Here is a 57,671-nt window from a genome sequence, read left to right as displayed (position 1 = left end):
TCAGGCAAGTTCCGGAGCAACACTTTTGGTGGGAAGACAAGATGGTAATCCGAGCATAAAAGCAAGTTCTCAAGGTACCGGCCACCTGATTCTTGATTCAAATTTTGGACAATATGTAAGTCTTAATCATTACAACTCAGACAATATAGTTTTAGCCCTTGGAGGTGGAAAAACTGGTGTGGGAATAAATCAACCTAAAAGCAGACTCCATGTATACAACGGCGCTTCTGGCCGTGTTCCACATGGCATAGCTGATTTAGCTGTTGAAGATGATGAAAATGTTATGCTATCACTTATGACCTATAATACACGCACAGCCTACTACGGATTTGCTGATTCCGATGATGATTTTGTAGGAGGCATACAATACTCACACCCAAGCGATGCAATGTATTTTAGAGTTAACAATCATTCTTCAGACATGATTATCAACAAGCACGGTAATGTGGGAATTGGAACTACAAACCCCGGAGGATACAGATTAGCTGTAAATGGAAACATCCATACTAAGGAAGTTAAGGTGGATCTAACAGGTTGGTCAGACTTTGTTTTCAACCAAGATTATTTATTGCCGACGTTAACTGAGGTAGAAAAACATATTAAAGAAAAAGGACATTTAAAGGATATTCCTAGCGCTAAGGAAGTGCTGAAGAATGGAGTTCTTCTTGGTGAAATGGATGCCAAATTACTTCAAAAAATAGAAGAGTTAACCCTTTATACAATCCAGCAAGAGAAAAAACTTGATATGCAATCCCAGGAAATTGAAAAGTTAAAATCCTTAGTTACAAATTTATTGGAATCCACAAATTAGTAGCTAAAATTATCCAAGACCAACATCCAACATCATCATGATAATGAATCCTCCGATAAAGCCCATTGTCGCAATGTCAGTGTATTTATCACGTTGCGTCTCAGGAATTACTTCCTCAATAACAACAAAAATCATTGCACCTGCGGCAAAAGATAGGGCATAAGGAAGAATAGGTTCAAAAGTAAGTACGGCCCATGCACCCAGGACGGCAGCAATAGGTTCAACAATTGCGGATGCTTGTCCATACACCCAGCTTTTCCAACGACTAAGACCTTGTCGGCGTAACGGCATGGCCACGGCAAAGCCCTCGGGAAAGTTTTGAAGACCAATTCCTAATGCCAAAGCAACGGCACCTCCGATGGTTGCTCCATCAAACCCTGCAGCCACTCCTCCAAAAAGAACGCCCACGGCCAACCCTTCAGGAATGTTATGCAATGTGATGGCAAGGGTCAATAGTGTGGTTCTATGCCAAGGTGTTTTTACTCCTTCAGCCTCACTTTCCTTAAAATTTATATGCAGGTGGGGAAGCACTTTGTCCAATCCAAAAATAAATGCAGCGCCCAATAAAAAGCCAACCGCGGCTGGAATCACTTTCACAAAACCTTCCCCTTCACTCATTTCGATTCCGGGAGCCAACAAACTCCAAAAACTTGCAGCAACCATTACTCCACCCGTAAAACCCAACATCCCATCAAGAACTGCACGGTTCATCCCTTTGAATAAAAAGACCAAGGCAGCACCGGCAGCCGTCAATCCCCAGGTAAACAATGTGGCATAAAAAGCTGCCAAAATGGGATTTATACTTTCAAAATATTCAATTACCTGTTCCATTAATCATTCAATTTTACGTAAAGATTAGATGCTATTTGATGTGAAATATGAAGTTGTTTTCCGTCCATTTGAATATGAAGCGACTGATCAAACTCTTCCTTTTCAAGAATTTCGATGGTCTTCCCTAACGCAATACCATTTTTATCCAAAAATTTCAAAAAGGTTGATGAGGTATCCTTTACTCCAACACAAACCCCTTTGGCATGTATTGCAACATCGCTCAACAATTGCTTGTCGCGCTCCATAAACTTTCCATCCTTGCTGGGAATTGGGTCTCCGTGCGGATCGTATTTGGGAAAGTCCAAAAGTTCATCAATTTTATCGATGAGCTTTTCGCTTTTAATATGTTCCAATTGTTCCGCAACCTCATGGACCTCATCCCATGAAAAATCCAATTTCTTGACCAAAAACACCTCCCAAAGACGATGTTTTCTAATAATGGAAAGTGCAGTTTTAACTCCAAAATCCGTCAAGGAAACCCCTTGGTACTTTTTGTAATTGACCAATCCTTTTTCAGCCAATTTTTTGGCCATATCCGTGACCGAAGATGGTTTGGTTTCCATCTGTTCGGCGATGGCATTTGTGGCAATGGGAACGGAATCGCTTCCTCCTAAATGGAAGATGGTTTTAAGATAATTTTCTTCCGAACGGGTCATCAAAAAATAATTTTTTCAAAAATACATTTTTATTTGTAAAAACAAATTTTTAGTTTTGTCTAAATTTAATTTTAACCTAGTTGAAAAATAGAATTAACTTCCTAGTCTTCTTGCTTATAGGAGTCTTAAGCTTTGCTTCCGTAATGGCCCAAGGCACCATAAAAGGTATCTTGACGGAAAATGGACAGCCCATTGCATATGCAAACGTGCTTTTAAAGGGCACCCAAATTGGAACGGCATCGACCGCTAACGGATACTATGAGCTTACCAATATTGAACCTGGGGAATACACGCTCATAGCGTCTTCCATAGGTTATATTCCATTCAGAACCTCTGTTTTGACAGGAAAAGATGAGCTAAAAACTATAGATATTGAACTAGAAGCTTCGGCTGAAAGGTTGGAGGAAACGGTTGTTACTGGGACCTTAAAACCAGTAAGTAGACTGGAAAGCGCAGTACCTGTTGAAGTATACACCCCCGCCTTTCTAAAAAAGAATCCAACCCCGAATATTTTTGAGGCACTCCAGAACGTCAACGGGGTACGTCCGCAAATCAACTGTAATGTTTGCAATACAGGTGATATTCATATAAATGGATTGGAAGGGCCATATACTTTGGTGTTAATTGATGGAATGCCCATTGTCAGTGGTCTTGGGACAGTGTATGGATTATCCGGGATACCAAATTCGCTTATTGAGCAAATTGAAATCGTAAAAGGTCCTGCCTCCACATTATATGGAAGTGAAGCAGTAGGAGGTTTGATCAATATCATTACCAAACATGCGCCCAATGCCCCTGAGTTTTTTGCCGATGCCTATGTAACCGGTTGGGGTGAGTACAATCTGGATGTAGGTTCTAAAATCGAGGTTAGCAAGAACACTGACCTGCTCCTTGGCGTTAATTATTTCAATTACGACCAGATCATTGACAATAACGGGGACAATTTTACAGATCTTACCCTTCAAGATCGAATCTCCGTGTTCCAAAAATGGAACTTTAAACGAAAGGATTCTAAATTGTTCTCTGTTGCAGGACGGTTCTTTTATGAAGACCGATGGGGTGGCGAACTGCAATGGACTCCAGAATTTAGGGGTGGAGATGAAATCTATGGAGAAAGTATCTACACCCGGCGATGGGAAGTTTTGGGCAAATATGAATTACCTATTGATGAAAAGGTACTATTATCTTTGTCTTATAATGACCATGATCAAAACTCCGTATATGGTGACATCAGCTATTTAGCTGATCAGCGTATTGGTTTTGCACAGATGACTTGGGATAAATCCGCTGGAAACCACGATTTGTTATTTGGAAGTGCTCTTCGTTACAATTATTACGATGACAATACCCCAGCAACGGTTAATACTGATGAAGTTTGGATTCCCAGTGTATTTGTTCAGGATGAGGTTAAACTTGCAAAAAAACATTCCATTTTAGGAGGGCTACGGTACGACTATGATAAACGACATGGCAATATATTCACTCCCAGAGCAGCTTATAAATGGAAAATCTCGGATAATGACATTTTCAGGATCAATGCCGGAACAGGGTTTCGGGTGGTGAACCTTTTTACCGAAGACCACGCAGCTCTAACCGGTTCGCGTGATGTAGTCATTGCAGAGGAGCTGAAACCCGAACGTTCCATAAATGTCAATCTTAATTATTTAAAAAAGATATACGGGGATAATGGCACCTTTGTAGGCGTTGATGCCTCAGCTTTTTACACCCATTTTTCCAATATTATTTTGCCAGACTATGATACCAATCCTAACCAAATTATCTATGATAACTTGGACGGAAAATCGGTTTCCAAAGGCTTGAGCGCCAATGTTGATTTGGTATTACCGAATGGACTTAAATTTTTGGTGGGAGCCACTTGGCAGGACGTCAGCAATACCGAAAATGGAGTGACCCAACGTCAAATTTTGACCGAAAGCTTTACCGGAACTTGGAACGTCTCCTACACCTTCCGCAATTTGGATTTGACCGTTGATTATACCGGAAATCTATATGGTCCTATGCGATTGCCATTGTTGGGCGATTTGGACCCAAGGTCACCCGAATCTCCTACTTGGAGCATTCAAAACATTCAATTTACCTATAAAGGGTTAGATAAATTTGAGTTTTATGGGGGTATCAAAAACCTTTTGGACTGGACGCCAAACCGGGGTAATCCATTTATCATTGCCAGATCGCATGATCCTTTTGATAGAGATGTACAATTTGACCCTCAAGGAAATGTGGTGCCCACAGCTGACAATCCCTATGCACTGACCTTTGACCCTAGCTACGTATATGGCCCCAACCAGGGTATTCGTGGCTTCTTTGGATTACGATATACGGTTTTTTAGACTTTCTGCTTTTGTTATCTTAGTTCTATTACTAAATTACTATCAACAACCGTTAGGTAATATAAGCATGAACATCTTCAAACGACATACAAAAGTTAAACACATAAAAAAGTTTGAAAACAATGTTGTTCAAATCCTTAAAAAGGATTTCCCAAACATTTATGAAGCGTCAAAACTTATTGAGTTGAATACCATCTCCATGCATTATAGCAATGGGTTTCCATCAGGAATAACTTTACTTCATCGTTATGTTAGCAATGAGGCTTATGAAACTGCTATGAGAAATCATCGTTCTCATTTTTATATTAAAGGCATCGCTGTTTGGAATAGGAAAAACAATGATTTTAAACAAATACGCTTACACTTTTCAAATAACAGTATTCAAGGAATCGATGTTGAAAATCCAACGAAATTTCATAGAAATTTTGACTTAAATAAAATAAGAAAAGAATTTATAGAAATTGAAAACCTTCCGATTGGGGAGAACCCAGATAAGAAAATAGCAGAAAAAATACTGAAATCCTTAACCAAGGAACAAATTGAGCTTTTGGAATTGGAATACACTTTCGAAATTGAATTTGAAGAAAAACTCTTCTACACTATTTTAGATATGGAAGATGGAAATTATATTGCAACGGATAAAAAAGGAAAAATATATCGATTGAATCACGACCACGAAGAAAGGGCTAGATTAATTGCAAATAGCCCGACTGACTTTTTTAAAATATACGATGGACAAAAAAGTGAATTAGAAGATATAGTGTATGAATAAAAGGCACTATCTCAACTCATAATCATCATTCACTAAAACCCAAAAAGCTCCGAAAGGCTCGACCCCAACCCATCAAAGTTCTGCTTCCACTCGAATTTTCTTATAATTCTTTAGCTAAAAGCCCAACTTTAACATAATTCGCTTTCGGATGTTCACTATACCGAACAAGTGCTAAACACTTCCACCCTATATTCGTTTCAACAAATATTTGTCATTGAAAAAACCCCGAAAACTTAAGATCCATTGTAAATTCCGTCGCCGTGCTTGGGACCATACCACTGTACCAGAAATACGGTTGGAGGGACGCTGGTTGCAAGAACTCGGATTTGAGCAAGGCAAGACAGTCAAGGTCATCCAAGAAAATAAGGTTTTGGTGTTGATTGCCGAGGAATAAATTTCAAACCTTACTCTTCAGGTTCTGAATGCAACAGCTCCAATCCTGTTGACGAACGGGGCACAAACCCAGGCCAAGTTTCCTTATTGGAGTCTTCATTGACTTCCAAGAATTTTGCATACGGTTTTTCCTTTAAGTGGATGCCCAAAAATGCCGTTACAAAATGTTGGTTAATGTTGTTGATTCGTCTTTGATCCCAAGAAGGTTCGGCATAGCGGTAATACTCATCAAAATGCAAGCCCGGTTGAAGAGATTCCGGTGGCGGTGGATTGGGTGCCACATTATGACGTGCATTAACATAGGTCAACAGGTAACGGTCCGCATTTACCGCACCTTCATAAATGGCCTTTATACCTTTTTCATACCCCGACACATCATCTTGGCTCCCCGCCACAAAGAGGGTGGGCACTTTTAACCCTTTCAATGTTTCGGCATCCCAAACCCCGCGTTCCATCCCCCACGGAGCAAAAGCGACCACAGCCTTTATTCTTGGATCCATGGAATTTTGGTACTCCTCGCTTGCACTGCCACGGACGGCCAAAGCGTCGCTACCACCCGTCATACCTTTAAAGAAATTAATGGCGAATTCACTATAGGCTGCTCCGGCCACATTGAGTACTCCGTATCCTCCCATGGAAAATCCAACAACCGCAGTATGTTCTGCATCCAGAACTGGCGATAAAAAGTGTTTGCTTTCTGCCATTTCATTCACCACAAACAGGATGTCCTTTGACCGGTTCAACAAAGTGCTTTGAAAGGGAGCTGCATCTTTAAAAGTAGATTCGGTATGATCAATAGCAACAACAATATATCCTTTGGAGGCCAAGTTTTCAGTGAGGTAGGTCATAATATATCGGGATCCCACATAACCATGGGAAACCACAACCAAAGGAAATGAACCCTCTTCGGTAACTGGCGCAGCATCTCTTTTCGCCCTTCCGTGAAATGTAAAAGGAATCACAGGTCTATTAGGGTCCCCGAAGGTTCCCATGACCTCATCGTACGAAGTCAGCTTTTCATTCTTCTCTTTAGTTGGATACCACACCTCAACGGTCAGGGGTCGATCGTAATAGGCTTCCTTACCTTCTTTGTGGTTAAGAATATCGACCTGCCCTTTGTTCACAAATTGGAGGGTACGCACTCCGACCATGTAGTCTCCTTTAGCGGATAATTCCGGGGCATCAGGTAAGGCATCACCATAGACAAAGGTGTTTTTTGGGCTTTGGGCATTTAATGTTTTAGGTGCGGTCAAGGTCAGCAATAGCAAACCAACCGTTGCAAAGAAGGCAAATTGAGTTTTCATGACATTTGTTTGAGATTGATCATTCCCTACAAGATACTTTTTTTAAACTATAGTTTTTCAAACCCATCCAACAACAAACTATTTGCATTCCTTATTTTTGGTTTCTGTTCAAAACCATCCATTCAACCTAAAAAAATTTGAATCAAAAATGCCTACAAAAAGTGAGCTAAAGGAAATTGCAAAATTGTTCTTCAAACTGGGAAGCATTGCCTTTGGTGGTCCTGCTGCCCATATTGCAATGATGGAAGATGAAGTAGTCAAAAAAAGAAAGTGGATGACCCAAGAACACTTTCTAGATCTTATAGGGGCCACCAACCTGATTCCTGGACCCAACTCCACCGAAATGACCATGCATTGTGGACATGAGCGGGCTGGTTGGAAAGGTCTTTTTGTTGCAGGCATCTGTTTTATTTTCCCCGCTGTGGTCATTACGGCCGTATTTGCATGGCTTTATGCCCAATATGGACAACTTCCCAAGGTAGAACCCTTTATTTATGGCATTAAGCCAGCTGTTATCGCCATAATTCTAATGGCTGCTTTTCGACTTGGAAAAAAGGCAATCAAAAACACCGGGATTGCTATTTTGGGAATCATGGCATTGGGTGCATGCTTATTTGGAATCAACGAAATTGCTGTTCTTTTTGGGACAGGTTTGTTAGGTTTGGCGCTCTATTTTGCTAAAAAAAGTACCCAAAATGTAAAGAGTTTTGTTCCTTTTTTGCTTTTCCCAATAAATGGAATTGCAAAGTTAGGGGCGCTTAAAATCTTCCTTACCTTTTTAAAAGTAGGAGCTATTTTATACGGTAGCGGATATGTATTGTTTGCCTTTCTGGATGCGGAGTTGGTGGCTAACGGATGGTTAACTCGACAAGCGTTGATAGATGCCGTAGCCGTTGGACAGATAACTCCTGGCCCTGTATTGTCCACAGCAACCTTTATAGGTTGGCAAATGAATGGTGTTTCTGGTGCACTTATGGCCACTGCCGGAATTTTTCTCCCCTCCTTTCTCTTTGTGTTGCTATTGAATCCTTTGATTCCAAAAATGCGAAAATCAAAAATCATCAGAAATATTCTGGATGCAGTAAATGTAGCCGCGGTGGCCTTAATAGTGGCGGTTTGCATTGAAATGGGAAAAGACACATTGACCGATTGGAGAACCATTGTAATAGCTGTTGTAAGTTTGATTGTCGTTTTTGTCTTTAAAAAGCTAAATAGTGCGTTTATTGTTTTGGGTGGTGCCTTGTTAGGATATTTATTGACCTTCATTTAACTTAATTTTCAATACAGTCGCACAATATTTTCCTTTGCGTATTTTTGATTTATGTCGAACTTCGATTATATCATTATTGGGGCTGGTGCGGCAGGTTTGTTGCTGGTCGATGCACTAACCCAGGATGATTTCTTTTCATCCCGTTCCATATTGATCATTGATCGGGTCGACAAGACCTCGAATGATCGTACTTGGTGTTTTTGGGAAAAAGACAAAGGAAAGTTTGATCAATTATTGCATAAAAGTTGGCCAAATATCCATTTTGCCGGTATGGGATTTGAGCGCTCCACCTCGATCGCTCCATATCAGTACAAAATGTTGAAGGGAATTGATTTTTATAATCACTACCTAAATAAAATTAAAAAGCATCCGAACGTTACATGGGTGAAAGACCGTGTAACCCTAATTGAAGAAACCGGGGATAAAGTTCTGGTAACATCACAAAATGGTTTTTATACCGCCCCGAAGGTTTTTAATAGTTGGTTGAATAATCAAAATGTAAGGATTCAAAAAAAGTATCCTGTGCTTCAACAGCACTTTGTAGGTTGGTTTGTTAAAACAGAAAAACCAATCTTCAATTCCGAGGAAGCCACTTTTATGGATTTTTCCATTCCGCAAAAAGGTAATACCCGGTTTATGTATGTGCTCCCATTTTCAGAAACCGAAGCGCTTTTGGAATACACCCTTTTTTCAGAAAATATCTTGGAAAAATCGGAATATGAGGAGGGTATTCAGGATTACGTAAAGCAGAAGCTTGAAAACACCGCTTTTGAGATCACCGATGTGGAGCAGGGCAGTATTCCAATGACCTGTTATGGATTTCATGAACATAATTCTGACCGTATCCTAAATATTGGAATTGCCGGGGGATGGGCGAAACCTAGTACCGGCTTTACTTTTTACAATACCGGTAAAAAAGTCATGGCTTTGGTAGATCATCTAAAAGATGATAAAGCCCTGTCCAACTTTTACAGAAGGGACAAATTTTGGTATTACGACCTTTTGCTATTGGATATTCTACACCGTGACAACCATTTGGGAAGTTCAATATTTGAATCCATGTTCAAAAAAAGAAAGCCCCAATTGATTTTGAAATTTCTGGACGAGGGGACATCTTTTTGGGAAGATCTTAAAATAATAAGTGCCTGTCCAAAGCTGCCCTTTTTAAAAGCCCTTTGGCGGCGCTTTTTCTAAACCGTCCGTTTCATTAAGTTCAGTCCAAACGCCTTTAACACCGCTTTTTTCGGTTCAGGCAAATTAATTCGGATCAAAGAATCGAAGGCTTTTTCCGTATATGCGTTTATTTCGGCCTTAGCGGCTTCCACTGCCCCACTTTTCAAAAAAATCGATTTTACGGTTGCAATTTTGGTTTCGGAATCTTCCGGTTTTATGGAAAATAAATGTAGAAGGTTTTTCTTTTGAGGTTGCTCCGCAAATTCTAAAGATTTTAGATACAAAAAAGTCTTCTTGTTTTCAATAATATCACCTCCCACTTGTTTTCCAAAGGTCTCTGGGTCCCCAAAGGCATCCAAATAATCATCCTGTAACTGAAATGCAATACCAAGGTTTTTTCCAAATGCATAGATGGCCTCGGTATCTTTTTCAGAAGCTTCGGCAATAATGGCTCCCATTTTCATTGCGGTGGCTACCAAGGCAGCAGTCTTGTATTCAATCATTTTTAAATACTCTGGGATGGTAACATCGTCCCTCGATTCAAAATCCACATCGTACTGTTGTCCCTCGCAGACCTCAATAGCAGTTTTACTAAAAAGTAAGGTCAGCTTTTTAAAAACTTCCGGGGTATAGCTTTCCAAAAACTGATAGGAGTTTATCAACATGGCATCCCCTGACAGAATGCCGGTGTTTACATCCCATTTTTCATGGACCGTTGTTTTTCCCCTGCGCAAAGGCGCATCGTCCATTATGTCATCATGAACCAGCGAAAAATTATGGAACATTTCAATGGCCAGCGCTGCATCCAATGCTTTCGAAACATCTCCCCCGAACAAATCAGTGGTCATCAACGTAAGTACAGGTCGTAAGCGTTTGCCTCCCAAGCCCAAAATGTAACTAATTGGCACGTATAGATTCTTGGGTTCCTTCGCGGCCGTCTTTGTTTCCAAATGGGAAACAAAGGCAGTTCGATATTGCGCTATGGCATCTGAATTGGTCATACGCCAAAAATAAGCTCAATAAATGAAATTAGCGCACCAACTTTCCCTAGAGTTTAATACGGTGATTATTTGGGTTTTGAACATACATTGAGCAAGATTCGAAAAAAAAATGTTCAAAAAACGCAATAGATTTGAAAACGTTCGTCTTTATTATTGAAGACGGCAAATAGTCTTTTTTGAACGGTGACCAACAAAGAAAATTATAAAAACCTTTCGGCTTTTTTCAATGACGAGTATCATTCGCTTAAGGCGTATGTGCAGTCGAAAGTCGATGATACCACGGAACGTGATGCTGAGGACATTGTCCAAGATGTAGCGTTGCGGATATTCTCCAGGTCTGATGATTTGTCGCCCATTACAAATATTGCCGGTTTTGTCTATAACTCGGTTAAGAACAAAATCATTGATGTGATGCGGACCAAAAAAGAAACCGTTCATGAAGGTGAGGACATTGACACAAAATGGGCCGATTTTGCCGAACTGTTCTATGGCAGTGCTGACAATTCATATCCAGAGGATTTGATGAATGCTTTAAAAAAAGCAATTCAAATGTTGAAACCCTCCTATCAGGATATTATAATCGCCATCGATTTTGAGGGCTATTCATATAGGGAAATTGCTGAACAGACAGGAATCTCCCAAGGAACATTAATGTCAAGAAGACATCGAGCACTTTCGCTCCTATCAAAACATTTAGAAACAGAAAAAAACAAGAATGATAAAAAATAAGAGATATGGAACCAAGAGATATTTATTATGAAAAGAAGGTAGAAAAGTATGTGACCAAGGGTTTTAAGATATTCTTCATGGTCGTCTTTTTTATCGGATTAGTATTCCTGGCCGGATACGTGCTAATGCATCTATGGAACTGGTTAATGCCCGACCTTTTCGGCCTTACGACCATCGGATACTGGCAAGCACTGGGATTAATGCTATTGGCCAAGATTATTTTTGGGTTTGGTAACCACTCCTCAAAACACGGAGGTCACAAAAAACACAAAAAACATAAAAAATGGGATCGCTTTTGTGACCCCAAAAATGGAGATTCAGATTGGCGCTACTACGACCAATATTGGAAAGAAGAAGGAAAGGCGTCCTTTAACGCTTATGTAGAACGCGTCAGAAATGAAAGAAACAATGGCTCCACGGAAGAAAAATAACGTCTTACAAAGAATTGAAAACTACGGTCGCAGGGCATTTTTCTGGAATTCAAGACCAAAAACAACAATTCAGTCCAATTCTAATTCCAATGTTCGTCAATATAGTATTGATTAGCAGATGAAAACCAGAATTTAATCTCTCGTTAAAAAAATGTAAAACTTTGGAAACTTTTTTGGTTTTTAAAGTTTCCAAGGGTATTTTTGCTGCCCGTTATGAGAGAAAAGATATTACATAAGGCGACAGAGATGTTCTTGAATCTTGGATTTAAGAGTGTGACGATGGACGATTTGGCCAATGAAATGGGAATTTCGAAGAAAACGATCTATTCCCATTTTGAGAATAAGACCATGTTGGTTGAGGAAAGCACCATGGCACTGTTCTGGTTCATTTCAAATGGTATAGACGAAATTGTCGCCTTACAAAAGAATCCGATCGAGGAGCTCTACGAGATCAAGAAATTCGTTATGCTGCATTTGAAGAATGAGAAATCCTCGCCACAATATCAATTACAGAAATATTATCCTAAAGTACATGACTCCCTAAAAAAGAAACAATTTGAAGTAATGCAAGACTGCATTATCGAGAATGTAAGACGAGGCATGGAATTGGCAATTTACAGGGACAACTTAAATGTAGATTTCGTATCAAGAATCTATTTTTCTGGAGTGACCAGCATCAAGGACAATAATCTTTTCCCCATGCAGATTTTCTCCATGCCCCAATTAATGGATTATTATTTGGAATATCATCTCAGGGGAATCGTAACCCCAAAGGGAAGAAAAATATTAAACTCAATCATCAATTCAAACCAAGAATAAATGCGAACAACTTTAATCAGTTTATTTGTGCTATTATCATGGTTCTCACATGCCCAAGACAGCAATAATTATAGTCTTGATGAGGCCATCGCATATGCACTGGAACATAATTACAGTGCTGTAAATGCCAATAGGGATATTGTGGATGCCCAAAAACAGAAATGGGAGACCATTGCTACCGGACTTCCGCAAATTTCGGGAGCTATCAATTATCAAAATCAATTAAAGCAGCCGGTTACGCAGATTCCAGCCGAGTTTTTCGGTGGTGAGCCAGGTACTTTTCAAGAAGTCGTCTTTGGGCAAGCGCAATCCGCTACGGCAACGGCTACATTGGAGCAGCAAATTTTTGACGGCTCTTATATTGTGGGTGTACAGGCTACCAAAGCATTTTTAAGCTATAGCCAGAACAACATGGAAAAGACCGAGCTCGATGTTAGAAAATCTGTGGTTGAAGCCTATGGAAATGTGTTACTGGCGCAAGAGAGTGTTTTGATTGCTGAAAACAACAAAGCCACACTAGAAAAGAATCTCTATGAGACCAAACGTATTTATGAAAATGGTCTTGGAGATGAAGAGAGCGTCGATCAATTGCAAATTACACTATCCTCAATAGAAAATCAGTTGAAAAATGCCAAGCGCTTAGAAAAAATCACACTCCAGATGCTGAATTTGACCATGGGACTCCCGATTGGGTCACCAACGGTATTGACCGAAAACTTGGATGATCTTACCCAAAAGCAAATTGATCTAGGCCTGTTGGACTCAGAATTCAAAATGGAGAATAATGTAGACTACAAATTGGCGCTTAATCTCAACGAGCAACGTTATTTTGAACATAAACTTGCCAAAAGTAGGGCTCTACCCACTTTGAATGCTTTTGTTAATTATGGAGGAAATTCATTTAGCGACAGTTTCAACTTTTTAAGCAGCGGACAAGAGTGGTTCGGGTCTTCGGTTTTAGGTTTCAACCTTAACATTCCAATTTTTAGCTCATTGGGAAGAAGCGCAAGCACGCAACGCGCTAAAATTGCGCTTGAAAAAGCAAAAACCCAGTTAACCGAAGCTGAGGAACAAATACGTCTTCAGTTGGAAAGTGCTAAAAGTGACTATATCCTTTCCATAGAAGAATATGGCACCTCCAAAGACAACCTAAGATTGGCCGAGCGTATCGAAAACAAGAATCAAATTAAATATTCGGAAGGATTGGCAACCAGTTTCGAGCTTAGGCAAGCTCAGACACAATTGTATTCAAGTCAACAAGAATACTTGCAGTCGATGGTCGATGTAATCAACCGAAAAACAGCATTGGAAATCATTTTAAATCAATAATCAAAAAAAGAAAAAACCATATCATCATGAAAAACATAACATATATAGTGCTCGCTGCCATGGTTCTCTCCTCTTGTGGAGGTGGTGATAAAAACACCGTGGAAAGCGCAATTGCCAGTAACGATCTTGCTGTTATTCGAGCAAAACAAGCTGAGATTTCAGCACAGCAAAAAGCACTGGAAAAAGACCTTCATATGTTGGATTCGGTAATTACCTCATTGGATGACAATGCAAAATTACCTTTGGTTACCACTATTGAAGCCAAAGCCCAAAAGTTTAATCACTATTTGGAACTTCAAGGAGATGTGATGACAAAACAAAATGTGCTGGTTTACCCAGAAATGGGAGGTACCCTTTACCGTGTTTACGTCAAAGAAGGTCAAAAAGTTTCTAAGGGACAAGTATTGGCTTCCATTGATGATGGTGGGTTGTCCAGTCAATTGGCCCAACTGAAAACACAATCGGAATTGGCAAAGACCACTTTTGAACGTCAAAAAAGACTTTGGGAACAAAATATTGGTTCTGAAATTCAATACTTACAGGCCAAAACAACATACGAAGCTCAAGAAAGTGCTGTAAAGCAAATGCAAAGTCAAGTGGCCAAATCTACTATAAGAGCTCCTTTTTCGGGAATAATCGATGATGTGATCAAAGATCAGGGAACAGTAGTTAGCCCAGGTCCGGGCGCTGAAGTTTTCAGAATAGTAAACCTTTCCAATATGTACATTGAGGTTGAAGTTCCTGAAAGCCATTTGCCCAACGTAACCCCTGGCAAAAATGTGCATGTTTACTTCCCTGTTCTTGGAGATAGCGTGACCACCAAGGTAAGACAAACTGGTAATTTCATTAACCCAAGCAATCGATCATTTACAGCTGAGATTCCTGTCCCTAGTGAAGGTGGAAAAGTAAAGCCTAACCTTACCGCCAAGGTTATGATCAATGATTACACCAATGAAAGCGCTATTCTTATTCCTCAAAGTATTGTTTCGGAAAATGCAGAGGGAGAGCAATATGTGTATTTAGTGGATGCTGATTCTACCTCTTCCAACGCAATCGCGAAAAAGGTGATTATTCAAACCGGAAAAACACAGGGTGATTATGTTGAAGTTTTATCTGGAATAAACAATGGTGATGGTATAATTGACGAAGGCGCACGTAGCGTCAAGGAAGGACAGAAAGTAAGAGTTAAGAACGGAGAATAGACCAAAGACTTAAATAATTATGAGTAAGCAAAAGAAGAAAGTCGATAAAGAATTCAGGCTGTCCTCATGGGCTATTGACAACAAAACAACCATGTATGTTTTGATTGCCGTGATACTTTTTCTTGGGGCATCAGCATACTTTAGTATGCCCAGGGAAAACTTCCCTGAAATCAAGGAAACAAAAATCTATATCAGTTCACTTTATCCCGGAAACACCGCCGAGGATATTGAAAAGTTGATCACCGACCCTCTTGAAGATGAATTGAAAACGGTAAGTAATGTGGTGGAGATAACCTCCACTTCTCAAGAAGATTATTCCATGATCATTGTGGAATTTGATGAGAATATCTCGGTGGAAGCTGCCAAACAAAAAGTAAAGGATGAAGTTGACTCCCAGACTGCCGGAGAGGACTGGCCCACGTTTAACAATGCAAAGGTGGAGCCCAATGTTTTTGACCTTAGTATGTCTGAAGAAATTCCTATTCTAAATATTAATATCTCTGGGGATTATCCTGTGGATAAACTTAAAGAATATGGTGAATATTTAGAGGATGAAATAGAAAGCTTGCAAGAAATAAAGCAGGTAGACATTCGTGGAGCTCAGGAGAAAGAGGTTGAGGTTGCCGTTGATATTTACAAAATGATGGCGGCCCAGGTTAGCTTCAATGATGTAATCACCGCTATTGGTAACGAGAATATGACCACTTCCGCTGGTAATTTGATTACCAGTGGACAGCGAAGAACCATTCGAATTGTTGGGGAAATTGATAAACCCGAAGATCTTGACAACTTTGTGGTCAAATCAGAAAATGACGATCCTGTATATCTAAAAGACATTGCGGAGGTTTCCTTTAAGGAAGAGGATAAGACCACCTATGCACGCGAATTTGGGCATCCTGTGGTGATGTTGGATGTTAAAAAACGTGCCGGTAAAAACATGGTGGCGGCCGCAGAGCAGATTCAGGTCATCGTGAAAAATGCAGAAGAAAATGTATTTCCCCAAGACCTTACGGTGACGATTGCCAATGATCAGTCTTCCAAGACCATTGGTCAAGTGGATGATTTGGTAAACAATATCATCTTCGGAATTATCTTGGTGGTTACCGTTTTGATGTTCTTCCTTGGGTTTAAAAATGCCCTTTTCGTCGGATTTGCAATCCCTATGTCCATGTTTATGTCGCTCATGATATTAGATTGGTGGGGCTTTACAATGAATACTATGATCCTATTTGGATTAATCATGGGATTGGGGATGCTGGTGGATAATGGTATCGTATTAGTAGAAAACGCCTATAGACTTATGGATAAAGAAGGAATATCTCGTAAGGAAGCGGCAAAAAAGGGAATTGGTGAAATTGCATTCCCAATCATCATTTCGACCTTGACCACAGTTGCGGCCTTTGTTCCACTAGGTCTATGGCCTGGGGTCATGGGACAGTTTATGATTTACTTTCCTAAAACGCTGGGAGTTGTTCTAGGATCTTCATTATTTGTGGCCATCTTCTTTAATTCCGTTTTGGTCTCAAGATATATGACCACAGAAGACAAGGATATGCCTTTAAAACAAATAATTCGTATAACCTCCATCGTTGCAGGTATTGGGTTGTTGATTATGATTTTCGGTGGCAGCTACCGCGCCTTAGGGACTTTAATGGTCGTTACTGCCATCTTACTTTGGGGATATCGACTATTCCTTAGGGGCTGGGCCAATGGTTTTCAAAATAGAATCCTTCCAAAATGGGAAAAATTTTATGAAAGAACATTGCGTAGAGCTTTATCTGGCAAAAAACCCATCTATATTGCTATTGGTACTTTTGTATTGTTGTTCATTGCTTTTATGGGATTTGGATTTTCGGTCGGAAGCCAACGCACAGAGGTATGGTTCTTCCCAGATAATACCCCTAACCAGATTATAGTTTATATCGAGTATCCTGAAGGGACAGATATCAAAAAGACCAATGAGATTACCAAAGACATCGAAGAACGGGTTTACGATATCATCAATGAAAATGTATACATGCATGGGGATTATAACTTTTTGACCGAAAGTGCCGTATCGCAAGTGGGTGAAGGAGCAGGTAATCCACAAACCGATGGTGGTTCCACCGCCGAAATGCCCCACCGCGGAAAGATTACAGCCACCATGCGTGAGTATAAGTTTAGAGAAGGTACGGACAGTAAAGAGTTGTTGAAAAAGGTTCAGGAAGCATTAAAGGACATTTATCCCGGTGTTGCTATTTCTGTTGAAAAAGATGCCGTTGGTCCACCAGCGGGATATCCAATTAATATTGAGCTGGAAGGAAATGACTATTCCGAATTGATTGTGACCGCAGAAAAAATGCGCAATTACATCAATTCAAAAAATATTCCAGGAATCGATGAACTTAAAATAGATGTCAATAAATCCAAGCCCTCCATGCTCGTTGAGGTGGACCGAAAAAAGGCTGGTGAGTTAGGAGTTTCCACGGGGCAAGTGGGGCAGCAACTTCGAAATTCCATTTTCGGGGCAAAAGCGGGAATTTATAAAGAGGATGGTGAAGACTATGATATCTATGTTCGATTCAATGAGGAGAATAGATACAACACCAGTGCAATCTTTAATCAAAAGATCACTTTTAAAGATCAAAATTCTGGTCAGACAAAAGAGGTTCCTATTTCCGCAGTGGCCAACCAAGTGAACACCTCTGGTTTTAGTGCTATCAAGCATAAAGAAACTCAAAGGGTAGTTACGGTTTATTCGGCTTTGGCTCCCGGCTTTACCGATGCTGGCGCCATAGTCAGTAAGGTTCAAGATGAAATGGAAAGTTTCACTGATCTTCCGGCTGATATCAAAATTGATTATACTGGTCAAATTGAAGAGCAAAACAAGCAGATGGCCTTCTTGATGGGTGCCTTCTTCACAGGTCTTGGTTTGATTTTCTTCATCTTGATTTTCCAATTTAACTCAGTATCAAAACCGGGTATTATCATGTTGGCCATTTTCTTGAGCTTGATTGGGGTATTTGGTGGAATTGTGGCCACAGGAAGCGCTTTTGTTATTATGATGACCATGATGGGAATTATCTCCTTGGCCGGTATTGTGGTAAACAATGGAGTTGTGTTGTTGGACTACACGCAATTATTGATCGATAGAAAGAAAGTGGAATTGGAGTTGGAAGAGGATGAGCTTTTGGAGTCCAAAGACTTCTTGGAAGCTGTTGTAAAAGGCGGTAAAGCAAGGTTGCGTCCCGTATTATTGACGGCGATTACCACAATTCTTGGTCTAATTCCATTGGCTACTGGATTCAACATTAACTTCTTTACCCTATTTAGTGAATTCAATCCAAATATCTACTTTGGTGGAGATAACGTAATTTTCTGGGGGCCTTTGGCCTGGACAGTGATTTATGGATTGTTTGTTGCTACTTTTTTGACTTTGATCGTAGTACCAATTCTATTTAGTCTTGTCTATAGAATCAAAGTTCGGATAAGAAGGAATAGGAGAAAAAAGGAAGAAGAGAAAAAAGACGTTCTTGATATGGCAGCTTAGTTGTAATTAGTTGCTAAGAGTAAATAAAAAAGCCCCGACCAAAGGTCGGGGCTTTTTTATGAAACTTTTTCTACGTTATCGATTAGTCGAAGCAATTTCAGATTGGCTCCATTGCTTCACGTTAACAATACGATTGTCAGCATAATCAACTTCCTTCAACTGCTCACCTTCCCAAAAAAACCATTTGCCTGACTTAACGCCATTGACGTATTTTCCAGAGGCTATTTTTCTCCCTTCTTGATTATACATGAACCATTGCCCATGTAACTTTCCTTCTAAATAATGTCCCGTTTGGGCTATTTCACCATTTTCATGAAAATATGTGGCTTTTACCATCTCACCTACTTTTTCCAAAGTTGGCTCTGCTTTTTGTGCGTACATACAAACCGAAAATAGCGCTGTCACTAAAAATATTACTTGCTTCATATGCTATGGGTTTTAAACTGTGGAATAATCTTAACGTTCTAAAGTTAAAAATTATTTTACGTTAAAAAAACATTTGCATAACATTAAATTTACATTAAAAGCTTAAATCTCTATGATTCAACATGTTACCCAATGTTAAGTTTTTAATCTTGGGCTTTTTATCGGAAAAAACCCGCCAAAAAACTCCTAGATGCAATAATTGACTCATTAATTCTGAGTCTTGGTCCATTAGCAGAAAACAATGCGTGGAGACCTTATCGACCAACAGAAAATCGATATATCTAGCAATAAATATTAACATTCCTCTTAAATTTGCCCCTTCAGAGTTAATATCATGTATAGAAGCAATACTTGTGGTGCATTACGGGCATCGGACACCAATTCAAATGTTACTCTAAGTGGTTGGGTTCACAAGGTCAGGGATAAAGGTTTTGTGGCATGGGTAGATCTTAGAGATCGCTATGGCATAACCCAATTGGTTTTTGATCAAGATCGTACTTCTACGGAATTGTTGGACAAAGCAAAAGAGCTTGGCAGGGAAACTGTTATTCAGGTAAAAGGTGAGGTTATTGAGCGAGCATCCAAAAACCCCAACATGCCCACCGGTGATATAGAGGTACTGGTCACCGAGCTTCAAGTTTTGAACACATCCAAACTTCCTCCCTTCACTATCGAAGATGAGACTGATGGTGGTGAGGACATCAGAATGAAATACCGTTATCTGGATATCCGCAGAAATCCGGTCAAGGAAAATCTCATTTTCAGGCATCAGGTGACCATGGAGGTGCGAAAATACCTTTCTAACGAGGGTTTTATCGAAGTGGAAACGCCATACCTAATTAAATCGACCCCGGAAGGTGCCAGGGATTTTCTGGTTCCAAGTCGAATGAACGAAGGACAGTTCTATGCACTACCCCAATCACCACAAACCTTTAAGCAGTTGCTTATGGTAGGTGGATTGGATAAGTATTTTCAGATTGTAAAGTGTTTTAGGGATGAAGATCTTCGTGCAGATAGGCAACCTGAGTTCACCCAGATTGACTGTGAAATGGCTTTTGTGGAGCAGGAGGATATTCTGAATGCCTTTGAAGGTTTGACAAAACACCTTTTGAAAGAGATCAAAGGGATAGAAACTGCAGATTTTCCCCGAATCACCTATGACGAGGCTATGAGGCGCTTCGGTAATGATAAACCCGATATTCGTTTTGGAATGGAATTCGGAGCATTGAATGCCGTTGCACAACACAAGGATTTCAATGTATTCAATTCGGCCGAACTCGTTGTGGGTATAGCCGTTCCAGGTGGAGCTGCTTATACCCGGAAAGAGATCGACAAACTTATCGATTGGGTTAGACGTCCTCAGGTAGGGGCAAAAGGGATGGTCTATGTCAAATGCAATGAGGATGGCACCTATAAATCTTCGGTTGATAAATTTTACGACCAAGAAGATTTGGCCAAATGGGCCGAAGTGACCCAAGCCAAAGCTGGGGATTTAATTTGTGTACTCTCAGGAAACATTAATGAGACCCGAGCTCAATTGAGTGCACTGCGAATGGAATTGGCAGAACGATTAGGGCTTAGAAAGCCAAATGAGTTTGCCCCGCTTTGGGTAATCGATTTTCCTTTGCTCGAATTGGATGAGGAAACAGGCATCTACCATGCTATGCACCATCCGTTCACCTCTCCGAAACCTGGTCAATTGGAATTGTTGGACTCCAATCCAGGGGATGTAAAAGCCAATGCCTATGATTTGGTATTGAATGGAAATGAAATTGGAGGAGGCTCTATCCGTATTCACGATAAAGAGATACAGGCCACGATGTTCAAGCATTTAGGGTTTACCCCCGAAGAAGCCAAAGAACAATTCGGCTTTTTGATGGACGCCTTCCAATATGGCGCGCCTCCCCATGGCGGTATTGCCTTTGGATTGGATAGACTTGTCGCGATTTTGGGAGGACAGGAAACCATTCGCGATTTTATAGCTTTCCCAAAAAATAACAGTGGAAGGGACGTGATGATTGATGCCCCCGCCCATATCGATGATGAGCAATTAAAAGAATTGCACTTAAGATTAGATCTTTAAGTCTTATCAAACGTTTATCTAAGAGACAATACCCTACTGTCAAACTGAGCCTGTCGAAGTTTAAGGCTTTTCCATTTATCAAGCTGTCTTCGACAAGCTCAGACTGACAATTTTTATTTTTAAGGGTTTTAGAAGGAAGCTTTTACTACTTTTAAGTGAATCATTGACTCCATGCCCAATAAAAAGAAAAACTGGCTCACCCGTTTCATAAAATGGCGATATAAAAATATCTCCAACAGAACGTTTGTCCACATTATGAGCATAGTGGTGGGTTTTTTGGCTGGATTGGTCTCTGTAACTTTAAAAAACGTCACCTATTTTATCCAATCCTCCCTGGAGAGCGGAATTGTTATTTCACAAAACCAATTGTACTTTGTTTTACCCATAGTCGGCCTGACCTTGGTCTATCTCTATGTAAAATATGTACACAAAAAGCCGATCCAACATGCGGTTTCCTCCATCATTTTTGCCTTGTCCAAAAAAGGAGGAATTCTTAAGGTCAAGAACATTTATACTCCCTTGATCGCTGCCCCTTTGACCGTAGGTTTTGGGGGTTCCGTTGGACTATTGGGTCCCGCTGTCAAATCAGGTTCCGCATTGAGTTCCAATTTGAGCAGACTGTTTCATATTGATGCAAAAACAAGATCCCTATTGGTGGCTTGCGCTTCGGCCGGAGCGATTTCCTCCATTTTTCAATCTCCGATTGCAGCCATAATCTTTGCAGTTGAGGTCTTCACCTTGGATCTTACCATGTTATCCATGCTGCCATTATTGTTGGCATCAATTTCCGGAGTACTTACCTCCTATTTCTTTTTGGGAAATGAAGTGCTATTTAGTTTTTCCCTATCTGAAGGATTTCAACTTAAAGACACCCTCTTTTATGTGCTCCTGGGCGTGGGTACCGCTTTCGCTTCCATTTATTTTACCAAGATGTATTTCGGAATCCTGAATTTCTTCAAACGATTTAAAAGTCCCAAATACAAGCTTTTGGTAGGCGGTATCGCTATTGGGATCATGTTATATGCAATTCCTCCCTTATATGGGGAAGGCTTTGGTTTTATCAATAACCTGCTCGATGGAGATCATTTTAAAGCTTTGGGGAAAACTCCCTTTGATGCTTACATTGGAAACATTTGGGTGGTCATAGCGCTTCTGTTCGGCATCACCATTTTTAAGGCCATTGCAATGACCGCCACTTTTGCCGCTGGAGGAGCGGGTGGAATCTTTATCCCCACCATGGTAATGGGGAGTGCCTTGGGCAACGTAGTGGCAAAGGTCATCAATAATATAGGCTTGGGATTTTCTGTGTCCGAAAGTAATTTTACCCTTATCGGGATGGCCGGATTGATCGCAGGGGTAATCCATGCTCCCCTCACAGCCATCTTCCTTATTGCTGAGATAACGGGAGGCTATCAACTTTTTGTGCCATTGATGATAACCGCATCCATTTCGTTTCTTATCACCAAAAACGCCTTGGATTATACCATTTACACCAAGGAACTCGCTAAAATTGGGGCATTGCTTACCCATAACAAGGATCAAATGGTTTTGGGTCTCATGGAATTGGATGATGTCATTGAAAAAAACTTTAAACCCGTACATCCCGACATGTCCTTGGGGGAAATGTTGCATGAATCCGTCTCCAAGTCCAAACGAAATATCTTTCCGGTGCTCAATGAGGAAGAAAAATTGATGGGCATTATTGTATTGGACGACATTCGTGAATTTATGTTCGACAGGACACTTTATAAATCCACCCATGTAAAGAACTTGATGCATGCACCACCGGAACATATTTTCTATAATTCGGACAACATGAAGGTAGTGATGCAAAAATTTCAGGATAGCGGAGCTTGGAACCTTCCGGTTATCAAAGATGGAAAGTATGTCGGTTTTATATCAAAATCAAAACTCCTGACCGCTTACCGCAGAAAACTTATAAATTATACCCGATGAAGTTCAAGCTTAAATATGTTATTGTTCTAGCACTTTTGCTTTCAATCGGTCTAATCCTTTATGGTTTCAGCATAAAAGAAGAGCAAACTGCTAGGGCCAACAAGTTTATTGGAGCTGGTACGGCTGGACTTTTTCTTGTGGTTATGCCCCTGTTTTTGTTTAAAGAAAGTAAGGGGAAAAACATGAAGGACTATATGTTGACCAAGGAAAACATAGAAAAAATGCAGGCTAAGGACAGAAAAAATTCTGATAATCAATAATTTTTCAAAGATTTCACCGTCATTTTACCTTTAGCTATGTTAAAAATCCTACTTTCGTATTTTAACAATTATATTTTTTAATGACTGGAACAGTAAAATTTTTTAATGAATCTAAAGGTTATGGATTCATTACCAACGACGACACCGGAAAAGATATCTTTGTTCATGTTACCGCATTGAACGGAGTATCATTGAACGAAGGCGACAAAGTAGAATACCAAGAAGAAGAAGGAAGAAAAGGAGTGGTTGCTGCACAAGTGCAAGTAATCTAACAATAATATTTTATTTTGATTTGTTTTAATCCCGGCCAAATGGCCGGGATTTTTGTTTGTAAGAATTTACTAACTTTAATGAGATGTATCAATTCAAAACTATTCGAGTTATATGTATACTAGCTGCCTTTTTCTTCTGGCAGTCACATCTCCTTGCCCAAGCAGATCGACAAATAAAAGGTCGGGTAACGGCTCAGGACCAACCTTTGCAAAACGTCAAAATAACCATTGAGGGCAAAAAGGCCGTAAGCTCCACGGATGCCAACGGTGAGTACTTCATAATCTCTGCTCCTGGCGATGTTTTGGTCTATTCCCACCTAGGAATGACAACTGTAAAAGTTCTCGTGGAAGATGTGACCCGAATTCTCAACATCTCCATGAATCCCGAATTGGAAGAATTGGACGAAGTGACCCTTACCGCCAGAAAAAGAAGAAATTTAGAGAAGGAATACGCAATCAACAAAAAGATTGTCAAAACCTCATTTGGCTTTATTGATGGTGATGGCCCCACAGGCAATGTCCGGGTTTTGGACATGAGCAGGGCAACAACGGCCAACCTATGTATATTGGACGTTTTAAGAGGAAGGTTTGCAGGTGTTCGTGTTTTTGGTGATTGTTTCACTGGAGGATCCGTGGCCATACGATCAGTGGGTTCAATCAATACAAGGGCTTCGGCCATATTTGATGTCGATGGACTAATTCTAACCGACACCCCTATCTGGATCAATATTGATAATATCAGAAGAGTGGCCGTTCTCACGGGATTTGCTACAACAACCTTATACGGTTCCGCAGGAGTCGGGGGTGTGGTCGTCATCAATACCAAGACCGGTACCACCGATACCATGCATAAAAGCAAGGAATCCTTAAAAACAACATACAATCCCAATTTCTTTGATGGAAAATCCCTTCCTTTTGATGAAGTATCCCTCAAAAATGCCCCGGAATATGTTAAGGCCCTAAATGCCAGCAAAACGTTGTCCGAAGCAAAATCTACCTATAAAGCATTTGCCAAAAGTTATATGGGGTTTCCCTATTTCTATTTGGATTCCTTTTCCTATTTCATGGAAAAGTGGAATGATGAGGCTTTTGCCAAACAAATCATTAAAAAGCATTACCATCTATTCGATAAAAACCCTGTATTGTTAAAAGCACTGGCGTATTTACTTGAAGAAAAAGGATTCTATCAAAAAGCGACGGATACACATACTGAAGTAATAAAACTGCGTCCTAATTACCTCCAGTCTTATCTTGATTTGGCTAATAGCAATCTAGATCTTGATGATTCGAACAGGGCTTTGGATCTTTATTTGCGAATCGATGATTTGATTCAAAAAGAGTTCTTTAATGTTGATTCCGTGAGCTTTGACACATTCTACACGAATGAAACCAAAAGTGCATTTCCACAAAAACCGGAGTATTTTAGGGCTTTGGTTGATGAAGACAAAGCGGACAATGGCTATCAAGGTGATACCCGCTTTGTTTTTGAGTGGAATGATGGCGAGGCCGAATTTCAACTTCAATTTGTTGGTCCCAGTGGACAATTCACCACTTGGAAGCACACTAATATGCATAACTCCGAACTCATACTGAGCGAAAAGAAGCTGGGTCTGAATTCCAAGGAGTTTTTCATTGATGATTCCTTGGAAGGGCTTTGGAAAATCAATTTGGTCTATTTGGGCAACAAGAGTTTAACCCCAACCTATCTCAAAGTCAGGATCTACGAAAACTTTGGTACTCCCATGCAACATAAAAAAACCAAAGTCTTCAAATTGGCCCTGAAAGAAATCAACCAGGAGCTGTTCTCACTGACCAAAATCAAAAATTTGACCAGCAAGTAGTACTAATTGAGATTCCTCTTTTGGATAAAAAAGCGTTTCAATAGTTCGGAAGCCTCATTTTCAAGTATTCCTCCAACAATTTCCGTTTTGGGATGCATATTTCCTCCCATCACATTGAACCCCCGTTCAAGGTCGGAAGCTCCATAGACAACTTTGGAAATTTGGCTCCAATATAACGCCCCGGCGCACATTTGGCATGGCTCCAGGGTTACATAAAGTGTGCATCCGTGTAGATATTTGCCTCCCAAAAAGTTGGAAGCTGCAGTAATTGCCTGCATCTCAGCATGTGCGGTTACATCGTTCAATCGCTCCGTTAAATTATGTGCCCTTCCAATAATTCTATTGTTCACAGTAACAATTGCACCTACGGGCACCTCTCCATTTTCAAAAGCCGCCTCAGCTTCTTGGAGTGCCTTTCTCATAAAATAGGTGTCATCAAACGGATTCTCCACGATATTCCAATAATTTTTTTAAGATGGCTAAGCTACGCATAAAATAATTTTACCGATTATAGGTATTTTTGTTTTTTGAATTCTTGAAAGAACTTTTAACACATATCAACTCTCCGTCAGATCTTAAAAAACTGCCCTTGGACAGCTTATCAAAAGTCGCTAAGGAGCTCAGGGATTTTATTATTGATATTGTATCCACTAAAGAAGGTCATCTTGGCGCCAGTCTGGGCGTCGTGGAACTTACTATTGCTTTACACTATGTTTTCGATACACCATATGATAAATTGATTTGGGATGTTGGACACCAAGCCTATGGCCATAAAATATTGACAGGCAGGAAAAGTATTTTTGACACAAACAGACAATTAGGTGGCATTAGTGGATTTCCCAAACGAAGTGAAAGTGAATTTGATGATTTTGGCACTGGTCACAGTTCCACCGCTATTTCTGCCATTCTGGGAATGGCCATGGCTTCCAAACTAAAAGGGGATTCCGAAAAGCAACATATTGCCGTGGTGGGAGATGCCTCAATCGCCAGCGGAATGGCTTTTGAAGGACTAAATCATCTCGGGGTGACGGATGTGAATGCACTCATCATATTAAATGATAATGCCATAGGAATAGACCCCAGTGTTGGGGCGTTAAAAAAGTACCTGACCAACGTAAAAGCGGGTACGGCCAAGGACGAAAACATCTTTGAATGCCTGAACCTGGATTATTCCGGTCCCATTGACGGCCATGATATTGAAAAGTTGGTTGAAGAATTGCAACGTTTGAAATCAGTCGATGGACCCAAACTTTTGCATATAATTACCACAAAGGGCAAGGGATTAAAAAAAGCAGAAGAAAATCAAGTTGTTTATCACGCACCAGGAAAATTTGATAAAACCACAGGTGAGCAAGTAAAAAAATCGCAAGAAACCCTTCCTCCCAAATATCAAGATGTTTTTGGGCACACCATCGTTGAGCTGGCCAAGAAAAATAAGAAAATAGTGGGTATTACCCCTGCCATGCCCACTGGGAGCTCCCTAAAATTCATGATGGATGAAATCCCGGATAGAGCTTTTGATGTGGGTATCGCCGAACAACATGCAGTGACATTGGCCGCGGGAATGGCCACCCAGGGGCTGGTTCCTTTTTGCAATATCTATTCCACCTTTCTGCAACGTGCCTATGATCAAGTGATTCATGATGTCGCTTTGCAGAACCTTCCGGTGGTTTTCTGTTTGGACAGGGCTGGTCTTGTCGGACAGGATGGTGCCACCCATCACGGTGTTTTCGATTTGGCGTATTTAAGATGCATCCCTAACCTTATCGTTTTTGCGCCAATGGATGAAATGGAACTTCGCAATATCATGTTCACCTCACAATTGGGATTGGATGGTCCAATTGCCATTCGATATCCAAGGGGAAAAGGTGTAAATCTGAATTGGAAAAACAACTACGAAACTATCGAAATAGGGACAGGCCGTTGCTTGAAGGAAGGAAGCGAAATAGCAATTTTATCCGTTGGACATATCGGCAATTCGGTTTCCAAAATTATTAAGAATATAGACGATTCGGACTCCATTGGACATTATGATATGCGATTTGTGAAACCGCTGGATGAGAAAATACTGCATGCTGTCTTCAAAAAGTACAATCAAATTATCACCGTAGAGGACGGCTGTGAAAGGGGGGGATTTGGTTCAGCAATTCTCGAATTTGCCAACGCCCATGGCCATACCAAACCCGTTAAAATATTTGCGGTTCCAGATAAGTTTGTTGAACATGGAACAATTCAAGAAACCCATAACATAGCTGGTATAGATTTTGATGCAGTGCTTTCTTATATAAAATCAACCTTGACCCAATGCGACCAATAATTTGTTTTTTGTTTTTTTTCCTCTGCGTTTTTCTGTCATTAAATGCCCAGATAAACCCATTGCAGGTTTTTGAACAAAATCCGGATACCACAACAACTGAATTTCAGGTGGTTCGAATTAAAGACGTTAAACTGAAGTATGTCACCAGGGGCGCCAAACTCACGGACCCCAGAACCGTCCTCAACAGAATAAAACCTTTGCAAAAAAAATATAGACGCTTTGTTCCTCAATCATTTTGGGACAAGACCAACGAACTTGGGCTCAACATCAATGAGGTTGCCTTTGTAAATTGGAATGCAGGGGGGGATAATTCGGTTTCCGCGCTAGCCAATATGCGTTTTAGTCGCAATTACAAGTTCCGCTACCTCACTTGGAATAATGAGCTTCGTTTGCGCTATGGATTAAATGCCCAGGAAGGAAGGCAATTGAGGAAAACGGATGATCAGATCAGGCTTTCATCAACCTTTGGTTTTAGAAAAGACACCATAACAAATTGGTATTACTCGGTAAAGGCCAATTTCAACACCCAATTTTCCAACGGGTACAAATATCCCAATCGAGACAATCCAATTTCAGCTTTTATGGCGCCTGGTTATTTGTTTTTGGGTGCTGGAACCTCATACATTCCAGATGGAAAGAAATTTAATTTGTACATATCGCCCATTACCCAAAAAGCCACATTTGTTTTGGATGAAGACCTATCCAACCAAGGTGTATTTGGGGTAGAAGCTGGAGAGCACCTATTTATGGAAATCGGGTTCTTGATTACCAATTCTTGGGAGAAAGAAGTGCTTAAAAACGTATTTATGAACCATCGTATCAGTTTATATACCGACTACCTTTTGAGCTTTGGCAATGTTGATTTGGATTGGGAACTGAACTTTAATCTAAAGGTCAATAAATACATCAATGCCAATATCGGTACGCATGTAATTTTTGATGATGATATCAAGTTTGATGAAGTCACCGATGCGGACGGAAACGTTACCGATCCCGGGATTCCCAGAATTCAGTTCAAACAGTTACTGGGCGTGGGACTTAATTACGCCTTCTAAAGCTGCTTTCCCATCAATTTATTGTGGATGTGTACGGCAGCACTATCTGAAAGACTCGCCACAAAACAACAGGTATCCAATAAGATTTTGTAAATCGAGGCCTCCGTATTTCGATAATTTTCAGGAAGGCTTTTTAACAACAATCGGTCATAATTGGTATCCCTTCCTTCCTTGGTGTTTACCAATGCGTTGGTATACAAGTCCAAGATATCGGAGATAATTTTATAGCCTGCCAACTCCTTATCAATGACTTCTGGGGATTGATAGATTCTTTCGACACTCAATTTTATGATATCATCAATTTGAGCTTGATATTTACCATTGTCCAAAAGGGCTACATCAAAATTCCCATTAAGAATCTCGCTTTCATTTGCCGCAAAGACCTCTACGGCATCCGAAATCAATGTGTTGATTGCCAATGCCCTCAAATAACTTAACCGATCACTTGAAGTGGTCATGCCATTGTATTTTTTGGTATCGATTTTATCCTTGACCAAATTGATCAAATACTCTAGGGCATATTCTTCTGGGATAAGCCCTAAGTTTATCCCATCTTCAAAATCAATAATGGTATAACAAATGTCATCGGCAGCTTCCACCAAATAGGTAAGTGGATGACGGTAAAACCCAATACCTGGATTGTTCGGGTTTGCTGCTAGACCAAGTTCTTGAACAACATCTGCGAAAAAATCACTTTCCGATTGAAAAAACCCAAACTTTTTGTCCGCAATATGTTTTGAAGGTTTTTTGGGCAGGGAAGCCTTCGGGTATTTCATAAAGGCACCCAAAGTCGCATAACTTAGGCGAAGTCCTCCGGGCACTCCAGCCCTGGATTCTGTCAACAATTTGAATCCATTGGCATTCCCTTCAAAGTCTACCAAATCTTGGAACTCCACTTCGGACAACAGCGCTTTATACCTGCTTCCATTTCCTTGCTCAAAGTAGTTTCCTATAGCTTTCTCCCCACTATGGCCAAAAGGTGGATTGCCAATATCATGGGCCAATGCAGCAGCCGCTACGATAGCTCCAAAATCATTGAATTGGTATCCAAGCATATCCTTTAAATGAGGATATTTTGCCAATATCTCCTTCCCGGCTGTTCTTCCGAGACTTCTTCCCACGACAGAGACTTCCAGGCTATGGGTAAGTCTGGTATGGACAAAATCCTTTTTGGAGCCTACGCTGATTGGCAAAGGAATTACTTGGGTCTTGTCTTGCAAACTCCTAAAGGCCGAAGAGAAAATTATCCTATCGTAGTCCACCTCAAATCCCAATCTCGTTTCTTCTTGTTCTTTTCGAAGTCTTTTGTGGGTATCTCCCTGGCGCCTTAGCGATAAAAGTGTTTCCCAGTTCATGCAGGAATTGAATTAGAGCGCAATATACATTTTATGTTATCACTGGGGTCAACTCCTACTATTTTTAGATAACATAAATTTTTAAAACAAACGGGAAGTTTAAACATAAGTTAATCTTTAGATTACAATAAGTTGGTTTTTCAATTGGACTTTTGTTTTTGTCTTAAGGCAATTTGGATTTCATTATATATTAGTTTTTGTCAGCTATTTTTTGAAGTCTAAAATTATGGCCACCTTGTTCAAGGTGGCCATATTAAAAATAACATAAAGCAAACATTAACTTAACATTGGTATTAGTTCTTTGCACCCGACAAAAACTAATATTGAAATGAAGTTTAAATTTTTGGCCCTCGGCCTATTTACACTTTTTTGTGTTTCTTCCCACGCTCAAAAAGTGGTAGCTCCTGAATTTGGTAAAGGACTCTTTAATATTGTCGGCAAGGATAGTACTTGGACCATGAAATTCGCAATTCGAATGCAGCTGTTGGGAATTGCAACTTGGGACGATGGAGGTAATGAAGGACTTGTCAATCCCGAGCAAAACTTTTTAGTTCGCAGATCAAGGATAAAACTTGATGGATTTGCCTATTCTCCAAAACTTAAATATAAATTCGAACTTGGACTATCCAATCGCGATATTGGAGGAACAAGTGAATTTACAAACAATGCTCCCAGATATATTCTGGATGCCGTTGTTATGTGGAATTTCTATGAAAACTTTGAACTATGGGTAGGACAAACCAAACTTCCAGGTAATATTGAACGTGTAATTTCCTCTGGAAATCTTCAGCAGGTAGATCGTTCCTTGCTTAACAGCAGATTCAATATTGATCGGGATATGGGAATTCAAGTGAGACATCATTTTAATCTTACGGATAAGTTTCTGGTTCGTGAAAAACTGGCCATTTCGCAAGGTGAAGGAAGGAATGTCACCTCAGGCAACCTTGGTGGTCATCAATATACAGCAAGGATAGAATTGCTACCTTTTGGAAAGTTTATTAGTAAAGGGGATTATAAGGGAGTAGACCTTAAGCGCGAAAAAACTCCAAAATTGATGTTGGCAGCGACCTACGACACTAACCAAAATGCAGTAAAAACCAGAAGTAATCTTGGGGATTATATGGCAAATGATGTAGGTTTTTATGAAACAACCATCAACACTACTTTTGTTGATGCAATGTTCAAATATCAAGGACTTTCATTTATGGGTGAATATGCCCACAGGGATGCCCATAACCCCGTTGCAACGAATTCCGATGGATCGCCTACTGGAGATATTGTACTTGTAGGTAACGGATTAAACCTTCAATCTGGCTATCTTTTCAAAAACAACTGGGAGGTTTCAGGAAGATATACAGACATCAATTTTGATGATATTACTGGAAGCAGCGACAGGGTTCAATATACCTTAGGGCTATCAAAATATATTGTTGGTCATAAGTTAAAGGTGCAAACGGATTTAAGCTACCTTACTTTCGATAGTGGTACAGACGAATTAATGTACCGATTGCAGATGGAAGTTCATTTTTAAGTAAAAAAACATAACTTTTACATAACATTGAGCATCAGTAAAGTATAGACATTTGACAATTATTTTTTAGATACGATTATGGACAATATTTACCTATTAATGATCATAGCGCTGGCAGCATTGGCCATTGCCGATTTGGTGGTTGGAGTCAGTAATGATGCCGTAAATTTTTTGAATTCGGCAATCGGTTCAAAAGCCATTTCTTTTAAGACCATAATGATAATTGCCAGTGTTGGAATAGCATGTGGCGCCATTTTTTCCAGTGGGCTTATGGAGGTCGCCCGTAAAGGTATTTTTAATCCTGGGGAGTTTTATTTTCAAGAGATCATGTTCATTTTTATGGCAGTAATGATTACCGATATCCTGCTTTTGGATTTTTTCAATACGCTAGGAATGCCGACATCTACCACTGTGTCCATTGTTTTTGAACTGCTAGGTGCCGCTGTCGCGATGTCGTTACTCAAAATTGGAGCAGCGAATGGTGATTTTGCAGATGTAGTCAATTATATAAACACTTCTAAAGCAATTCAGATTATTTCCGGGATTTTACTATCAGTTGTAGTGGCGTTTACCATAGGTGCAATTGTGCAATGGATATCTAGATTGTTGTTGTCCTATAATTTTGAGAAAAAAGCCAAATGGGTAGGTGCCCTTTTTGGTGGAACTGCGTTATCTTCCATAGTTTACTTCATCCTTATGAAAGGAATAAAAGGTACTCCATATGCTGGAGAGACTTTTGATATTCTTGGGGGAATGAAAATCAAAGATTTCTTGGAGACTGAAGTACTTTCTATTGTGATTGTAAACTTTGTGCTATGGTCACTTATTTCTTATGTCCTGATCTATTTTACTAAAGTTAACATATATAAGGTAATTATAGGTGTGGGTACCTTTGCTCTAGCACTTGCCTTTGCAGGTAACGATTTAGTCAATTTTATTGGTGTACCCATTGCTGCTTGGCAGAGTTACGAAGCTTGGGTTGCCTCTGGAATCCCAGCAACAGAATTCAGCATGGAAGTATTAGCGAAGAAAGTACCTACTCCAACATTTCTATTATTTGTTGCAGGAATTGTAATGGTGGTTACTTTATGGCTTTCAAAGAAAGCACGCTATGTTGCCGATACAGAAATCAATCTTTCTAGAGAGGGAGAGGCCAAGGAAAGATTCCAGCCCAACTTTGTCTCCAGAGGTTTGGTCAGGATGTCCTCTAATCTCTCGCAATATTTCAATAGTTTGCTTCCAAAAGGCTTGAAGTCTAAAATGGACCGGCGCTTTGAAAAACCAGTCATTGCGTTATCGCAGGACAAAGTTCATAAACTACCGGCCTTTGATATGGTTAGAGCCGCGGTCAACTTAATGGTTGCAGGTATTCTAATTTCTATCGCGACCTCATATAAATTACCGCTATCAACCACTTATGTAACCTTTATGGTAGCAATGGGAACCTCGTTGGCAGACCGAGCATGGGGTGCTGAAAGTGCAGTATATAGGGTGGCTGGCGTGCTAAATGTGATTGGTGGCTGGTTTGGCACTGCAATTATCGCCTTCATATCGGCCGGTACTATTTTGACACTAATCAATTTTGGTCAAGGCGCCGCAATTGCAATTCTACTGTTTGCAGCCATTTTGTTATTGATCAGAAACTATACGGCTTATAACAAAAAAGCTAAGGAACAAAAGGCCGAGGATAGCCTCAATAGAGCTGAAAGCAGTTCGGTTCAAGGAGTCATTGAAGAGAGTGCCAACAATATTGCCAATGTTTTAAAAAGGACCAATAAAATCTATACCAATTCCATCAATGGTTTGGCAAAACAAGATTTGGAACTTTTAAAGAAGAACAAAAAACAGGGAACAAAGCTTTCTGACGAAATTGAAGATCTAAGAAATCATCTTTTCTTTTTTATCAAAAACCTTGACGAGGCCAACGTAGGGGCCAGTAATTTTTACATCAATACCCTGGCCCATCTAACCGATATTGCCCAGTCATTGGAGTATATCGGCAAAGTGAGTCTTAAACATGTCAACAATAACCATAAAAAGTTAAAGTACAATCAAATCAAAGAGCTTAAAGAGCTCGATTTGGAATTAGAAAAACTATTTGCCAATACCCAGCAAATTTTTGAAAAGAGGTCTTTCGAAGAAATCGAAAATACCTTGCAAGGCAAAGAAGAATTGTTCCAGTTGATGTCTGATAAGATTGAACGACAGGTTGCCAGAACACGCACCGAGGAGTCAAGTCCTAAGAATACTACCTTATATTTTTCTATCTTGACGGAAAGTAAAGATTTGGTAGAAGTAGTTTTTGAACTTTTGGAGCTTTACTACATTGAGCATGACAGCTCCATTGAACCGGCAAGAATAGATCCTGTTGAACCAGCTTAGGTTAATTGAATTGACCATCTAAATTTCCTGTTTGGCAGGAACACTTAAGGTTTCAAAAATTAGAATTCCGGCTTTGCATTAAATTCGAAGCCGGAATTTTATTTTCATATTTTTACATATGCGCTCGATCCTTCTTTGTACCATACTGATTTCCTATAATGTTGTGTTTGCACAGACATTGACCCCCGATGAATTGTTGGATAGGGCCATTGCTTTCCACGACCCTAATAATCAATGGAGTTCTTTTGATGACACTTTTCAAGTAGTGATGCAAACTCCTAATTCGTCCGATAGATTAAGTCTTATCAATATTAACATTCCCAAGAGGCAATTTACCCTTCAGGTTGAACAGGATAGTGTTGCTTATTCCTATGCTTTTAATCGGGAAACCTGTGTTACACGTCTTAATGGGGTTACAGAAATCTCCGAAGAAGATCAAAAAAAGTATCGATTGACCTGCGATTTTGGTAAGAAGATGAAGGATTACTATACCTATTTATACGGTCTTCCCATGAAGCTGAAAGATTCGGGCACCATACTTGGAGAAACCGTCCAGACCAGAACTTTTAAGGGCAAAAAGTACTTGGTTTTAAAAATAAATTATGAAGAAGGTGTGGGGGATGATGTTTGGTACTTTTATTTTGACCCAAAAACCTACGCCATGGAAGTATATCAATTCTATCATGACGAATCCAAAAATGATGGGGAATATATTCTTTTAAAGGGCTTGGAAGAAGTAAACGGTATTCAAATGCCAAAAACCAGAGCGTGGTACTACAACAAGGACGACAAGTATTTGGGAACCGACATCTTGGATTCGAACGGCTGACCATTACAAAGTGACCATATCCAAAGTAGTTTCGTAAAGCGGCTGTTTTTCCATTTTCGCTTTCAGCCAGGCATAAAAGCTCATTACGAAAATGTCTTCCTGTTCCCTGCCCTGCCAATCAAAAGAATGCTCCACCCTTTCTTTAAACCGTTCAGAAGCCACCTCATCAGGGTTTTCATAATAAGCCTTGACCAGTTTCATAAAAACCAATACCCGTTCTTCACCAATGGATTGCAATCTTTTGTTAAAACTTCTACTGAATCGATCAAATCGGTTAAGCACGATATCTAGCTTATCCAGCTCTATCAACAAAAGAATTTCAATAATGTTCTTTTTTACAACCCATGTCCAACCCATTTTCTTTTCATACCAATCATCCGATCGGTTTAGTTCTTTAAGTTCATCATAAGCTTCTGTAAATTTACTCTGTTGAAAAAAGCACATGATGAGCACGAGCATTTTGTTCAGGTCATTTTTAGACCCCTGCGATAAAAGTCGAATGGCCTCTTGGGCATTTGCCGTATAAACTTCATTCAGTGCCTTCAGCACCAATAGTTTTTCAGAGAACACTTGCGAGTATTCTTTCCGACTATCCTTCAGAGCAGCTTCTTGTTCCAAAATCAATGCCTTTGAAGCAGCAAAGTTTTTGTTCCTGAATTCGGTACTGGCCATCAAATAAAGCATGCTCAAATAGTAATAGGTATATTTTTCAGGCACTGCCCCCTTGCCCTGGAGCACATTGAACACTTCGATCATCATAGGGGCAATCGTATAAAAATCATTTTGCAATCGTGCTGTTGTGGCGGTAATAGCCATCAACTGGTACAACGATTTATAGGTAAGGTCTTCATTAATCCTTAGATGAAATTCGGAAAAAGTCTTTGTGACAAGTTCGCTTATTGATATCTCTATATTTTGTTTTAGCTCCGTCTTGATTCGCGCATAGGCCATGTTCAACTGAAAATCTTGATGGGCCAATGCTTTGTTCTTTTCATAGTCTTCAACTAGTCGTGAAAGCTTCCAGTTATTGTTCAAATGCGAATACTGGATCTTGGTATGGTAGATTTCGTTCAAAATAGAATACCCGTCTATAATTTTTGCTTTGCGTTCGGCCTTATCGAGCACCTTGAAAGCAATCTTGTACAATTGCTGCTCAAAAAACACTCTTCCGGCCAATAGCAGTTTCAATACTTCTTGCTCTTCGGAAGATTCTTCATCAAAGCTTTTGCTCGCCACAAAATCGACCAAAGTATCCTGAAGCCTTTTGCACAGGGCATGAAACGCCCTTTTGGCGGGTTTTCCGTACACCAATACATCCAAATCTTTGGTCATTCCCGAATCAATGAGATTCAATAATTTGATATTCTTTACATCACCACGGCGGTTGCGTTTTTTTAAATATCCAGTGAAATCACTCTTCTCTTGAGGAGACAGAACTTCAAGTATATTTAAAATAGTATTCATTTAATCGTAAGTTTTAAATTAATTAATATTCTAATATACAATTAGATAACCTATTTTCTTCCATAATTAATACATAAGTTTTTTAAAAATGTTGTTTTGTACCCAAGCATATGTTCATGACATCTTTGCCCATGTATTTAATTTTAAAAAATTGAATTATGGACAATCAATCCTTGAATGAAAAAAATGAAACTCGTTTTCAGAAAAAAGAAAAGAAGGAAAAATTTGATCTACGACCAACATCAGCTTTTATCTCTGCCTCATGGTCGGCGCTCTTTATCGGTATGGTATCCTATTGTGTCGGTCTTTGGAATGCCAACATGTGGCTCAATGAAAAAGGGTATTACTTTACGCTCTTGCTCTTTGGACTGTTCTCAGTGGTATCGGTACAAAAAAGTGTAAGGGACAGGCAGGAGGGTCTCCCTGTTACCGAAGCTTACTACGGTATAAGTTGGTTTACTACCATTGCATCAATACTATTATTGGTCATTGGGCTTTGGAATGCCAATCTAGACCTTAGCGAAAAGGGTTTTTATGCTATGTCTTTTGCGCTGAGTCTATTTGCTGCCGTAGCGGTTCAAAAAAACACCCGAGACATTAAGTTCCTTGACGAAAAGGAAAGTAAATAATGTGTCATAAGTTCTTAGAGGTTACCCCATGGCACTTACAGCAAGGGTTCTTCTGTACCAGAAAATTACGAAAGTGACTGACAACTAAAAGCAAAACGGCCCAGAGTTCTGGGTCGTTTTTTTTAGGTCCTGTAAAAATTCATCTCGTCCAAATACTTCCAAACCGATTCTGGTAGCAAGGGTCTAATGTTCTTGCCTTCTCCATGTTTTTTACGGATAAAAGTGGACGAGATTTCCATGATAGGGGCATCAACCTTGTTGATTTTTGGATTATCCTGAAACCGACGTTCTACTTTTCCATCCGAGACCCTAGGATATACATAAATGGAATAATTCTCCAGGATAACCTCATAGTTCTTCCATTTATGAAAGCTTTTTAAGTTGTCCTCCCCCATAATCAGCGCAAATTGATGTTCGCCTCCATATTCTTCTTCCAAATGCAGTAACGTGTTAATCGTGTAATTGGGCTGGGGCAGGTCAAATTCGATTCTACTGGGCTTTAGCTTAGGATAATCCTGTACCGCTTCAAATACCATTTGATATCTGTGGTGGTTATCTAAAAGCGATTGCTTCGTTTTAAAGGGACTTTGTGGGGTTATTATAAACCAAACCTCGTCAAGATCAGAAAACTCAACCATGTGGTTCGCAATCGCCAAGTGGCCAATGTGAATAGGGTTAAACGTCCCAAAGTAAAGCCCTACTTGTTTCATTAGTTATTCTTCTTCAGAATTTGAATCGGAAGCCCCCACAAATTCCGCTACCAATTGATGGGATTCCTTTAGGGCAACATCCAAATCGTAGTTTTTAATAATCTTGTCAAATTGAGGAGCTGTTGCCAGTTCAACCGACGCTTTGGCGACTCGCATGTTTATCTTGTCCTCACTCTCGGTGCTCCTTTTTTTAAGTCTGATCTTTAGCTCATCAACACTTGGGGGTTTAACGAATACGGCCAAGGTCTCCTCCGGAAACTTCTTTTTGATACGAAGGCCACCGACCACGTCAATGTCAAAAATAACATTCTTTCCTTCCGCCCAAAGTCGTTCCACTTCACTTTTCAAGGTTCCGTAGAAATTATCCCGGTATACCTCCTCCCACTCTAAAAAATCCCCATTCTTTATGTGCTTTTTAAACTCTGAAGTGGTTATAAAATAATAGTTGACACCATCTTTTTCTTTGCCTCTTCTCGGTCGCGAGGTCGCAGAAACCGAAAAAGCGAGATTCAACTCTGGTTGATCCAAAAGATATTTTACAATGGTGGTTTTACCGCTTCCTGAAGGAGCCGAAAAAACAATGAGCTTCCCCCCTTTTTTCATAATACATTAAGCATTTGCTCCTTTATTTTCTCCAACTCATCCTTCATTTGCACGACTAGCTGTTGCATAGGTGCATAATTTGCTTTGGAACCAATGGTATTGATTTCCCTTCCTATTTCTTGAGCTATGAATCCTAATTTTTTTCCGTTGGAATCGTCGGATTTCAGTGTGTTTTCAAAGTAATCCAAATGATTGGATAAACGAACCTTCTCTTCGGTGATGTCGTATTTTTCAAGATAGTAGATCAGCTCCTGCTCAAATCGGTTTGCATCAAGCTCCACTTTTAAATCGGCTACCGCTTTTTCCAATCGTTCGCGAACAGTATCCAGTCGCTCGGGATCCATCTTTCTCACCTCATCAAGAAGTTCATTCAGTTTTTTGACGCGACCGATGAAGTCTTTTTCCAAAACTTTGCCCTCCTCATTTCGAAAGATTGTGATTTCTGAAAGAGCCTTTTTCATCGCTTCTTTGATAGCGCCATACTCCGTTTCATCGATGTCTCCCTTCTCAGTTTTCATGGTATCGGGCATGCGCAATGCCAACTCAAGGAGTTTTAAATCATCTCCCTCGGTTATGTTCGCCAACTGCTGCATGTATTTTTTGACTACCCCTTGATTTACCTCTGCGGTGGTTTCCTCGCCAGTAATCTCAACATAAAGTCCAAAGTCCACTTTCCCCCTCACCAAAACATCAGCGATCATCTTTCGAAGTTCCAATTCCTTCTCTCGATAGAATTGTGGAATCCTGGCATTGATATCCAAGTTTTTGCTGTTCAGCGATTTGAGTTCGATGGTGATTTTTTTGGAGGGAAGCTGAATGATATGCTTCCCAAAACCGGTCATGGATTGAATCATATGGGATGATTAAATTTTGGCAAAGGTAACCAAAAATGGAGTTTGAGAGTCGAATTGAAAAGCCTAGAACTAAGTGCTGGTTTCCTTAATCCAATTCCCTTACCCAAATATTCCTGAAGCTGACCCTACTGTTATCCTGATGATCTTGCAACATTAAAGGTGCCTTACCATGAGCCTCATACTTAGGCCATCCGATGTACTCGATTGTGCCTTCAATTTCAAAATGATCCTGTATGAGGACCCCGTTATGCAATAGTGTGATTGTGGCAGGTTTTACAATATTTCCTCCCCTGCTAAACTCTGGTGCATGAAAAATGATATCATAGGAATTCCATTCGCCTGTTGGGGATGAGGCCATCGCCAAAGGCACCCCCTGCTTGTACAAAGATCCAACTTGACCGTTAACATATGTGTCATTGTCATTGTTGTCCAAAACTTGGACTTCATAACGTTGTTGCAAAAACACGCCACTATTCGCCCTATTCTGACCAGAACGTTGCACTTCCTTTGGAGATTTCCACTCTAAGTGAAGCTGGATGCTCCCAAAATTTTGCTTGGTCTGGATATTTCCTGTCTTATCCTTCACCGTCATGCTGCCATCCTTGTTCAAATGCCATTTGACCTCGGTACTATCGCTACTGCTTATCCAATTGTCGAAATGCTGTCCATCAAAAAGTACAATGGCATCACTTGGTGGCTCCCCGGGTTTGCCAGCAATCACCCGTGGTGGTACAGGTTTGTATATTTCAGTTGCTTCAGGGTTGGTTGGTTCTTTTTCTTGACTATAAGCTAGGGCACTTACACTCAGTAGTGCTAGAAACAGTTTTTTGGACATTTAAAGTTCTTTGATTTTAATATTACGGTAGGCTACCATATCTCTATGGTCCTGTAATCCTATCTTTCCAGTTTTATACGCTCCAAAACCTTCCCATCCAGCGAACTTGGATTTGGAAACCATTTCGTTCCATTGGGGACCATGTACGGGAAATTCAACTATTTTCTCACCGTTTAACGACACATGCCCTTGGTTGGTATCATGATTTATGCTCAATTCGACATGGTTCCATTCACCGGCAGGGTTGACTACCTTCTTTGAAGGAGCTATCATATCATATAGTGCCCCGGCCTGATGTGTAGTCCCATTTTTTGCGTCAGGGTGATTTTCATCATCCAAAACCTGGATTTCAGGACCGGTCAAATAGGGTTGGCCATATTCACTCCCTTCATAAACTCCCCAAAAAATACCGCTGTTACCACCTTCGGACACCTTCCATTCCAAGGAAAGTACAAAATTTGTAAACTCCTTATCCGTGACTATGTTATAGTATTCTCCTTTAGCTCTGTCCTTGGGTGGATAAAACACCATTGCACCGTCTTCCAACTTCCAGGGTTCATCTATTTCCCCGGCATTGTACAAATGCCACCCATTAAAAGAATTCCCATCGAACAAGGTAACCCAACCATCGTCCTGTTTATCTGTTTGTGCTTCCACCTCCTGAATCATTTCTTCTTTTGGCTCTTCTTTCGGTTTGTCCTTACAAGCGAAGGCTGCAGCTAAAGCTGCAAATAGTACTAGCTTTTTCATCTGTTTAAATTTTTATGGTTGTTGAAAATGGAGAAATCAAAAATTCCACATATTCGGTAAATCGCAAAAAAAGCCATTCAATTCCCGTAGTCGGCAAGGATGACCTTTATTTGCGCTCATTTCATAATCCCAATATTTTTTTGAGTTTTTCAGAATCCGTTGCTGAACCTGCAAAATCATCAAAGGTTTTGGTAGTAGCTTCAATAATGTGATCTTGAATAAATTTAGCACCTTCCCTTGCTCCTTGTTCCGGACTTTTAATGCAACATTCCCATTCCATTACCGCCCAAACATCACAGCCATACTGTGTTAATTTGGAGAAAATGGTCTTAAAATCTATCTGTCCATCCCCAAGTGAGCGATAACGCCCTGCACGGTCACCCCAATCATTATATCCTCCAAACGCACCCTTTTTACCTGTCGGGTTGAACTCAGAATCTTTTACATGGAACGACTTTATAAACTCGTGGTAATGGTCTATATAAGTAATATAATCCAGTTGCTGCAGCACAAAATGGCTTGGATCATATAAAATATTTACTCTTTTGTGGTTGCCCGTTGCTTCCAAAAAGCGTTCAAAAGTATCACCATCATGTAAATCCTCACCGGGATGGATTTCATAACAAACATCAACACCTTCCTTATCAAAATGATTTAGGATCGGCATCCATCTTTTGGCCAACTCCTCAAATCCCATTTCAACCAATCCAGGAGGTCTTTGTGGCCAAGGGTGCGCAGTATGCCAAAGCAAAGACCCAGAAAATGTAGCGTGCGCATTTATTCCCAATCTTCTACTCGCAGTAGCTGCTTTTTTTACAGTCTCAATAGCCCACTCGGTGCGTGCTTTGGGATTGTTCTTCACAGCATCCGGCGCAAAATTGTCGAACATAATGTCATATGCTGGATGCACGGCTACCAACTGCCCTTGTAAATGGGTGGAAAGCTCAGTAATCTCCAAACCATAGGAATTGATTTTTCCCTTTAACTCATCACAGTAATCCTGACTCTCTGCAGCTTTATCCAAATCTATTAGGAACGATTCCCAGGTCGGGATCTGGATTCCTTTATATCCCAATCCGGATGCCCATTCGCATAATCCATCCAACGAATTGAATGGAGCTTTGCTATCTATAAATTGAGCAAGAAATACTGCTGGTCCTTTAATTGTCTTCATTTAAATCAATTTTTTAGCATTGATAAATCCTTAAGGTTTTAGGATTTATCGCCTATATTTAAGAAAAATATTAAGATGTTTTCAATTTCCCACTGGGAAGACATAAATATAGCGATTCACCAACAATTAAAACAGCACAATAATGAATGAAAATGTTGTTTATGATGCTATTGTAGTTGGGACTGGGATAACGGGTGGTTGGGCCGCTAAGGAGTTATGTGAAAACGGGTTAAAAACCTTGGTTCTGGAACGAGGTCCTATGGTCAAGCATGTTGAAGATTATAAAACCATGAACGACGACCCATGGGACTATCCCTTGAAGGGTGAATTATCAGGAACCGAAAAAGAAAAATATCTAAAACAACTGCGCGTCGGATGGGCCCCTCGTGAAGATGTCAAACATTTTTTTGTAAACGATCTGGAACATCCATATCAGGAAACCAAGCGGTTTGACTGGATACGGGGTTATCAGGTCGGCGGTCGATCACTTACATGGGGTCGGCAGAGTTACCGTTGGAGTGACATTGATTTCGAAGCCAATAAAAAAGAAGGTATTGCCGTTGATTGGCCTGTTCGCTATAAAGATATTGCCCCTTGGTATGACAAAGTTGAATCATACATAGGTGTCAGTGGTCAAAAATTGGGGTTGAAGCAGCTCCCTGATGGGCAATTTTTACCTCCAATGGAGTTGAATTGTGTTGAAAAGGATTTACAGCAATCCTTAAGCTCCCATTTTGAGGACGGACGGCTTTTGACCATAGGAAGGGCTGCACATATCACAAAAAACACTACAGATTTTATAGGCCGTGGGCCATGTCAATATAGAAATCGATGCTGGCGAGGATGTCCTTTTGGCGGTTATTTTAGTAGCAACTCGTCCACGCTACCCGCAGCAGAACGAACGGGCAATATGACGCTGCGTCCGAACTCCATTGTTTACGAGGTCGCCTATGATGATACCCAAAATAAGGCAACTGGAGTAAAAATCATTGATGCAGAGACCCATGAGGAAATAGAATTTAAATCAAAAATTATATTCTTGTGTGCATCGGCCATGGCTTCTGTTGGAATCTTGTTGCAATCCAAATCGAAAACGTTCCCAAATGGTCTGGGGAATAATTACGATGAGGTAGGAAGAAACATAATGGATCATCATTATCAGTTAGGAGCTTCTGCCCAAGTAGATGGACATCTGGACAAATACTATAAAGGAAGGAGACCCAATGGATTTTACATTCCCCGGTTTGTGAACCTCGGTGAAAAAACAAAACGTTCTGGTTTTTTACGTGGTTTTGGATATCAAGGAGGCGCAGGTAGATCCAATTGGTCCGAGATGGTGGCGGAATTGGGTTATGGAAAAGCGCTCAAGGAAGCCATTTTGAAACCGGGTGGTTGGGAAATTGGAATGACCGGTTTTGGTGAAATGCTGCCCTACCATGACAATCGTGTTACCCTAAGCAATGACAAAAAAGACCAATGGGGCATTCCTCAGTTGGATTTTGACGTAGAGTTCAAGGAAAACGAATACAATATGCGCGAGACCATTAAGGAAGAAGCGGTTGCCATTTTAAAAGCTGCAGGTTTTAAAAACGTGAATGCATACGATAGGGAAACAGGACCCGGATTAGGCATACATGAAATGGGAGGCGCACGCATGGGCCATAATTCAAAAACTTCAGTATTGAACAAACATAATCAAGTGCATGACGCACCCAATGTTTACGTGACCGATGGGGCCTTTATGACCTCCGCAAGTTGTGTGAACCCGTCACTGACCTATATGGCCTTTACGGCTAGAGCAGCCAATCATGCGATTAATCAATTTAAACAACATAAATTTTCTTAAATACCTACTATGGAAAATGCTTCAGCACGAAATCTATGGGGCGATTTTTTAGATGCCCATCTCGAATTTGCTTCGGAAGATGCACCTAAGGTGATTCACTTCTGTGATAATGAAAAAGACGCAGATACTTGTGTCAATTTGGTATGCAAAGATGTTAAACGTGCCACTTCGCATTCTTTGTTAGGCATCCAGAGCCGTAAGGAACCGATGCCAAAAATCGGAGATTTTGCAGTGGTCACGGATTGGTCCGGAAAAGCAAAATGCGTCATTCGGACAACCTCGGTAAAACTGGTACCCTATTTCGCTGTCAATTCCGAACATGCGCGCTTGGAGGGCGAAGGTGATAAAAGTTTGGAATATTGGCAAAAGACCCATTGGGACTATTATACCCGAGAGCTTTCAGAATTCAATAAGATTCCGAGAGAAAGTATGATTGTGGTCTTTGAGGAGTTTGAAAAGGTCTTTCAAAGATAATGGCCGCAAAAAGCGGCCATCAATTCTTTCTGTTTAGAATCCTTATTCCAGGTCAATCCAAACATTCCCCTGCTTGTGGGAAGCAACTGTACTTTCAATAAAGTTCATTCCCCTTACCCCATCTTGCATGGTTGGGAACTCACCATCATTATATGCCTCTCCACGGATAGCCCTGGCTGCTCCTAGGTAAATATTGGCCATGGAATCGAAAATTCCTTCTGGATGCCCAGCAGGTATCTTGGAGGCATTTAACGAAAGTTCAGAATTGTATGCATGTCCTGGTTTATATACCTGTAATGGTTCTGTGTCACTCATTTTATACAGGAAATTAGGTTTTTCCTGCTCCCATCTGAAAGCACCTTTCTCTCCATAAATCGCTATGGCCAATCCATTCTCCTCGCCAGTGGCAACCTGACTCGCCCGGACAACACCTTTTACATGTTTATCCATTCGAACCAACACAGTCCCGTCCACATCCATTAGGTTATCATCATACAGATAGTTGAAGTCACACAACACTGACTTGATCTTCAATCCTGTGGTATATTCGATCAAATTGGATGCATGCACTCCAATATCCCCGATACAGGAGCTTATTCCGGCCTTTTTGGGGTCCAATCGCCAAACCGATGAGCGTTTTTCCTTATCATGGATCACAGTATTGATCCAACCTTGGTAATATCTGGCATCCACCTTATGGATTTTTCCCAACACCCCTGCTTTGATCATTTCCCTCATTTGCCGTACCATCGGGTAGCCAGTATAAGTGTGGGTAAGAACAAATACTTTTCCAGACTTTTCGTGTACTTCCTGGAGTGTTTTGGCTTCCTCATAGTTCATGGTCATTGGCTTCTCACAAATGACATGAAACCCGTTCTCCAATAGCTTTTTGGCCATTGGGAAGTGCAAAAAGTTCGGCGTCAAAACAGAGCAGACCTGAATGCGCTCATCTTCCGGAAGTTTTAATTCTTCCTCGATCAAGGTGTCAAAATCCCTATAAATTCTATTGGTCGGAACATCAATCTCTTTGGCAAATGCAAGATTCTGTTCAAAATCAGGATTGAATACTGCTCCAACTATTTCGTAATTATCATTAATAAACGAGGCTACTCTGTGCAACACCCCAATGAGGGAATCTCCTCCTCCTCCAATAATTCCAAGTTTAATTTTTTTTGGCATTGATATTATATTTATGATTTAGTGTTCTTGTTTCAATCTTTGTTCTTCCAGTTTTTTACGCATTAGAAACAATATTCCGAAAAGTCCAATCAGGATGACAGGAAGCCACATTATATTTCCTAGGGTTGCCTGCCCAGCAACTAGATCTGCCGCTTCAGCAGATACTCCTGATTCCAAAGCTTGGGTTCTTTGATCATCTAACATCTGCCCAATTTTTGGCAAGGATATTCCCGTGATCAACATTCCGAATCCTCCAATTATTGACATCCCCAATGCTCCGGTTTTATAATTGTACTCACTTACGAATCCTATCATCGTTGGCCAGAAGTACATGACTCCCACTGAAAATAAAATGGCGGCTACATAAACCATTGCACCTGTTGCGCTGGATAGCAAAAACAAGGCAAGGGAAGCAATGATAGCAGATCCGAATAGTACCCCAATAGGATTGAACTTGTGGACAATTGGCCCGGCAAAATACCTTCCTACCGCCATCAATCCAGTTACAATTGCCAAAATAATAAGAGGTGGAGCACCCGCTTGTCCCAGGAGTCTTTCAATAAATTGTCCTGTACCCAACTCGGTGGTTGCCGTCAATCCCATGCAGATAAGCATAAAAATAAACAAGGGGGTAAACATGGATTTTACATTCCGACCTATGTTGGCTTCGATATTTTCAGCCTTTGGAAACTTCTGCCCTAGAATGAGGTAGCCATAGATCAATGTAGGAACAATCATTATGGCTATTTGGATTTGCCATGATAGACCCATATTACCCATAAGCTCTCCTAGCAAGGCTCCAATTACGATACCTCCAGGAAACCAAACGTGGAACTTGTTCAGCATGGTAGTTCTGTTGGTAGTATACATATCGGCAATAAGCGGATTACAAGCTGCTTCTACCGCTCCATTGGCTAACCCAATAAAGAAGGTTGATACGAGTAGCGGTATAAAACTTTTCGACGTTATTGTCAGTATTAATCCCAGTAAGTGACATATGAACGCAACCCAAAGGATGGGTTTGGGACCAATTTTTGGGTAGATAAGCCCTCCTATGATCATGGATACTGGAAAGCCATAAAATGCCATGGAATTCATCCATCCCAATTGGGTGTCATTGAAGCCAAATTCAACGTTTAGCTCCCCCATGATTCCAGCCCTAAGGGCAAATGTCATGGCAGTTACGATTAGTGATACACATGAGGCTAGGAAAAGCCTATTCTTGTTAATGTTGTCCATTATTAATTTATTTGGTTGTTATTTAAGATTTGTATTCCACTTTTTCTTTTTTAAAGAACAGAGCGAAAAGTAGGAAGACAACTAGGGCAAAAATTGCAGGAATTATCCATACACTGCCCCAATCATGAGCGTTTTCTGAAATCAGATACATGTCGGTTATCTTTCCAGCTACCCAAAAGCCAATTAGCATCCCTACTCCATAGGTCGCCAGGGTAATCAATCCTTGTGCCGCACTTTTATACTTTTCTCCAGCTTTTGAATCCGTATAGATTTGACCAGATACAAAGAAAAAGTCGTAGCAGATACCATGCAATGCAATTCCTACCAACAGCATGAAAGCCATTTCCCCGGCGTTACCATAAGCAAACAACAGGTACCTAATTGTCCATGCCAGCATTCCGGCCAATATGGTTTTTTTAAATCCAAACTTTTTGAAAAAATACGGAAGCAACAGCATAAAAAGTACCTCTGAAGCCTGTCCAATGGTCATTTTTCCAGCAGGGTTTGAAACGCCAATTTCACCTAAAAATTGACCCGCATGTTGATAATAAAAAGCCAGCGGAATGCATATCAAAACAGAAGCCAAAAAGAAGATTAAAAAGTTACGGTCCTTCAAAAGCTTAAGTGCTTCCAATCCCAAAATATCGGAAAGCGTAATTTTTTCACCCTTTGCAACCTGCGGGGGAGTCTTAGGTAGCGTAAAACTGAAAAGACCTAGAACAGCCGAAGCTACGGATACCATCAAAAATGTATTTCTCAAAAGTCCTTCTTGCACGCCTGCTTCACTATCCCATCCCACAAAACTAATAGTGAGTCCTGCGATAATCCATCCTATGGTACCAAAAACCCTGACAAATGAAAATTCCTTGGCTGGATCGGTCATTTGGTTAAATGAAACAGAATTCACCAAGGCCAAAGTTGGCATATAGATGATCATATATCCCAAAACATAGGGATAGAAAATACCAAAATCGGTAGCATTTGCCATTTGGTACATTAAAAAGGCACCAACCAAATGCAAGATTCCCAAAATACGTTCAGCATTAAAAAACCGATCGGCAATCAACCCAATAATAAAAGGTGCTATTATAGCTCCCCATGATTGTGTTGAATAAGCTAACGCTATTTCACCACCACTGGCCTTAAGGGTGTTGGGCAAATAAATCCCTAAGGTCACAAACCAACCGCCCCATATGAAAAACTCTAAAAACATCATTAACGACAGCTGGAACTTAACTTTTGAAATCATGAAAGGGGGGTTTATCTTTTATAAAAAATGTAGTCTAAAGGTTCTGGTTCGATTCCATTGGATCTATTGTCCATTAAAATCTGTCCTCTATGATGGGTTGAATGGTTAATAATGTGAAAAAGTATATCCTTAAGTTCGTTGGCAAACATCCGCCCCTCGCTATTCTCATAATCTATTCTTTGACTGAAGTCATCTGCATTTGTGATAATCTCAAAGGTGGTTCGCTGGTTCTCATAATGAATATCGCCCCAACTTTCAACCGGATGTTCTTGCCAAACACCAAATTCTGCAGGTTTCCCAACAATTCGATGGTTCCAAATATGGTGGGCATTCAATATGTGTCCAAAAAGTTTGACACACTTTTGAGGAACCTTTTCCATACTCGAACATTGCTCAATGAGCTTTTTGTTACAATAAAAATTGTAATCAAATAGTTGGTTAAATAATGCCTGCATATAATGAACTTAAGAAAGCCGAGTCTATACTTGCTTCCCGGCCTTAATCAGCAAATCTCTTGTTGCTATAATACCTTCTTCCTCACCTTTACCACTTCCTTCATATTCAACACCGATATATCCAGTATATCCGGCGTCCTTTACAATCTTTAACATTTTTACATAATCCGAATGGATTTCATTGCCTTCCTCATCAAAATCGTGTGATTTAGCACTTACTGCCTTCGCATAGGGCATTAACTCTTTCATCCCCTTATAGCGGTCATACCAGTCGTCGCAAGCAGGCCATTCTGCCCATTTCATACAGAAGTTTCCAAAATCAGGAAGTGTTCCGCAATTATCCATATTTACTTGCTTCATTACATTGGCTAACATTTCGCCATTTGAAGAAAACCCACCATGGTTTTCAACCGTAATGTTGATATTTTTCGGTTTGGCATAGGTAGCCAATTGTGTTAGACCATCAATCGAAGCACTTGTCCATTCTTCAGCATCATCCGCTCCGCTTAAATTCACCCTAATGGTATGGCATCCCATGGCCGCAGCTGCATCTACCCATTTATGATGGTTTTCCACAGCTTTTTTACGTTCTTCGGCATCAGGTGTCGCTAAGTCTCCCTGACCATCGATCATAATAAGTAAATTTTTCATGCCGTGCTTTTCAGCCTCTGCATTACTCTTGTCAACAAATGCCTTCATTGCAGCTTCGGAAAAATTGTCCTTTTCCAATTCTGGATAATAAAGTCCGCTTACATATTCCAGTCCGGTGAATCCCCAAGCCTTTGCCCTTTCTGCAAAAGTATACGGGTCAACACCCTCATTTCTTATCATCCTATGCATGGACCATTGCGCTAACGACAATTTAAAAAATGGAGCCATAGTCTCTTCTTCAGAAACCTCTACAACTTCTTTTTCTGGTTCTTTTTTTGCTTGTTTACAAGCATACCCACCTAATGCGGTAATGGCTAAACCAACCTTTGCAGAATTGGCTACAAATTTTCTTCTTTTCATGATTGTTTATTTCGTAATGCTGATTATTAAAAGATTAGGATTTACTACAACGTTATAGTGTTAATTTCCCAATAAACAAGGGGTTTAAATGTAGAAAATTAATTTAATATTTAATACATTTAGAAAATAAACAATCAATAATAAATGAGCAAATTCTATTACAACGAAGAACAGGAATCGTATGATGCAATTGTTGTCGGAACAGGCATCAGCGGTGGTTGGGCTGCCAAGGAACTTTGTGAACATGGGCTGAAGACTTTGGTGCTCGAGCGTGGTCCGATGGTCAAGCACCGGGAAGACTACCCCACAGCAAATATGGATCCCTGGGACTTCCCGAACAATGGACAACCTACCCAAGAAGACCTAAAAAAACAAGAAAAACAAAACCGAACCGGCTATACGACCAAAGCGGCATCCAAACATTGGTTTGTTAACGATTTAGAACATCCTTACAATGAAACCAAGCGTTTTGATTGGATGCGAGGTTATCATGTAGGTGGTCGTTCCATTATGTGGGGACGTCACAGTTACCGTTGGAGCGATATTGATTTTGAAGCCAACAAAAATGATGGTATCGCTGTTGATTGGCCCGTTCGTTACAAAGATATTGCACCTTGGTACGATAAGGTGGAATCCTATATTGGGGTTGCCGGAGAACTTTTGGGCCTTCCACAACTTCCCGATGGACAGTTTGAGCCCATGATGGAGCTCAACTGTGTGGAACAACATGTGCGGGACAAAGTTTCGGAACACTTCGATGGACGCGTAATCACCGCAGGGCGAGTGGCGCATATCAATAGTGACAAAAAGTTCGAAGGTGATGGAAGAGTTCGTTGCCAATATAGAAACCGTTGTATTAGAGGTTGTCCTTTTGGAGCTTATTTTAGCAGTGTTTCCTCTACCTTACCTGCTGCAGAGCGCACTGGTAACATGACCCTAAGACCTGATTCCATTGTTCATGAGGTTATTTATGATGCAGATACGAAAAAGGCTTCAGGAGTTAAAATCATTGACCGTGTTACCAAAGAGGAGCAAGTGTTCAAAGCCAAAGTGATTTTCCTATGTGCTTCTGCCATTGCGTCCACTTCCATACTGATGCAGTCCAAATCCGATCGTTTCCCTAACGGTCTTGGAAATGATTCCGATCAGTTGGGAAGAAACATCATGGATCACCATTTGCGTGTGGGGGCTTCAGGAAAATTCGATGGTTTTGAGGACAAGTATTATAAAGGAAGAAAGCCCAACGGGATTTACATTCCAAGGTTCAGAAACCTCGGCGGCAGTTCCAACACCGATAAATTCTTAAGAGGATATGGCTACCAAGGAGGTGCACAAAGAGGCAATTGGGAAGATATTATTGCTGAAGTATCCCACGGTAAAGAACTTAAAGATGCCATTTTGAAGCCAGGAGGTTGGACTTTTGGAATGGGCGGATTTGGAGAAATTCTTCCCTATGAGGACAATAGAATGACCCTTGATTATGACAAAAAGGACCAATGGGGACTTCCAACGGTTACCTTCGATGCCGAACTCAAGGATAATGAGTTGAAAATGCGGGAAGACATGTTAAGCCAAGCTGTGGAGATGTTGGAGAAAGCCGGTTTGCGGGATATCGAATCTTTTGATGACCCAGGTGCAATTGGTTTGGGAATCCACGAAATGGGAACTGCAAGGATGGGTAGAGACCCTAAAACTTCGGTACTGAATGGATATAATCAAGTACATGCATGTAAAAATGTATATGTTACCGATGGATCTTTTATGACTTCTGCAGCATGCGTCAATCCATCTTTAACTTACATGGCATTTACTGCAAGGGCGGCAAACCATGCGGCCCAAGAACTTAAAAAAGGAAATATATAATGGAAAGAAGAGCAGCACTTAAAAATATGGGGATGGTTTTCGGTTATGCCGCTGCTACCCCAACCTTACTAAGCATAGTCCAAAGTTGTCAAACCAAAAAGGCATTGGATTGGACACCGAGTTTCTTCAGCAAGGAGCAAGGCTCCGTTGTTCATTCGTTAGTTGACATCCTTTTACCAAAAACGGATACTCCTTCGGCAAGTGAACTCAACGTGCACATGTTCCTTGATCAATTTGCCCATGAGGTACTGCCAGAAGAGCAACAAGGTTTGATGAAATTGACCATGGAAAAATTCACCAATAAAGTTTTAACCGGCTCTGGTAAAGAAAGCTTGGAAGATGTTGATGCCGAAGATCTAGAACCTGTATTCGCGACTTATTTGAAGAAAAGGACACCTGAACAAGAAGAGGAACATGAGAAAATCATGGAAGCCTATTTTGTAGCTATGGAAAGTGGTGAAACCGCTGAACTTGATGATGAAGTAGCCTGCTTTACGTTCGCCAACAGTGTTAGGGGAACCGCTATTTGGGCCTATAAATCGTCTGAGTATATTGGAGAAGAGGTATTGGCTTATTTACCCATACCGGGCGAGTATATTGGCTGTGGCGATGTTGATGAGTTAACCCAAGGCAGAGCTTGGTCTCTATAGTTTTTAAAACATTAAAATAAAAAACCCCATTGCATGCAATGGGGTTTTTTATTTGGGTTAAAATTCCGTAGCTAATCTAATTTACAGGTACGTCCATTTTTATTGATAAATGAAAACACCTTGGTTCGGCCCGATGTGGGGTGAGCTTTCTCAAGGTGCTTTATCAAATAAACACTATCACTATGATCCGCACATTAAGCAATCATCATCCGCTTGGCCTTCTTTGGCCCGTGCGATCATCTCTTTCATTTCTTCAGGAGTCATCGGCTGTATATCCACCTCTTGTTGACTTACCGATGTGGCTTCCACCTTTAGTTCTTCAGCAGCTTTTGGTGTCGCCGCCACAACTTCCGCTTCCGCTGCTACGCTAATGGGAACTTCTTTCTTCTTGGTATTGTCCAAAGTGAATTTTATGGCATCCACAGCCGCCTTGGTTCTTAGGTAATACATTCCTGTTTTAAGTCCGCTCTTCCATGCATAAAAGTGCATAGAGGTTAATTTGGAATAATTTGCATTTTCCATGAACAAGTTCAAAGATTGGCTCTGATCAATGAAATATCCTCTTTGTCTGCTCATATCAATGATATCTTTCATGCTAAGCTCCCAAACCGTCTTGTACAGATCTCTAATGTCTTGAGGAATAGTTTCTATATGTTGAATAGATCCGTTGGCTCGCATCAATTCCTGCTTCATGTTTTCGTTCCAAAGGCCTAAACTTACCAAGTCTTCTAGCAGGTGCTTATTTACCACAATAAATTCGCCTGAAAGCACTCGACGAGTGTAAATATTAGAGGTATACGGCTCAAAACATTCATTATTCCCAAGTATCTGAGAAGTAGATGCTGTTGGCATTGGTGCCACTAGCAAAGAGTTGCGAACACCGTTTTTCTTTACTTCTTTTCTCAATTTAGCCCAATCCCAACGTCCAGAAAGTTCTTCGTCCTTAATGCCCCAAAGGTTGTGCTGAAACTCTCCCTGTTCAATAGGAGAGCCTTTATAAGATGAGTATGGCCCTTCTTCTTTTGCTTGCTCCATAGAAGCGGTTACTGCCGCAAAATATAGGGTTTCAAATATCTCTTGATTTAGTTTTTTGGCTTCATCACTTGTAAATGGCAAACGCAACATGATAAAAGCATCAGCTAAGCCCTGCACTCCAAGACCAATGGGTCTATGACGCATATTAGAATTTTCAGCTTCTTTAACTGGGTAGTAGTTTCTATCTATTACTTTATTCAAATTTTTGGTCACTCTTTTTGTAACCTTAAAGAGTTCTTTATGATCAAACTCCCCATTTTTTATAAACATAGGCAGTGCGATGGACGCTAAATTACATACGGCCACCTCATCTGGAGAGGTATACTCCAAAATCTCGGTACATAAGTTAGATGAACGGATAGTTCCTAAGTTCTTCTGGTTGCTTTTACGGTTCGCAGCATCTTTGTACAACATATAAGGTGTTCCCGTTTCAATCTGAGATTCTAATATTTTTTCCCAAAGTTCGCGAGCTCTTACCGTTTTACGACCTTTACCTTCAGCTTCGTATTTTAAGTATAACTTTTCAAACTCTTCACTATGATTTGTGAAAAGCCCTGGACATTCATTAGGACACATTAATGTCCATTCCTCATTTGCTTCTACTCTTTTCATGAAAAGGTCTGAGATCCACATGGCGTAGAATAAATCCCGTGCGCGCATTTCTTCTTTCCCATGATTCTTTTTCAAATCCAAGAATTCATAGATATCGGCATGCCATGGCTCCATATAGATTGCGAAACTTCCTTTGCGCTTTCCACCACCTTGATCCACATATCTGGCCGTATCATTAAATACCTGAAGCATTGGAACTATTCCGTTAGAAGTTCCATTGGTGCCCGCTATATATGATCCTGTAGCTCTCACATTGTGGATGGAAAGACCTATACCTCCCGCTGATTGTGAAATTTTTGCTGTTTGCTTCAATGTATCGTAAATACCATCAATGCTATCATCTTTCATTGCCAATAGGAAGCAAGAGGACATTTGCGGTTTAGGTGTACCGGAATTGAACAAGGTAGGTGTTGCATGAGTAAAGTACTTTTTAGACATCAACTCATACGTTTCAATCGCAGCATCTAAATCGTTTAAATGAATCCCAACAGCAACACGCATCAACATATGTTGTGGACGTTCTGCTATATTTCCGTTCAATTTTAATAAGTAAGAACGTTCCAAAGTTTTAAAACCGAAATAATCGTAGCCAAAATCGCGGTTATAAATAATGGTAGAATCCAATTTTTCAGCGTTCTCTTCGATTACCTTGTAGACTTCATCTGATAGTAGAGGTGCTTTTTTACCAGTTCTTGGATTAACGTACTCATACAAATCCTTCATGGTCTCCGAGAAGGATTTTTTAGTGTTTTTGTGTAAGTTGGAAACTGAGATACGAGCCGCTAATTTTGCATAATCAGGATGCGTAGTCGTCATGGTGGCGGCAATCTCAGCTGCCAAATTATCCAATTCGGATGTGGTAACACCATCATAAAGTCCTTCTATGACCCGCATAGCAACTTTTAGTGGGTCTACCAATCCGTTTAGACCATAACACAATTTTCTTACTCTGGCCGTGATCTTATCGAACATGATCAGCTCTTTTCTTCCGTCTCTTTTTACTACATACATGTGGCTACAATTATTTAAATGATACGTTTGTTGGTTTTACCAGCATACATTTTAATTGCGTTGGAAAACTCCAGCGCATTTTAGGTTAAGGTCGTTAAAACACCAGGGGCCGGTGTTTTCTTAAAGGTTGGTCAATCTAAAAATCGGCGTCGAAACTGATTTTTTGTGCGTCTTCGTCTTTTTCTTTGTTCAGCACTCCCGCTTTTTGATATTCAGATACACGCTTCTCAAAGAAATTGGTTTTACCCTGAAGTGAAATCATATCCATGAAATCAAATGGGTTAGTGGCATTGTACACTTTTTCACATTCTAACTCCACAAGTAACCTATCAGTTACAAACTCTAGGTACTGCGTCATTAGTTTTGAGTTCATTCCAATAAGACTTGCAGGAAGTGACTCAGTAATAAACTCTCTTTCAATATCAAGAGCGTTGGTCAAAATTTGTGTTATTCGCTCTTTAGGCACTTTGTTGACCAGGTGTTTGTTGTGCAAATGAACTGCATAATCACAGTGCATTCCTTCATCTCTAGAAATTAACTCGTTAGAAAAAGTAAGTCCAGGCATTAAACCTCTTTTCTTTAGCCAGAATATGGAACAAAAAGCACCTGAAAAGAAAATCCCTTCAACTGCGGCAAAAGCAATTAACCTTTCTGCAAAACTTGGAGAATCAATCCAGTTTAATGCCCAATCGGCCTTCTTTTTGATTGCAGGGAAGTTTTCTATAGCTTTAAAAAGAATATTTTTCTCCTTCTCATCTTTCACATAGGTATCTATCAGTAAGGAATAGGTTTCTGAATGAATATTCTCCATCATTATTTGAAACCCATAGAAAAATTTGGCCTCAGGGTACTGAACTTCACTAACAAAATTTTCTGCCAAATTCTCGTTTACAATACCGTCGGATGCAGCAAAGAATGCAAGTATGTGTTTTATAAAATACCGTTCATCATCATTCAATTTATTGTTCCAGTCCGTTAAATCCTCATGAAGATCTATTTCCTCTGCCGTCCAAAAACAAGCTTCGCATTTCTTGTACCATTCCCAAAGATCATTATGTTGAATTGGAAATATTACAAATCTATCTTCATTTTCTTCTAATATGGGCTCGACGGCTACTGACATAATAATTAGTTACAAAATTTATAATTTGGAAAGAAAATTTCCTTGTGAATAGGGCTAACAAAGATTCAAAAATGTAACCAGATTGTAAAGTTCGTTTTGCTAAAACAAGTGTAAAGTTTTTAACACAACATGTTGAAATCTAGGCTGGCAACCCATGTTACTTGGGCTGATAAAATTTATTGGAAATGAAAACTTTTTTTGGAAATATTAGGGCACAAAAAAAGACCAAGGAGTATAAAAACTTACATCCCTTGGTCTTAATCTATTTATGGAAATTACACTAAAAGCCTTTCCAAACTTCACTACCAAACAGTACGGCCTTTCCAAATCTAACCGATAGAAATTGGTTCAATTCCAGGTAGTTCCCCCGAAACCCAAAATCAAACTTAGTATCTTGGCTTGACCGGATATTTTATTTTGCAAGCAGTTTCTAAAACAAGAGGTTGGTTGCTCCGGCCGTACAATTTGATTGGTAATGTATATGAACGTAATTAATGGGAACGCACTATGGAATGGTTACCATTTCGTTCCAGTCTGATTGCATCTCCAACTCCTTATTCTCCAACACCGCTGCACAAATCAGGGCAAATATCAAAATCACAAATAACACAACGCATTTTCTCATTTGAGTTCGGTTTAGGTTGTCATTTATTTTGACAAGTCGAATGTATAAAACAAAATCAGTGGTTCTAAACAGGCATGTATGGATTGCCTTTTTTTATGTATAAATGGTTTCCAGTTTTTTGAAATCCACCGTCTTTTGGGGTAAAATAATGGGTTTGCTAAAGAATTTTTTTACAAAAATCCCATTCCCCGTCATTTTTTACCAGTTATACGTATAAAGTGCCCATCAACACAAAATTTTAAATACCTTATATATAATAATCCTAAATTTGGAATTGATTTAAAACAGAGGATGTTAGAAGCAGTTATAGTAGATGACGAGGTAAAAGCACTACAAAGTCTGAGCTGGGAATTGACCAATCTGAGCGATGAAGTGGATATTGTTGCCTCATTTACCGATGCGCATGAAGCTTTGGATTATCTGGAACGCAATACCCCGGATTGCCTGTTCCTTGATATTGAAATGCCGGCAATGGACGGTTTTCAATTTATCAAGAATCTAAAAAACAAGGATTTCCCGGTGGTCATCACCACGGCATATAATCAATACGCACTTCAGGCTTTGAAGAACGAGGCTATCGATTATTTATTAAAGCCTATAGATACGGATGACCTTCAGGTCACTATCGCCAAAATAAAAAAGTACAACGCCAAGAATTTGACCGTTGAAAAATTGGAAAAAATTCTGTTGAACTTCAATGCTGATTCCCACAGTAAAAAAATCACCATTAATACAGATGGCAAATTGGTGTTCTTAAATAGTGATGACATTCTTTATGCCGAATCAGACGGGAATTATAGCACTATTTATCTAAGTGACGGACATAAAATCCTATTGACCAAAAAGCTCAAGGAAGTAAACACTTTGCTGCCGGACAATAGTTTTTTCAGAATTCACAATTCGTACATCATCAATCTCAATAAGATAAAAGAATTCCTCAAAACAGACGGGTATGTTGTATTGGAATCCAACCATAAAATCCCTGTCTCAAGGCAAAAGAAATCCGATTTTTTGGATATGCTGTAACTTTCTAGGATACAAGTGTTCAAAATTAGATTGATAAAAAACAAAAAAAATCCCCTTAAGCAAAGGTCCATACTGTCATTTCTATGCGTTTTAATGGCCCTAGGGCTAACCTATGCCCAAGAAATTCCACATGCTTTTAAGGAAAAAGCACAGCGCATTGTTCAAATGCAACCCAAAACCTACCTCTCCTTGGACACGGAACTAAAAGCTGAAAAGGGAGATACTACGTTGCTGCGCTATTTTGCCAACCTTTGCAAAAGTGAAAATTATCTGGAAGGAGCGTCCTATGCCCTAGACCAAATGGGTGCCAGGTACCGGAATCGATCAAAATTTAAACAAGCTGTAG

Annotated in this window: 50 protein-coding genes (2 of these 50 running past the window's edge); 29 read left to right on the top strand and 21 right to left on the bottom strand. The window is 40.2% G+C overall.

The features are described from left to right. Nucleotides 1-811 carry the 3' portion of a hypothetical protein gene (locus ACULLH_RS02970; protein WP_454087239.1) on the top strand. Its footprint begins 110 nt before the window's first position, so only the last 811 of its 921 coding nucleotides appear in the window; the start codon falls outside the window, past its left edge; it ends in the stop codon at nucleotides 809-811. 9 nt (nucleotides 812-820) lie between these two features. On the opposite strand, the gene ACULLH_RS02965 is transcribed toward ACULLH_RS02970, so the two are convergent. Together ACULLH_RS02965 and ACULLH_RS02960 are read right to left on the bottom strand one after the other, a co-directional pair. Further along, a complete protein-coding gene (locus ACULLH_RS02965) occupies nucleotides 821-1,642 on the bottom strand; it encodes a ZIP family metal transporter (RefSeq protein ID WP_454087238.1) in 822 nt (273 codons plus the stop codon). After that, entirely contained in the window at nucleotides 1,642-2,298 is a 657-nt protein-coding gene (locus ACULLH_RS02960) for a metal-dependent transcriptional regulator (protein ID WP_454087237.1), read from the bottom strand. The genes ACULLH_RS02965 and ACULLH_RS02960 overlap by 1 nt, the downstream gene beginning before the upstream one ends. Nucleotides 2,299-2,441: 143 nt before the next feature. Here ACULLH_RS02960 and ACULLH_RS02955 point away from each other — a divergent pair, with 143 nt between their 5' ends. The 3 genes from ACULLH_RS02955 to ACULLH_RS02945 all read left to right on the top strand — a co-directional run bounded on the left by ACULLH_RS02955 (nucleotide 2,442) and on the right by ACULLH_RS02945 (nucleotide 5,815). Beyond that, on the top strand, nucleotides 2,442-4,649 hold the full coding sequence (locus ACULLH_RS02955) for a TonB-dependent receptor (protein ID WP_454087945.1): 2,208 nt from the start codon (nucleotides 2,442-2,444) through the stop codon (nucleotides 4,647-4,649). Nucleotides 4,650-4,716: 67 nt separating this feature from the next. Beyond that, complete coding sequence (locus ACULLH_RS02950) at nucleotides 4,717-5,421, top strand: hypothetical protein (RefSeq protein ID WP_454087236.1); 705 nt, start codon at nucleotides 4,717-4,719, stop codon at nucleotides 5,419-5,421. 214 nt (nucleotides 5,422-5,635) lie between these two features. Next, complete coding sequence (locus ACULLH_RS02945; protein WP_454087235.1) at nucleotides 5,636-5,815, top strand: SymE family type I addiction module toxin; 180 nt, start codon at nucleotides 5,636-5,638, stop codon at nucleotides 5,813-5,815. Nucleotides 5,816-5,825: 10 nt separating this feature from the next. Here the strand turns inward: ACULLH_RS02945 and ACULLH_RS02940 are convergent, their stop codons facing one another. Further along, a complete protein-coding gene (locus tag ACULLH_RS02940; RefSeq protein ID WP_454087234.1) occupies nucleotides 5,826-7,118 on the bottom strand; it encodes an alpha/beta hydrolase family protein in 1,293 nt (430 codons plus the stop codon). Between the two features lie 148 nt (nucleotides 7,119-7,266). Between ACULLH_RS02940 and chrA the strand changes: the two genes are divergently transcribed. Further along, entirely contained in the window at nucleotides 7,267-8,388 is a 1,122-nt protein-coding gene (chrA, locus tag ACULLH_RS02935) for a chromate efflux transporter (RefSeq protein WP_454087233.1), read from the top strand. A 51-nt stretch (nucleotides 8,389-8,439) separates the two neighbouring features. After that, nucleotides 8,440-9,582 (top strand): lycopene cyclase family protein, encoded by a 1,143-nt coding sequence (locus tag ACULLH_RS02930; RefSeq protein WP_454087232.1) that lies wholly within the window; start codon nucleotides 8,440-8,442, stop codon nucleotides 9,580-9,582. On the opposite strand, the gene ACULLH_RS02925 is transcribed toward ACULLH_RS02930, so the two are convergent. After that, complete coding sequence (locus ACULLH_RS02925) at nucleotides 9,579-10,562, bottom strand: polyprenyl synthetase family protein (protein WP_454087231.1); 984 nt, start codon at nucleotides 10,560-10,562, stop codon at nucleotides 9,579-9,581. The genes ACULLH_RS02930 and ACULLH_RS02925 overlap by 4 nt on opposite strands. Before the next feature lie 183 nt (nucleotides 10,563-10,745). Here ACULLH_RS02925 and ACULLH_RS02920 point away from each other — a divergent pair, with 183 nt between their 5' ends. The 6 genes from ACULLH_RS02920 (at nucleotide 10,746) to ACULLH_RS02895 (ending at nucleotide 18,601) form a co-directional block, all read left to right on the top strand. Continuing rightward, nucleotides 10,746-11,291, top strand: a complete 546-nt coding sequence (locus tag ACULLH_RS02920; RefSeq protein WP_454087230.1) for an RNA polymerase sigma factor — start codon at nucleotides 10,746-10,748, stop codon at nucleotides 11,289-11,291. 5 nt (nucleotides 11,292-11,296) lie between these two features. After that, nucleotides 11,297-11,722: a hypothetical protein gene (locus ACULLH_RS02915; RefSeq protein WP_454087229.1), complete on the top strand. Its 426-nt coding sequence runs from the start codon at nucleotides 11,297-11,299 to the stop codon at nucleotides 11,720-11,722. A 213-nt stretch (nucleotides 11,723-11,935) separates the two neighbouring features. Beyond that, nucleotides 11,936-12,541, top strand: a complete 606-nt coding sequence (locus ACULLH_RS02910; RefSeq protein WP_454087228.1) for a TetR/AcrR family transcriptional regulator — start codon at nucleotides 11,936-11,938, stop codon at nucleotides 12,539-12,541. After that, nucleotides 12,542-13,870: a TolC family protein gene (locus ACULLH_RS02905; RefSeq protein WP_454087227.1), complete on the top strand. Its 1,329-nt coding sequence runs from the start codon at nucleotides 12,542-12,544 to the stop codon at nucleotides 13,868-13,870. It abuts the gene before it with no gap. Nucleotides 13,871-13,896: 26 nt separating this feature from the next. After that, on the top strand, nucleotides 13,897-15,072 hold the full coding sequence (locus ACULLH_RS02900; RefSeq protein WP_454087226.1) for an efflux RND transporter periplasmic adaptor subunit: 1,176 nt from the start codon (nucleotides 13,897-13,899) through the stop codon (nucleotides 15,070-15,072). A 19-nt stretch (nucleotides 15,073-15,091) separates the two neighbouring features. Continuing rightward, complete coding sequence (locus tag ACULLH_RS02895; protein ID WP_454087225.1) at nucleotides 15,092-18,601, top strand: efflux RND transporter permease subunit; 3,510 nt, start codon at nucleotides 15,092-15,094, stop codon at nucleotides 18,599-18,601. Nucleotides 18,602-18,676: 75 nt separating this feature from the next. Here the strand turns inward: ACULLH_RS02895 and ACULLH_RS02890 are convergent, their stop codons facing one another. Beyond that, nucleotides 18,677-19,027, bottom strand: coding sequence for a toxin-antitoxin system YwqK family antitoxin (locus ACULLH_RS02890; RefSeq protein ID WP_454087224.1), 351 nt, complete (start codon nucleotides 19,025-19,027; stop codon nucleotides 18,677-18,679). A gap of 334 nt (nucleotides 19,028-19,361) precedes the next feature. On the opposite strand from ACULLH_RS02890, the gene aspS reads away from it, so the two are divergent. From aspS to ACULLH_RS02865, 5 genes are all read left to right on the top strand, one after another. Continuing rightward, nucleotides 19,362-21,110, top strand: a complete 1,749-nt coding sequence (gene aspS, locus ACULLH_RS02885) for an aspartate--tRNA ligase (RefSeq protein ID WP_454087223.1) — start codon at nucleotides 19,362-19,364, stop codon at nucleotides 21,108-21,110. A 171-nt stretch (nucleotides 21,111-21,281) separates the two neighbouring features. Beyond that, entirely contained in the window at nucleotides 21,282-23,066 is a 1,785-nt protein-coding gene (locus ACULLH_RS02880) for a chloride channel protein (RefSeq protein ID WP_454087222.1), read from the top strand. Continuing rightward, on the top strand, nucleotides 23,063-23,326 hold the full coding sequence (locus ACULLH_RS02875; RefSeq protein WP_454087221.1) for a hypothetical protein: 264 nt from the start codon (nucleotides 23,063-23,065) through the stop codon (nucleotides 23,324-23,326). Before ACULLH_RS02880 ends, ACULLH_RS02875 begins: the two co-directional genes overlap by 4 nt. 80 nt (nucleotides 23,327-23,406) lie before the next feature. After that, nucleotides 23,407-23,598, top strand: coding sequence for a cold-shock protein (locus ACULLH_RS02870; protein ID WP_136467780.1), 192 nt, complete (start codon nucleotides 23,407-23,409; stop codon nucleotides 23,596-23,598). Nucleotides 23,599-23,681: 83 nt separating this feature from the next. Further along, complete coding sequence (locus tag ACULLH_RS02865; protein ID WP_454087220.1) at nucleotides 23,682-25,439, top strand: carboxypeptidase-like regulatory domain-containing protein; 1,758 nt, start codon at nucleotides 23,682-23,684, stop codon at nucleotides 25,437-25,439. 2 nt (nucleotides 25,440-25,441) lie between these two features. Here ACULLH_RS02865 and ACULLH_RS02860 read toward each other — a convergent pair whose 3' ends face one another. Further along, the gene (locus tag ACULLH_RS02860) at nucleotides 25,442-25,891 is read right to left on the bottom strand and encodes a nucleoside deaminase (protein ID WP_454087219.1); all 450 of its coding nucleotides are present in this window, start codon (nucleotides 25,889-25,891) and stop codon (nucleotides 25,442-25,444) included. A gap of 83 nt (nucleotides 25,892-25,974) precedes the next feature. Between ACULLH_RS02860 and dxs the strand changes: the two genes are divergently transcribed. Beyond that, a complete protein-coding gene (gene dxs / locus ACULLH_RS02855) occupies nucleotides 25,975-27,756 on the top strand; it encodes a 1-deoxy-D-xylulose-5-phosphate synthase (protein ID WP_454087218.1) in 1,782 nt (593 codons plus the stop codon). Continuing rightward, on the top strand, nucleotides 27,744-28,811 hold the full coding sequence (locus ACULLH_RS02850) for a DUF3078 domain-containing protein (RefSeq protein WP_454087217.1): 1,068 nt from the start codon (nucleotides 27,744-27,746) through the stop codon (nucleotides 28,809-28,811). Before dxs ends, ACULLH_RS02850 begins: the two co-directional genes overlap by 13 nt. On the opposite strand, the gene dgt is transcribed toward ACULLH_RS02850, so the two are convergent. Beyond that, entirely contained in the window at nucleotides 28,808-30,166 is a 1,359-nt protein-coding gene (dgt, locus tag ACULLH_RS02845; RefSeq protein ID WP_454087216.1) for a dGTP triphosphohydrolase, read from the bottom strand. The genes ACULLH_RS02850 and dgt overlap by 4 nt on opposite strands. Nucleotides 30,167-30,494: 328 nt before the next feature. Here dgt and ACULLH_RS02840 point away from each other — a divergent pair, with 328 nt between their 5' ends. The 3 genes from ACULLH_RS02840 to ACULLH_RS02830 all read left to right on the top strand — a co-directional run bounded on the left by ACULLH_RS02840 (nucleotide 30,495) and on the right by ACULLH_RS02830 (nucleotide 34,908). Beyond that, nucleotides 30,495-31,697 carry a porin gene (locus tag ACULLH_RS02840; protein ID WP_454087215.1) on the top strand — a complete coding sequence of 401 codons (1,203 nt, stop codon included), beginning with the start codon at nucleotides 30,495-30,497 and terminating at the stop codon, nucleotides 31,695-31,697. Between the two features lie 78 nt (nucleotides 31,698-31,775). Further along, on the top strand, nucleotides 31,776-34,079 hold the full coding sequence (locus ACULLH_RS02835) for an anion permease (protein WP_454087214.1): 2,304 nt from the start codon (nucleotides 31,776-31,778) through the stop codon (nucleotides 34,077-34,079). Nucleotides 34,080-34,197: 118 nt separating this feature from the next. After that, on the top strand, nucleotides 34,198-34,908 hold the full coding sequence (locus ACULLH_RS02830) for a DUF6503 family protein (protein WP_454087213.1): 711 nt from the start codon (nucleotides 34,198-34,200) through the stop codon (nucleotides 34,906-34,908). 3 nt (nucleotides 34,909-34,911) lie between these two features. Here the strand turns inward: ACULLH_RS02830 and ACULLH_RS02825 are convergent, their stop codons facing one another. Beyond that, nucleotides 34,912-36,372 (bottom strand): hypothetical protein, encoded by a 1,461-nt coding sequence (locus ACULLH_RS02825; RefSeq protein ID WP_454087212.1) that lies wholly within the window; start codon nucleotides 36,370-36,372, stop codon nucleotides 34,912-34,914. 158 nt (nucleotides 36,373-36,530) lie between these two features. Between ACULLH_RS02825 and yiaA the strand changes: the two genes are divergently transcribed. Further along, on the top strand, nucleotides 36,531-37,001 hold the full coding sequence (gene yiaA / locus ACULLH_RS02820; protein WP_454087211.1) for an inner membrane protein YiaA: 471 nt from the start codon (nucleotides 36,531-36,533) through the stop codon (nucleotides 36,999-37,001). A gap of 122 nt (nucleotides 37,002-37,123) precedes the next feature. Here the strand turns inward: yiaA and nadD are convergent, their stop codons facing one another. The 6 genes from nadD to ACULLH_RS02790 form a co-directional block, all read right to left on the bottom strand. Continuing rightward, nucleotides 37,124-37,711 carry a nicotinate (nicotinamide) nucleotide adenylyltransferase gene (gene nadD / locus ACULLH_RS02815; protein WP_454087210.1) on the bottom strand — a complete coding sequence of 196 codons (588 nt, stop codon included), beginning with the start codon at nucleotides 37,709-37,711 and terminating at the stop codon, nucleotides 37,124-37,126. Between the two features lie 3 nt (nucleotides 37,712-37,714). After that, nucleotides 37,715-38,314, bottom strand: a complete 600-nt coding sequence (gene gmk / locus ACULLH_RS02810) for a guanylate kinase (protein WP_454087209.1) — start codon at nucleotides 38,312-38,314, stop codon at nucleotides 37,715-37,717. Further along, a complete protein-coding gene (locus ACULLH_RS02805) occupies nucleotides 38,311-39,168 on the bottom strand; it encodes a YicC/YloC family endoribonuclease (RefSeq protein WP_454087208.1) in 858 nt (285 codons plus the stop codon). The genes gmk and ACULLH_RS02805 overlap by 4 nt, the downstream gene beginning before the upstream one ends. A gap of 85 nt (nucleotides 39,169-39,253) precedes the next feature. Next, nucleotides 39,254-40,003 (bottom strand): 3-keto-disaccharide hydrolase, encoded by a 750-nt coding sequence (locus ACULLH_RS02800; RefSeq protein WP_454087207.1) that lies wholly within the window; start codon nucleotides 40,001-40,003, stop codon nucleotides 39,254-39,256. Beyond that, a complete protein-coding gene (locus ACULLH_RS02795) occupies nucleotides 40,004-40,753 on the bottom strand; it encodes a 3-keto-disaccharide hydrolase (RefSeq protein ID WP_454087206.1) in 750 nt (249 codons plus the stop codon). A gap of 121 nt (nucleotides 40,754-40,874) precedes the next feature. After that, nucleotides 40,875-41,927 carry a sugar phosphate isomerase/epimerase family protein gene (locus tag ACULLH_RS02790; protein WP_454087205.1) on the bottom strand — a complete coding sequence of 351 codons (1,053 nt, stop codon included), beginning with the start codon at nucleotides 41,925-41,927 and terminating at the stop codon, nucleotides 40,875-40,877. 142 nt (nucleotides 41,928-42,069) lie between these two features. On the opposite strand from ACULLH_RS02790, the gene ACULLH_RS02785 reads away from it, so the two are divergent. Then, complete coding sequence (locus ACULLH_RS02785) at nucleotides 42,070-43,773, top strand: GMC oxidoreductase (RefSeq protein WP_454087204.1); 1,704 nt, start codon at nucleotides 42,070-42,072, stop codon at nucleotides 43,771-43,773. A 9-nt stretch (nucleotides 43,774-43,782) separates the two neighbouring features. Further along, nucleotides 43,783-44,247, top strand: a complete 465-nt coding sequence (locus ACULLH_RS02780; protein ID WP_454087203.1) for an ASCH domain-containing protein — start codon at nucleotides 43,783-43,785, stop codon at nucleotides 44,245-44,247. A 42-nt stretch (nucleotides 44,248-44,289) separates the two neighbouring features. Here ACULLH_RS02780 and ACULLH_RS02775 read toward each other — a convergent pair whose 3' ends face one another. From ACULLH_RS02775 to ACULLH_RS02755, 5 genes are all read right to left on the bottom strand, one after another. Further along, entirely contained in the window at nucleotides 44,290-45,426 is a 1,137-nt protein-coding gene (locus tag ACULLH_RS02775) for a Gfo/Idh/MocA family protein (RefSeq protein ID WP_454087202.1), read from the bottom strand. 18 nt (nucleotides 45,427-45,444) lie between these two features. Then, the gene (locus ACULLH_RS02770; protein WP_454087201.1) at nucleotides 45,445-46,665 is read right to left on the bottom strand and encodes an MFS transporter; all 1,221 of its coding nucleotides are present in this window, start codon (nucleotides 46,663-46,665) and stop codon (nucleotides 45,445-45,447) included. Nucleotides 46,666-46,687: 22 nt separating this feature from the next. Next, nucleotides 46,688-47,914, bottom strand: a complete 1,227-nt coding sequence (locus tag ACULLH_RS02765; RefSeq protein WP_454087200.1) for a nucleoside permease — start codon at nucleotides 47,912-47,914, stop codon at nucleotides 46,688-46,690. An 11-nt stretch (nucleotides 47,915-47,925) separates the two neighbouring features. After that, nucleotides 47,926-48,294, bottom strand: a complete 369-nt coding sequence (locus ACULLH_RS02760) for a DinB family protein (RefSeq protein WP_454087199.1) — start codon at nucleotides 48,292-48,294, stop codon at nucleotides 47,926-47,928. 99 nt (nucleotides 48,295-48,393) lie between these two features. Then, complete coding sequence (locus ACULLH_RS02755) at nucleotides 48,394-49,380, bottom strand: sugar phosphate isomerase/epimerase family protein (protein WP_454087198.1); 987 nt, start codon at nucleotides 49,378-49,380, stop codon at nucleotides 48,394-48,396. A 144-nt stretch (nucleotides 49,381-49,524) separates the two neighbouring features. On the opposite strand from ACULLH_RS02755, the gene ACULLH_RS02750 reads away from it, so the two are divergent. Together ACULLH_RS02750 and ACULLH_RS02745 are read left to right on the top strand one after the other, a co-directional pair. Next, entirely contained in the window at nucleotides 49,525-51,243 is a 1,719-nt protein-coding gene (locus ACULLH_RS02750) for a GMC oxidoreductase (protein ID WP_454087197.1), read from the top strand. Then, nucleotides 51,243-51,893 carry a gluconate 2-dehydrogenase subunit 3 family protein gene (locus ACULLH_RS02745; RefSeq protein ID WP_454087196.1) on the top strand — a complete coding sequence of 217 codons (651 nt, stop codon included), beginning with the start codon at nucleotides 51,243-51,245 and terminating at the stop codon, nucleotides 51,891-51,893. Before ACULLH_RS02750 ends, ACULLH_RS02745 begins: the two co-directional genes overlap by 1 nt. Nucleotides 51,894-52,073: 180 nt before the next feature. On the opposite strand, the gene ACULLH_RS02740 is transcribed toward ACULLH_RS02745, so the two are convergent. After that, on the bottom strand, nucleotides 52,074-54,551 hold the full coding sequence (locus ACULLH_RS02740) for a ribonucleoside-diphosphate reductase subunit alpha (protein WP_454087195.1): 2,478 nt from the start codon (nucleotides 54,549-54,551) through the stop codon (nucleotides 52,074-52,076). A gap of 136 nt (nucleotides 54,552-54,687) precedes the next feature. Further along, complete coding sequence (locus ACULLH_RS02735) at nucleotides 54,688-55,674, bottom strand: ribonucleotide-diphosphate reductase subunit beta (protein ID WP_454087194.1); 987 nt, start codon at nucleotides 55,672-55,674, stop codon at nucleotides 54,688-54,690. Between the two features lie 916 nt (nucleotides 55,675-56,590). Between ACULLH_RS02735 and ACULLH_RS02730 the strand changes: the two genes are divergently transcribed. Beyond that, nucleotides 56,591-57,325, top strand: coding sequence for a LytR/AlgR family response regulator transcription factor (locus tag ACULLH_RS02730; RefSeq protein ID WP_454087193.1), 735 nt, complete (start codon nucleotides 56,591-56,593; stop codon nucleotides 57,323-57,325). A 93-nt stretch (nucleotides 57,326-57,418) separates the two neighbouring features. After that, on the top strand, nucleotides 57,419-57,671 hold the start of the coding sequence (locus ACULLH_RS02725; protein ID WP_454087192.1) for a tetratricopeptide repeat-containing sensor histidine kinase. Its footprint extends 1,637 nt past the window's final position; the window shows 253 of its 1,890 coding nt (coding positions 1-253); its start codon is at nucleotides 57,419-57,421; its stop codon lies off the right edge, out of view.

Source organism: Flagellimonas sp. 2504JD4-2, assembly GCF_053642935.1.
Note: the sequence above shows the minus strand (reverse complement) of the source record. Positions and strands in the feature narration are given on the sequence as shown.

Bases quoted from the DNA above. Each gene is read 5' to 3' on its own strand.
- ACULLH_RS02965 (WP_454087238.1), bottom strand. From the start codon at position 1,642: ATGGAACAGGTAATTGAATATTTTGAAAGTATAAATCCCATTTTGGCA.
- ACULLH_RS02960 (WP_454087237.1), bottom strand. From the start codon at position 2,298: ATGACCCGTTCGGAAGAAAATTATCTTAAAACCATCTTCCATTTAGGA.
- ACULLH_RS02955 (WP_454087945.1), top strand. From the start codon at position 2,442: ATGGCCCAAGGCACCATAAAAGGTATCTTGACGGAAAATGGACAGCCC.
- ACULLH_RS02950 (WP_454087236.1), top strand. From the start codon at position 4,717: ATGAACATCTTCAAACGACATACAAAAGTTAAACACATAAAAAAGTTT.
- ACULLH_RS02940 (WP_454087234.1), bottom strand. From the start codon at position 7,118: ATGAAAACTCAATTTGCCTTCTTTGCAACGGTTGGTTTGCTATTGCTG.
- chrA (WP_454087233.1), top strand. From the start codon at position 7,267: ATGCCTACAAAAAGTGAGCTAAAGGAAATTGCAAAATTGTTCTTCAAA.
- ACULLH_RS02930 (WP_454087232.1), top strand. From the start codon at position 8,440: ATGTCGAACTTCGATTATATCATTATTGGGGCTGGTGCGGCAGGTTTG.
- ACULLH_RS02925 (WP_454087231.1), bottom strand. From the start codon at position 10,562: ATGACCAATTCAGATGCCATAGCGCAATATCGAACTGCCTTTGTTTCC.
- ACULLH_RS02915 (WP_454087229.1), top strand. From the start codon at position 11,297: ATGGAACCAAGAGATATTTATTATGAAAAGAAGGTAGAAAAGTATGTG.
- ACULLH_RS02910 (WP_454087228.1), top strand. From the start codon at position 11,936: ATGAGAGAAAAGATATTACATAAGGCGACAGAGATGTTCTTGAATCTT.
- ACULLH_RS02905 (WP_454087227.1), top strand. From the start codon at position 12,542: ATGCGAACAACTTTAATCAGTTTATTTGTGCTATTATCATGGTTCTCA.
- ACULLH_RS02900 (WP_454087226.1), top strand. From the start codon at position 13,897: ATGAAAAACATAACATATATAGTGCTCGCTGCCATGGTTCTCTCCTCT.
- ACULLH_RS02895 (WP_454087225.1), top strand. From the start codon at position 15,092: ATGAGTAAGCAAAAGAAGAAAGTCGATAAAGAATTCAGGCTGTCCTCA.
- ACULLH_RS02890 (WP_454087224.1), bottom strand. From the start codon at position 19,027: ATGAAGCAAGTAATATTTTTAGTGACAGCGCTATTTTCGGTTTGTATG.
- aspS (WP_454087223.1), top strand. From the start codon at position 19,362: ATGTATAGAAGCAATACTTGTGGTGCATTACGGGCATCGGACACCAAT.
- ACULLH_RS02880 (WP_454087222.1), top strand. From the start codon at position 21,282: ATGCCCAATAAAAAGAAAAACTGGCTCACCCGTTTCATAAAATGGCGA.
- ACULLH_RS02875 (WP_454087221.1), top strand. From the start codon at position 23,063: ATGAAGTTCAAGCTTAAATATGTTATTGTTCTAGCACTTTTGCTTTCA.
- ACULLH_RS02870 (WP_136467780.1), top strand. From the start codon at position 23,407: ATGACTGGAACAGTAAAATTTTTTAATGAATCTAAAGGTTATGGATTC.
- ACULLH_RS02865 (WP_454087220.1), top strand. From the start codon at position 23,682: ATGTATCAATTCAAAACTATTCGAGTTATATGTATACTAGCTGCCTTT.
- ACULLH_RS02850 (WP_454087217.1), top strand. From the start codon at position 27,744: ATGCGACCAATAATTTGTTTTTTGTTTTTTTTCCTCTGCGTTTTTCTG.
- dgt (WP_454087216.1), bottom strand. From the start codon at position 30,166: ATGAACTGGGAAACACTTTTATCGCTAAGGCGCCAGGGAGATACCCAC.
- ACULLH_RS02840 (WP_454087215.1), top strand. From the start codon at position 30,495: ATGAAGTTTAAATTTTTGGCCCTCGGCCTATTTACACTTTTTTGTGTT.
- ACULLH_RS02835 (WP_454087214.1), top strand. From the start codon at position 31,776: ATGGACAATATTTACCTATTAATGATCATAGCGCTGGCAGCATTGGCC.
- ACULLH_RS02830 (WP_454087213.1), top strand. From the start codon at position 34,198: ATGCGCTCGATCCTTCTTTGTACCATACTGATTTCCTATAATGTTGTG.
- ACULLH_RS02825 (WP_454087212.1), bottom strand. From the start codon at position 36,372: ATGAATACTATTTTAAATATACTTGAAGTTCTGTCTCCTCAAGAGAAG.
- yiaA (WP_454087211.1), top strand. From the start codon at position 36,531: ATGGACAATCAATCCTTGAATGAAAAAAATGAAACTCGTTTTCAGAAA.
- nadD (WP_454087210.1), bottom strand. From the start codon at position 37,711: ATGAAACAAGTAGGGCTTTACTTTGGGACGTTTAACCCTATTCACATT.
- gmk (WP_454087209.1), bottom strand. From the start codon at position 38,314: ATGAAAAAAGGGGGGAAGCTCATTGTTTTTTCGGCTCCTTCAGGAAGC.
- ACULLH_RS02805 (WP_454087208.1), bottom strand. From the start codon at position 39,168: ATGATTCAATCCATGACCGGTTTTGGGAAGCATATCATTCAGCTTCCC.
- ACULLH_RS02800 (WP_454087207.1), bottom strand. From the start codon at position 40,003: ATGTCCAAAAAACTGTTTCTAGCACTACTGAGTGTAAGTGCCCTAGCT.
- ACULLH_RS02795 (WP_454087206.1), bottom strand. From the start codon at position 40,753: ATGAAAAAGCTAGTACTATTTGCAGCTTTAGCTGCAGCCTTCGCTTGT.
- ACULLH_RS02790 (WP_454087205.1), bottom strand. From the start codon at position 41,927: ATGAAGACAATTAAAGGACCAGCAGTATTTCTTGCTCAATTTATAGAT.
- ACULLH_RS02785 (WP_454087204.1), top strand. From the start codon at position 42,070: ATGAATGAAAATGTTGTTTATGATGCTATTGTAGTTGGGACTGGGATA.
- ACULLH_RS02780 (WP_454087203.1), top strand. From the start codon at position 43,783: ATGGAAAATGCTTCAGCACGAAATCTATGGGGCGATTTTTTAGATGCC.
- ACULLH_RS02775 (WP_454087202.1), bottom strand. From the start codon at position 45,426: ATGCCAAAAAAAATTAAACTTGGAATTATTGGAGGAGGAGGAGATTCC.
- ACULLH_RS02770 (WP_454087201.1), bottom strand. From the start codon at position 46,665: ATGGACAACATTAACAAGAATAGGCTTTTCCTAGCCTCATGTGTATCA.
- ACULLH_RS02765 (WP_454087200.1), bottom strand. From the start codon at position 47,914: ATGATTTCAAAAGTTAAGTTCCAGCTGTCGTTAATGATGTTTTTAGAG.
- ACULLH_RS02760 (WP_454087199.1), bottom strand. From the start codon at position 48,294: ATGGAAAAGGTTCCTCAAAAGTGTGTCAAACTTTTTGGACACATATTG.
- ACULLH_RS02755 (WP_454087198.1), bottom strand. From the start codon at position 49,380: ATGAAAAGAAGAAAATTTGTAGCCAATTCTGCAAAGGTTGGTTTAGCC.
- ACULLH_RS02750 (WP_454087197.1), top strand. From the start codon at position 49,525: ATGAGCAAATTCTATTACAACGAAGAACAGGAATCGTATGATGCAATT.
- ACULLH_RS02745 (WP_454087196.1), top strand. From the start codon at position 51,243: ATGGAAAGAAGAGCAGCACTTAAAAATATGGGGATGGTTTTCGGTTAT.
- ACULLH_RS02740 (WP_454087195.1), bottom strand. From the start codon at position 54,551: ATGTATGTAGTAAAAAGAGACGGAAGAAAAGAGCTGATCATGTTCGAT.
- ACULLH_RS02735 (WP_454087194.1), bottom strand. From the start codon at position 55,674: ATGTCAGTAGCCGTCGAGCCCATATTAGAAGAAAATGAAGATAGATTT.
- ACULLH_RS02730 (WP_454087193.1), top strand. From the start codon at position 56,591: ATGTTAGAAGCAGTTATAGTAGATGACGAGGTAAAAGCACTACAAAGT.